51 protein-coding genes, 1 tRNA gene, 3 pseudogenes and 1 riboswitch (2 of these 56 cut by a window edge) are annotated in these 56480 nt (G+C 72.7%); of the genes and pseudogenes, 35 read left to right on the top strand and 20 right to left on the bottom strand.

Translation table 11 applies throughout. The features are described from left to right. From IH80_RS0110815 to IH80_RS40730, 3 genes are all read right to left on the bottom strand, one after another. Positions 1 to 227, bottom strand: the 5' end (the start) of a protein-coding gene (locus tag IH80_RS0110815) for a serpin family protein (RefSeq protein ID WP_063757273.1). Its footprint begins 1108 nt before the window's first position; only the first 227 of its 1335 coding nucleotides appear in the window; it begins with the start codon at positions 225 to 227; the stop codon falls past the left edge of the window. Between the two features lie 65 nt (positions 228 to 292). Further along, positions 293 to 1621, bottom strand: a complete 1329-nt coding sequence (locus IH80_RS0110810) for a glycoside hydrolase family 18 protein (RefSeq protein ID WP_030959592.1) — start codon at positions 1619 to 1621, stop codon at positions 293 to 295. A gap of 258 nt (positions 1622 to 1879) precedes the next feature. Then, positions 1880 to 2578 carry a hypothetical protein gene (locus IH80_RS40730; protein ID WP_158943381.1) on the bottom strand — a complete coding sequence of 233 codons (699 nt, stop codon included), beginning with the start codon at positions 2576 to 2578 and terminating at the stop codon, positions 1880 to 1882. A 173-nt stretch (positions 2579 to 2751) separates the two neighbouring features. On the opposite strand from IH80_RS40730, the gene IH80_RS0110800 reads away from it, so the two are divergent. Together IH80_RS0110800 and IH80_RS0110795 are read left to right on the top strand one after the other, a co-directional pair. Next, a complete protein-coding gene (locus tag IH80_RS0110800; protein ID WP_030959588.1) occupies positions 2752 to 3279 on the top strand; it encodes a hypothetical protein in 528 nt (175 codons plus the stop codon). 69 nt (positions 3280 to 3348) lie between these two features. Next, positions 3349 to 3422: transfer RNA gene (locus IH80_RS0110795), tRNA-Trp, on the top strand. Between the two features lie 129 nt (positions 3423 to 3551). Here the strand turns inward: IH80_RS0110795 and IH80_RS44650 are convergent. Continuing rightward, positions 3552 to 3707 (bottom strand): hypothetical protein, encoded by a 156-nt coding sequence (locus IH80_RS44650; protein ID WP_158943379.1) that lies wholly within the window; start codon positions 3705 to 3707, stop codon positions 3552 to 3554. Between the two features lie 125 nt (positions 3708 to 3832). After that, positions 3833 to 4483, bottom strand: coding sequence for a hypothetical protein (locus IH80_RS0110785; RefSeq protein WP_030959587.1), 651 nt, complete (start codon positions 4481 to 4483; stop codon positions 3833 to 3835). A gap of 302 nt (positions 4484 to 4785) precedes the next feature. Between IH80_RS0110785 and IH80_RS47345 the strand changes: the two are divergent. Next, positions 4786 to 5082: pseudogene (locus IH80_RS47345) on the top strand (transposase); the annotation flags it as partial. Positions 5083 to 5213: 131 nt separating this feature from the next. On the opposite strand, the gene IH80_RS0110780 reads toward IH80_RS47345, so the two are convergent. Then, complete coding sequence (locus tag IH80_RS0110780; RefSeq protein ID WP_158943377.1) at positions 5214 to 5732, bottom strand: hypothetical protein; 519 nt, start codon at positions 5730 to 5732, stop codon at positions 5214 to 5216. Positions 5733 to 5816: 84 nt separating this feature from the next. Here IH80_RS0110780 and IH80_RS39140 point away from each other — a divergent pair, with 84 nt between their 5' ends. The 5 genes from IH80_RS39140 (at position 5817) to IH80_RS0110755 (ending at position 9259) form a co-directional block, all read left to right on the top strand. Then, positions 5817 to 6584 (top strand): Ku protein, encoded by a 768-nt coding sequence (locus IH80_RS39140; protein ID WP_234432196.1) that lies wholly within the window; start codon positions 5817 to 5819, stop codon positions 6582 to 6584. Beyond that, on the top strand, positions 6581 to 7609 hold the full coding sequence (locus IH80_RS0110770; protein ID WP_030959585.1) for an ATP-dependent DNA ligase: 1029 nt from the start codon (positions 6581 to 6583) through the stop codon (positions 7607 to 7609). Before IH80_RS39140 ends, IH80_RS0110770 begins: the two co-directional genes overlap by 4 nt. A 384-nt stretch (positions 7610 to 7993) precedes the next feature. Then, entirely contained in the window at positions 7994 to 8311 is a 318-nt protein-coding gene (locus tag IH80_RS0110765) for an STAS domain-containing protein (RefSeq protein WP_051809068.1), read from the top strand. Positions 8312 to 8483: 172 nt separating this feature from the next. Further along, positions 8484 to 8804, top strand: a complete 321-nt coding sequence (locus tag IH80_RS39135) for an STAS domain-containing protein (RefSeq protein WP_037879473.1) — start codon at positions 8484 to 8486, stop codon at positions 8802 to 8804. 56 nt (positions 8805 to 8860) lie between these two features. Further along, entirely contained in the window at positions 8861 to 9259 is a 399-nt protein-coding gene (locus IH80_RS0110755; protein WP_234432195.1) for an ATP-binding protein, read from the top strand. Positions 9260 to 9456: 197 nt separating this feature from the next. On the opposite strand, the gene IH80_RS0110750 is transcribed toward IH80_RS0110755, so the two are convergent. Continuing rightward, positions 9457 to 10407, bottom strand: coding sequence for a magnesium and cobalt transport protein CorA (locus tag IH80_RS0110750; protein WP_420708772.1), 951 nt, complete (start codon positions 10405 to 10407; stop codon positions 9457 to 9459). A 243-nt stretch (positions 10408 to 10650) separates the two neighbouring features. Here IH80_RS0110750 and IH80_RS40725 point away from each other — a divergent pair, with 243 nt between their 5' ends. Next, positions 10651 to 11856 carry an aromatic acid exporter family protein gene (locus IH80_RS40725; RefSeq protein WP_078906424.1) on the top strand — a complete coding sequence of 402 codons (1206 nt, stop codon included), beginning with the start codon at positions 10651 to 10653 and terminating at the stop codon, positions 11854 to 11856. Positions 11857 to 11958: 102 nt separating this feature from the next. Here the strand turns inward: IH80_RS40725 and IH80_RS45880 are convergent, their stop codons facing one another. The 3 genes and pseudogenes from IH80_RS45880 to IH80_RS0110735 form a co-directional block, all read right to left on the bottom strand. Further along, positions 11959 to 12132: a CsbD family protein gene (locus tag IH80_RS45880; RefSeq protein ID WP_078906438.1), complete on the bottom strand. Its 174-nt coding sequence runs from the start codon at positions 12130 to 12132 to the stop codon at positions 11959 to 11961. Between the two features lie 162 nt (positions 12133 to 12294). Beyond that, positions 12295 to 12549, bottom strand: a pseudogene (locus IH80_RS46855) (STAS domain-containing protein); the annotation flags it as partial. Positions 12550 to 12602: 53 nt separating this feature from the next. Next, positions 12603 to 13256 carry a hypothetical protein gene (locus IH80_RS0110735; RefSeq protein ID WP_030959577.1) on the bottom strand — a complete coding sequence of 218 codons (654 nt, stop codon included), beginning with the start codon at positions 13254 to 13256 and terminating at the stop codon, positions 12603 to 12605. 62 nt (positions 13257 to 13318) lie between these two features. On the opposite strand from IH80_RS0110735, the pseudogene IH80_RS0110730 reads away from it, so the two are divergent. The 3 genes and pseudogenes from IH80_RS0110730 to IH80_RS0110720 all read left to right on the top strand — a co-directional run. Further along, positions 13319 to 13603: pseudogene (locus tag IH80_RS0110730) on the top strand (Hsp20/alpha crystallin family protein); the annotation flags it as partial. 118 nt (positions 13604 to 13721) lie between these two features. Then, the gene (locus IH80_RS0110725; protein ID WP_030959569.1) at positions 13722 to 14117 is read left to right on the top strand and encodes a DUF2267 domain-containing protein; all 396 of its coding nucleotides are present in this window, start codon (positions 13722 to 13724) and stop codon (positions 14115 to 14117) included. 36 nt (positions 14118 to 14153) lie between these two features. Next, positions 14154 to 14597: a DUF2267 domain-containing protein gene (locus IH80_RS0110720; RefSeq protein WP_030959567.1), complete on the top strand. Its 444-nt coding sequence runs from the start codon at positions 14154 to 14156 to the stop codon at positions 14595 to 14597. 112 nt (positions 14598 to 14709) lie between these two features. Here the strand turns inward: IH80_RS0110720 and IH80_RS0110715 are convergent, their stop codons facing one another. Then, on the bottom strand, positions 14710 to 15759 hold the full coding sequence (locus IH80_RS0110715) for a M4 family metallopeptidase (protein WP_037879469.1): 1050 nt from the start codon (positions 15757 to 15759) through the stop codon (positions 14710 to 14712). Between the two features lie 340 nt (positions 15760 to 16099). On the opposite strand from IH80_RS0110715, the gene IH80_RS0110710 reads away from it, so the two are divergent. Further along, a complete protein-coding gene (locus IH80_RS0110710; protein ID WP_051809062.1) occupies positions 16100 to 17674 on the top strand; it encodes an APC family permease in 1575 nt (524 codons plus the stop codon). A gap of 110 nt (positions 17675 to 17784) precedes the next feature. Next, a complete protein-coding gene (locus tag IH80_RS0110705; protein WP_030959564.1) occupies positions 17785 to 19422 on the top strand; it encodes a flavin monoamine oxidase family protein in 1638 nt (545 codons plus the stop codon). On the opposite strand, the gene IH80_RS0110700 is transcribed toward IH80_RS0110705, so the two are convergent. Further along, positions 19415 to 20065 (bottom strand): ATP-binding protein, encoded by a 651-nt coding sequence (locus IH80_RS0110700; protein ID WP_037879467.1) that lies wholly within the window; start codon positions 20063 to 20065, stop codon positions 19415 to 19417. The genes IH80_RS0110705 and IH80_RS0110700 overlap by 8 nt on opposite strands. A gap of 181 nt (positions 20066 to 20246) precedes the next feature. Between IH80_RS0110700 and IH80_RS0110695 the strand changes: the two genes are divergently transcribed. From IH80_RS0110695 to IH80_RS0110625, 13 genes are all read left to right on the top strand, one after another. Further along, positions 20247 to 21362, top strand: a complete 1116-nt coding sequence (locus IH80_RS0110695; RefSeq protein ID WP_030959561.1) for an AI-2E family transporter — start codon at positions 20247 to 20249, stop codon at positions 21360 to 21362. Between the two features lie 345 nt (positions 21363 to 21707). Continuing rightward, positions 21708 to 22049 (top strand): hypothetical protein, encoded by a 342-nt coding sequence (locus tag IH80_RS47135; RefSeq protein ID WP_030959559.1) that lies wholly within the window; start codon positions 21708 to 21710, stop codon positions 22047 to 22049. A gap of 226 nt (positions 22050 to 22275) precedes the next feature. Beyond that, complete coding sequence (locus tag IH80_RS0110680) at positions 22276 to 22905, top strand: GOLPH3/VPS74 family protein (protein ID WP_030959557.1); 630 nt, start codon at positions 22276 to 22278, stop codon at positions 22903 to 22905. Between the two features lie 269 nt (positions 22906 to 23174). Further along, a complete protein-coding gene (locus IH80_RS0110675) occupies positions 23175 to 23696 on the top strand; it encodes a protease inhibitor I42 family protein (protein ID WP_234432193.1) in 522 nt (173 codons plus the stop codon). A 116-nt stretch (positions 23697 to 23812) separates the two neighbouring features. Beyond that, the gene (locus IH80_RS0110670; RefSeq protein ID WP_030959555.1) at positions 23813 to 24814 is read left to right on the top strand and encodes a BtrH N-terminal domain-containing protein; all 1002 of its coding nucleotides are present in this window, start codon (positions 23813 to 23815) and stop codon (positions 24812 to 24814) included. A 21-nt stretch (positions 24815 to 24835) separates the two neighbouring features. Then, positions 24836 to 25090: a DUF6332 family protein gene (locus tag IH80_RS0110665; RefSeq protein WP_030959553.1), complete on the top strand. Its 255-nt coding sequence runs from the start codon at positions 24836 to 24838 to the stop codon at positions 25088 to 25090. Positions 25091 to 26004: 914 nt separating this feature from the next. After that, complete coding sequence (locus IH80_RS0110655; RefSeq protein WP_063757272.1) at positions 26005 to 28404, top strand: MMPL family transporter; 2400 nt, start codon at positions 26005 to 26007, stop codon at positions 28402 to 28404. Next, on the top strand, positions 28401 to 33143 hold the full coding sequence (locus tag IH80_RS0110650; RefSeq protein ID WP_030959547.1) for a type I polyketide synthase: 4743 nt from the start codon (positions 28401 to 28403) through the stop codon (positions 33141 to 33143). Before IH80_RS0110655 ends, IH80_RS0110650 begins: the two co-directional genes overlap by 4 nt. After that, positions 33140 to 33829 (top strand): 4'-phosphopantetheinyl transferase superfamily protein, encoded by a 690-nt coding sequence (locus IH80_RS40720; RefSeq protein ID WP_030959546.1) that lies wholly within the window; start codon positions 33140 to 33142, stop codon positions 33827 to 33829. Before IH80_RS0110650 ends, IH80_RS40720 begins: the two co-directional genes overlap by 4 nt. A 208-nt stretch (positions 33830 to 34037) precedes the next feature. After that, positions 34038 to 34583, top strand: a complete 546-nt coding sequence (locus IH80_RS0110640; RefSeq protein ID WP_030959545.1) for a hypothetical protein — start codon at positions 34038 to 34040, stop codon at positions 34581 to 34583. A 205-nt stretch (positions 34584 to 34788) separates the two neighbouring features. Continuing rightward, positions 34789 to 34869, top strand: a riboswitch (cobalamin riboswitch). A 62-nt stretch (positions 34870 to 34931) separates the two neighbouring features. Further along, the gene (locus IH80_RS0110635; RefSeq protein WP_030959543.1) at positions 34932 to 35927 is read left to right on the top strand and encodes an ABC transporter substrate-binding protein; all 996 of its coding nucleotides are present in this window, start codon (positions 34932 to 34934) and stop codon (positions 35925 to 35927) included. Further along, positions 35924 to 36952 carry a FecCD family ABC transporter permease gene (locus IH80_RS0110630; RefSeq protein WP_030959540.1) on the top strand — a complete coding sequence of 343 codons (1029 nt, stop codon included), beginning with the start codon at positions 35924 to 35926 and terminating at the stop codon, positions 36950 to 36952. Before IH80_RS0110635 ends, IH80_RS0110630 begins: the two co-directional genes overlap by 4 nt. Beyond that, a complete protein-coding gene (locus IH80_RS0110625; RefSeq protein ID WP_030959539.1) occupies positions 36949 to 37758 on the top strand; it encodes an ABC transporter ATP-binding protein in 810 nt (269 codons plus the stop codon). Before IH80_RS0110630 ends, IH80_RS0110625 begins: the two co-directional genes overlap by 4 nt. Here IH80_RS0110625 and IH80_RS0110620 read toward each other — a convergent pair. From IH80_RS0110620 to IH80_RS0110610, 3 genes are all read right to left on the bottom strand, one after another. Continuing rightward, entirely contained in the window at positions 37728 to 38132 is a 405-nt protein-coding gene (locus tag IH80_RS0110620; protein WP_030959538.1) for a VOC family protein, read from the bottom strand. The genes IH80_RS0110625 and IH80_RS0110620 overlap by 31 nt on opposite strands. A gap of 135 nt (positions 38133 to 38267) precedes the next feature. Then, positions 38268 to 39896 (bottom strand): N,N-dimethylformamidase beta subunit family domain-containing protein, encoded by a 1629-nt coding sequence (locus IH80_RS0110615; protein WP_051809060.1) that lies wholly within the window; start codon positions 39894 to 39896, stop codon positions 38268 to 38270. Positions 39897 to 39990: 94 nt separating this feature from the next. Next, on the bottom strand, positions 39991 to 41814 hold the full coding sequence (locus tag IH80_RS0110610; RefSeq protein WP_030959534.1) for a CocE/NonD family hydrolase: 1824 nt from the start codon (positions 41812 to 41814) through the stop codon (positions 39991 to 39993). A 491-nt stretch (positions 41815 to 42305) separates the two neighbouring features. Between IH80_RS0110610 and IH80_RS0110605 the strand changes: the two genes are divergently transcribed. Beyond that, a complete protein-coding gene (locus tag IH80_RS0110605; RefSeq protein WP_030959532.1) occupies positions 42306 to 43256 on the top strand; it encodes an aldo/keto reductase in 951 nt (316 codons plus the stop codon). An 86-nt stretch (positions 43257 to 43342) separates the two neighbouring features. On the opposite strand, the gene IH80_RS0110600 is transcribed toward IH80_RS0110605, so the two are convergent. Both IH80_RS0110600 and IH80_RS0110595 read right to left on the bottom strand, forming a co-directional pair. Further along, positions 43343 to 44215 carry an ABC transporter permease gene (locus IH80_RS0110600; protein WP_030959531.1) on the bottom strand — a complete coding sequence of 291 codons (873 nt, stop codon included), beginning with the start codon at positions 44213 to 44215 and terminating at the stop codon, positions 43343 to 43345. Beyond that, positions 44212 to 47022 carry an alpha/beta fold hydrolase gene (locus IH80_RS0110595; protein WP_030959530.1) on the bottom strand — a complete coding sequence of 937 codons (2811 nt, stop codon included), beginning with the start codon at positions 47020 to 47022 and terminating at the stop codon, positions 44212 to 44214. The genes IH80_RS0110600 and IH80_RS0110595 overlap by 4 nt, the downstream gene beginning before the upstream one ends. Before the next feature lie 152 nt (positions 47023 to 47174). Between IH80_RS0110595 and IH80_RS0110590 the strand changes: the two genes are divergently transcribed. The 6 genes from IH80_RS0110590 (at position 47175) to IH80_RS0110565 (ending at position 51966) form a co-directional block, all read left to right on the top strand. Continuing rightward, complete coding sequence (locus tag IH80_RS0110590) at positions 47175 to 48710, top strand: ATP-dependent DNA ligase (RefSeq protein ID WP_030959529.1); 1536 nt, start codon at positions 47175 to 47177, stop codon at positions 48708 to 48710. Positions 48711 to 48865: 155 nt separating this feature from the next. Then, positions 48866 to 49432, top strand: coding sequence for an HPP family protein (locus IH80_RS0110585; protein ID WP_051809058.1), 567 nt, complete (start codon positions 48866 to 48868; stop codon positions 49430 to 49432). Positions 49433 to 49522: 90 nt separating this feature from the next. Next, positions 49523 to 50176 (top strand): helix-turn-helix domain-containing protein, encoded by a 654-nt coding sequence (locus IH80_RS0110580; RefSeq protein WP_037879461.1) that lies wholly within the window; start codon positions 49523 to 49525, stop codon positions 50174 to 50176. Further along, entirely contained in the window at positions 50173 to 50337 is a 165-nt protein-coding gene (locus tag IH80_RS45320) for a DUF6126 family protein (RefSeq protein WP_183064694.1), read from the top strand. The genes IH80_RS0110580 and IH80_RS45320 overlap by 4 nt, the downstream gene beginning before the upstream one ends. A 70-nt stretch (positions 50338 to 50407) precedes the next feature. After that, a complete protein-coding gene (locus tag IH80_RS0110570) occupies positions 50408 to 51490 on the top strand; it encodes a dihydrodipicolinate reductase (RefSeq protein ID WP_030959524.1) in 1083 nt (360 codons plus the stop codon). Continuing rightward, on the top strand, positions 51487 to 51966 hold the full coding sequence (locus IH80_RS0110565) for a carboxymuconolactone decarboxylase family protein (protein ID WP_030959523.1): 480 nt from the start codon (positions 51487 to 51489) through the stop codon (positions 51964 to 51966). Before IH80_RS0110570 ends, IH80_RS0110565 begins: the two co-directional genes overlap by 4 nt. Positions 51967 to 52046: 80 nt before the next feature. On the opposite strand, the gene IH80_RS0110560 is transcribed toward IH80_RS0110565, so the two are convergent. The 3 genes from IH80_RS0110560 to IH80_RS0110550 all read right to left on the bottom strand — a co-directional run bounded on the left by IH80_RS0110560 (position 52047) and on the right by IH80_RS0110550 (position 55713). Continuing rightward, the gene (locus IH80_RS0110560; protein WP_030959522.1) at positions 52047 to 53696 is read right to left on the bottom strand and encodes a GMC oxidoreductase; all 1650 of its coding nucleotides are present in this window, start codon (positions 53694 to 53696) and stop codon (positions 52047 to 52049) included. A 91-nt stretch (positions 53697 to 53787) separates the two neighbouring features. Then, positions 53788 to 54120, bottom strand: a complete 333-nt coding sequence (locus IH80_RS0110555; RefSeq protein ID WP_158943375.1) for a DUF6629 family protein — start codon at positions 54118 to 54120, stop codon at positions 53788 to 53790. Between the two features lie 84 nt (positions 54121 to 54204). Beyond that, positions 54205 to 55713 carry an MFS transporter gene (locus IH80_RS0110550; RefSeq protein ID WP_051809053.1) on the bottom strand — a complete coding sequence of 503 codons (1509 nt, stop codon included), beginning with the start codon at positions 55711 to 55713 and terminating at the stop codon, positions 54205 to 54207. Positions 55714 to 55890: 177 nt separating this feature from the next. Here IH80_RS0110550 and IH80_RS46850 point away from each other — a divergent pair, with 177 nt between their 5' ends. After that, positions 55891 to 56480 carry the 5' portion of a S8 family serine peptidase gene (locus IH80_RS46850; protein WP_030959517.1) on the top strand. Its footprint extends 3019 nt past the window's final position, so only the first 590 of its 3609 coding nucleotides appear in the window; its start codon is at positions 55891 to 55893; its stop codon lies beyond the right edge, outside the window.

The raw sequence follows: 56480 nt of genomic DNA, 5'->3' as shown, positions 1-56480 counted from the left end.
AGTTCCTCGCGGGCAGGCCCGCCCGCACCGTCCGCGAGCAGGGCGAGCAGCGGCCAGACCCCGGCCGCGGTGAACACCGTGCCCCGGTCGCCGGAAGCGGCCCGCGAGGCCCAGCGCGTGGTGAGGTGATTGACCGCCCGTACCGTCGCCTCGGTCGCCTCGGTCGCCTCGGTCGCCTCGGTCGTCTTCGTCGTCCGTGTCGTCTTCGTCGTCCGTGTCGTCGTCATGCGGGGGAGCGTACGTGGAAGGACGCCGCCGGGCCGGACGGATTTCCACGGCCCGGCGGCGCCGGTCAGCGGCCGCGCAGGCCCCGGTCGACGGCCGTCACCAGCTCACCGTCGGCGGTGTCCGCGTCGAGCGACCAGAACATCGCGCCGCCCAGGCCGTGTTCGCGGACGTAGCCGGTCTTGGCGCGCAGCACCTGCGGATCGTCGTAGGTCCACAGGGTGGTGCCGTCGAAGAGCCAGGCGTGCCCGCCGCGCCGGTCGCGGTGGATCTGGTACGCACCGGAGTCGGCCAGCTTCTTGAGTGCCTTGTAGTCCTCGTACCCGGCGGCCCAGGTGGCCGGGGCCGGGCCGGTGGCGGGCTGTCCCAGACCGTCCCCGCCGCCGGTGACGCCGGTCCAGCCCTGCCCGTAGAACGGCATGCCCATCACGAGCTTGTGGGCGGGCGCGCCGCGTCGCTTCCAGGCCTCCACGGTGCCGTGGACGCTGAAGTCGCCGCGGGCGTACAGGGCGGACTGCTGTGCGGTCCTCGGTTCGCCGGAGACGTGGAAGTCGTAGCCCTGGAGGTTGACGAAGTCCAGGTCGCGCATGATGCGGCGGACGTCGAAGCCCGCGTCGATCTTGGCGGGTGCCGTCGGGACGAAGGCGGTCAGCTCGTACTTGGTTCCCCGCTTCTGGGTGTGGGCGTACGCGTCGAGCTGGGTGCGGAACTCCTTGACGAGTTCGGTGAAGTTGCGCTTGTCCTCGGGCCGGTACACGGTGTCCGTGTCGCCCGCCGAGCCTGGCCACTCCCAGTCGAGGTCGATGCCGTCGAAGACGCCCGCTGCGGCTCCGGCGCCGCCGCGGGTGCCGTCCTGGGGGAGGTCGCCCTTGATGTACAGGTCGATGCAGGAGGCCACGAAGGCCTTGCGGGAGGCGGGGGTGAGCGCGGCATCGGAGAAGTGGGTGGACCAGCTCCAGCCGCCCAGCGAGATCAGCACCTTGAGGCCGGGGTGCTTGGCCTTGAGCTCCTTCAGTTGGTTGAAGTTGCCGGCGAGGGGCTGGTCCCAGGTGTCGGCGACCCCGTCGACGGAGTTCGCGGCGTCGAGCGGGCGGGCGTAGTCGGCCCAGGCGTCGGCCTCGCCGGGAATGTTCCCGGTGAAGCACTTGCCCTCGGCGCTGACGTTGCCGAAGGCGTAGTTGATGTGGGTGAGCTTGCCGGCGGAGCCGTTCGCCTCGAGGTCCTGGACCTGGAAGTCCCGGCTGTAGACGCCCCATTGGGTGAAGTAGCCGACCTTCTTGTACGAGCGGCCGGCGCCGCTGTCCGTGACGCCCGAGCCGGCGGCGGGGGCGAAGGCGGTCAGCAGGGAGAGGGAACAGGCGGCTACGGCCAGTCTGCCGAGCATGCTGCGGCGCATGGGCTTCCTTTGCGGATGCGAGGAGTGGGCGTGAGCGCGTGCGGCGGTGCATGCCGGAAACTATTGGTCTGGACCATCCGGGTCAAGGGGGCGGCCGAAACTCGGCCGGGACCCCGTGACCCCGGGCCGCCAAGCCCCCGGGACCCCGTGACCCCGGGCCCCCAAGCCCCCGGGACCCCGTGACCCCGGGCGGTACGGCCCGGGGACCCCGTGACCGCGGGCGGTGCGGCCCGGGGTCGACCTGCCTTCGGGTGACGGTCAGCCGGTGCATCCGGGGACCGCGCCGGCCGGGCTGCAGTTGTTCGGCCGGTTGTCGCGAACGACGTCGCCGTTCAGGGTCAGGACGCCGGACGCCTTGAAGATGCCGCCTCCGTCGCCCGCCCGGTTGTGGGTGATGGTGTTCCCCTCCAGCGTGGTGGTGCCCAGCCCTGCGGGCCCTCCGGCGTGGTAGAGGCCGCCGCCCTGGGCGGTGCCGCCCTTCGCCGTGGCCGTGTTCCGCAGGACCTTGTTGCGGACGGCCGTCAGGGTGCCCCCGTCGGGGTTGTCGAGGCCGCCGCCCTGGGCCGTACCGTTCGGCGCGTCGACGCTGTTCCCGGTGATGCGGCTGTCGGTCACGTCGAGCGTGCCGAAGGGGCCCGCACGGACACCGCCACCGCGGGCGGTGCCGTCCTCGGCCACCGCCCGGTTGCCGCTGATCTCCACTCGGCGCACGGTCATCAGGCCGTTGTTCGCGATGCCGCCGCCCTGGGCGACACCGTGCGGAGCGTCCGATGTGTTGTGGCTGATGGTGCCGCCCGTCACGGTCAGCCGGCCGGGCACCGGAATGCCGTTGGAAACGGCGGCACGCGCGAACCCGCCCGGGGCGAAGGAACGGTTCTTGCTGATGATCGTGTGCGGTCCAATGCGCGCGGACGCGCACGAGGACGTGCGAACGGTCCAAGGCGTGCGGACGCGCACGAGGACGTGCGAACGGTCCAAGGCGTGCGGACGCGCACGAGGACGCGCGAACGGGCCAAGGCGTGCGGACGCGCGAACGGGCCAAGGAACGAGGACGCGCGCTCGGACCCCGGCCCGGGGCCACCGCCACCGCGGGTGGGAGCCGCAGGTCCGTGCCCCGCTAGTGTGTGCGAGTGACGCTCACCGACGACCGACAGTTCCCCGCCGCGCTCGCTGCCGCGATGGCGGTCCCCTTCGACTACGCGGACGGCGACGGGGTCGACTTCGAGCCCTTCGAGGCCTTCCTGTCCGCCGAGGACACCGACGACTGGTTCAGGGCGTGGACCGGGAACAACGAGCTCGACGGCGACGCCTTCCGCGTCTTCGGCCAGGACGGCTCCGGCGGGTACGCGGCGTTCTGGCTGGTGCGCCCCGGCCGCCCGGAGGCCGAACAGCCCGTGGTCTTCCTCGGGTCCGAGGGAGAGACGGGCGTCGTGGCGCGCGATCTGTGCGACTTCCTGTGGCTGCTCGCCGACGGTTGCGGCCCGTACGAGGCGGCCGCGCCGTACGGGGCCGACCGGACCTCGCGCCCGGACGAGGCCCTGACGGCCGTCGCGGTCCGCTTCGCACCGGACGCGCGGAGCACGGCCGCCGCCGTGGTCGAGCGGGCGGCCGAGGAGTTCCCCGGCTTCGACGACATGATCACGGAACTCTGCCGCTGATCCCGTTCGGCGGCGCGCCGGTAATTCACTGGATCACCCGGCCCGGCCGTGCCATGGTGGTCCCACCGAAGGGGTGTAGCTCAGCTGGTCAGAGCACCGGTCTCCAAAACCGTAGGCCGCAGGTTCGAATCCTGCCGCCCCTGCCGCGAGGGAAACGAGCCGAACGGCTCTCCTCCTGGACAACGGCATGAGCCCCGCCGATGGTTCGGCGGGGCTCTGCTGCGTTCAAGATCGCCGGCTGGCCCGAGCGTCTGAAGGCCCCCCGGGCCGTCTCAGGCCAGCGCGTCACGACGAACCCAGGCGCGGCCGTCGGCGCGCGCTGTGACGACCCCGGCGAGGACACGAGCCGTCACGTCCTGGCCGTCCGCGTCCAGTTCCGCCTCCGGCTGCTCCGGGCAGTGGTGGTGGTCCGGCCGAGCCGACTGCACAGCGCCGCGTACAGGAGGTGCGGGGGAGGGGGCTCGGGGCGGGGGTGGCTTCTGCGGGCCGGCGGCGGCGCACGCGGCGGTCATGGCGGGCGAGCGACGTCCGGTCTGCGCCGCAGGCCGGGGTTTCAGGCGGCGAACGGGTTGGCGTGCCCGGGCAACTGCTGCCCGGGGCGCAGGAACCGCTGGCTGCCCTGTTCGTCGCGCACCGCGAGGAACCCGGCGTCCGTCAGCCGCTGTGTGATCTTCCTGCGGCGGATCGCGCCCACCTTGAACGCCGCGGTGAAGAGCAGCGCGACCGCCCCGCCGGAGGCGACCGCTTCGATCGGTGACCTGTCGATGAGCAGGATGACGGTCAGGACCGCGCAGGCGAGGTAGCCCTTCACTTTCTGGCTCCGGTCGACGATGTACAGGGCCATGACGTCGAAGGTGATGAGGTCCTTCAGCACGGCGACGGCACCGACCGCTTCGGGGAGGGGCTTCAGCGAGCCCGCCTCCAGCCCGGGCACTGCCCCGCCGCCCCCCGCCTGCGGAGGGGCGGTGATGGTGGCAGCCTCGCGGGCACGCGCGTCGGGCCGCGGGTCCCGGTACATCCGGACCTGGACGAGCGAGTTCTTGAAGCCGGTCCTGTACGCCATGCCGTACATGTATCCGTACTGCTCCGCCACCTGTGCCAGGGCGGCCGCCTTCGACGTGGAGCCCTGGGGAGCGATCTCGACGATGTCCTGCTGACGGGCGATCTGCTGGAGCAGCCCCGCTATGTGACGTTCCCTCGACACCCTGTTGCCCGCCCTCCGGGACCCCGCGCGTGGGGCCGACCCGCACACAGCCTAGGTGTATTGACCCGCAGGGTTGTTCCTACGGGCGATCAGCGGGTGCCCCCGATCGGAACGCGCGCGGTTCCACGGGCCGTGAACCGGGAGACGGCGACCGCGCGTGCGGCCTCCCGCGTCGTACCGGACGATCGGCACCGGCACGGTCGTCCGGCTGAGATCCCTTCGCCACCCTGCTGGAACCCGCCCGTTCCCAGCGGTGTCGTGCCGAGCCGGAGGGGCTGTTCGTGCGTGCCGAGCCGTGCGGGCTGCGGATCTCCACCAGCCGACCGCGGTTGCCGAAGAGGGCCAAGGCAGGGCGACCGCCCGTCTGGCCTCGGCGGCAGCTGATCGACGGCATACGGTTCGGGGTCCGGACCGGTCTTCCGTGGAGAGATGTGCCCGTCGAGTATGGACCGTGAACCGGGTCTACGACCTGTTTCGCCGGTGGCAGCGCAACGGCACGTGGCTTCGGATCCACACCCCTGCTCCAGCCTCTGGCCGATGCGCAGGGTGCGATCACGTGGGACCTGAGCGTCGACTCCACGGTTTGCCGCGCCCATCAGGCGTCCGGGATGGAGTGCTTCAGTTGTCCGGCGGGCCACCTGCGGCGTTCAGTCACAACAGGGTGTTGTGACTGAACGCCGCAGGTGGCCGGTCTGGCCGAGTAGGCGCTCACAGCCCCAGCCCCCAGGGTTCAGCGGCCTACGGTGCTCCAGTCAGCGGGCGCAGGCGGCACCGTACGGCCTGCGGCGTGTTCGCCAAGGCGCCGGGTCAGTTCCGGCAGATCGTAGGCCGGGAAGCTGACCTGCAGGAGACGCAGGCCGAAGTCCGACGGCTGGTTCCCGTGGAACATCGCGGCGTCCATCGGCTTGACGTTCACGTCCCAAGCATCAGGGGCTGCCCAGTGCGTCATCCGCGCGTAGAAGGCGTCTCGTGGTCCGGCGTTCGCTACGGCCGATAGGAAGGCGAGCCCGCTGTCGACCGGGAAGTCGATGAGCATCCAGCCGCGGCGGGACTCCACCCACTCCGCCATATGCGGCAACTTCACCGGCCAGTCCGCGTTGCTCTCAGCCAGGTCCTGACAGCAGGTGAACGTGTCCATGCCGCACTCCCAGATCGCCTGGATCGCCGGTGCGAGCTGTTCGTCGATCTGGGCGTGGAGATCACCGACCCGGACGAGCACGGTGGGATGCGTTCCTTCGTATGACGTCATCGCAGGAGCATAGAAGCGGAGCGCGACATCACCGCAGGCGGAGTCTTGGGGGGGCAGGTCGTCGACAATGAGCGCGCACTCCGGATGGTCGCGCACCCGTACGCACCCGGGTCGGGCGGGTGCGACCCTGGAAGGGTGAGGGCGCTCATCGAGGGAGGTTGTGGTGCGGCCCGTCCGGAGCGGGGCGATCAGCTTCGGGCTGGTCAGCCTGCCGGTGGGTCTCTCACGGCGACCGACAGCCACACGGTCCGGTTCCACGAGGTGGAGCGCGGGACCTGCGACCGGATCCGCAACCGGAGGGTGAACGAGCGCACCGGGGAGGAGGCCGGGCCCTGCGACATCGTCAAGGGCTACGACGCCGACGGCGAGTACGTCCTGGTGGAGCCCAAGGAACTCGACGAGACAGCCCCGGGCCGCTCCCAGGCCTTGGAGATCGCCGGGTTCGTCGACCTGGACGAGGTCGGCCCGATCTTCTTCGACAGGACCTACCACCTCGGCCCGCGCGGCAAGGGGTACGAGAAGGTCCACAGCCTTCTGGAGCAGGCACTCGCCAGGACCGGCAAGGCGGGCATCGCGACGTTCGTGATGCGCCAGCACGAGTACCTGGCCGCGGTGAAGTCCGAGGACGGTCTGCTGACCCTGCACCCCCTCCACAAGACGACGCCCGCCAAGAAGCGCGTCCGCTCGACGCCGAAGGAGGACCTCGGCGGCCTGTCGGAGGCGGACCTGTACAAGAAGGCAGTCGCCGCGAGCGTGCCGGGGCCGCTCCCACATGACCCGCGGCGACCTCGTCAAGGCCCTGCCGGCGGCAGGAGAGGCGGCATGAGCACCAAGGACGGGCCCCCGGGATGAGCCTGCGGCCGCCGGTGGAGCCGATGCTCGCGCAGGCCGTGGAGGCGGTGCCCGGCCCCGGCGTGCTGGGCGAGCTCGCCTTCGAGCAGAAATTCGACGGCTACCGGGCGATTCTGTTCACCCCCGCCCGGGCGGGGGAGCGGCTGGTGCTGCAGACCCGGCGCGGGCGGCACGTCCAGGACCGCTTCCCCGACCTCGTCGCCGCCGCCGAGCAGCTGCCGGACGGCCTGGTCCTCGACGGCGAACTCCTCACCTGGGACCCGGCCGAGGGCCGGCTGTCCTTCGAGGGCCTGCAGCGCCGTACCGCCGCCCGCGGCCCCACCGCGCGGCGCCTCGCCGCGGCCCTGCCCGCCTGCTTCGTCGCCTTCGACGTCCTGCAGCAGGACGGCACCGAGCTGCTGCACCACCCCTACCGGCAGCGCCGCCTCCGGCTGGAAGCCCTCTTCACCACCGGCCGGCTGGCCGCTCCCTGGACGCTGTGCCCCATGACCACGGACCTGCTCAAGGCCGAGCAGTGGCTGGAATCCTGGACGGACGTACCCGGCCTCGAAGGCATCGTGGTCAAGGCCATGAACCAGGCCTACCGCCCCGGGCACCGGGGCTGGTACAAACTCCGCCGCCGGGACACCACCGAAGCGATCATCGGCGCGATCACCGGCACGCTGATCCGCCCCCAGCTCCTCCTGCTGGGCCGCCGCGACCCCTGCGGCATCCTCCGCCCCACCGGCCGCACCGCACCCCTGCGACCCGAAGCCGCCCGCCTGGTCGCGGAGAGCCTCGCCGCCGCGGGCCCGACGCACCCCTGGACGGGCATGCGCTTCGCCTCGTCCTGGGCCGGCCACGAGACGCTGGACGTGACCCTGGTCCACCCCGACCTCGTCGCGGAGATCAGTGCAGACACCGCCATCGACCGAGGCGGCGTCCACCGCCACCCGGTGCGCTTCAAACGGCTCCGCCTGGACATGAGCGCCGAGGAAGCGCCCCTCTTCACCGCAGCCGAAAAGGGCCGCCGGCGCACTTCCTGAAACGGCCGCCACCGCGCCCACCGCCGACGGCTCATGCGGTCCCCGGCGCCACGAGGGGTCCGTGCCCGTCCAGGCAGACAGTGACCGCGTCCACGTTCCTGGTCACCCTGTCCGTGCGTACTCTCCGTTCTGCCCGTCTACACCGGCACCGACCGGCGCCTCTGGCGTTCGGGGTGGAAAAATGACACGCTCGAAGGGTTGCCAGCCTGGTCCGGCGAGAAACCCCGCGCTACCGAGTGCTCTCCTGGTCGTCGATGGGAGAGTGCGGGTGGTCTCGCTCGGCTGTGCGCGGCCCCGTATGCCGCGCGCATGACGGCCTTCTCCGCGCCGAACACGGGGAGCCGACCGTAATGGGCTCCGATCCCGCAAAGGGGCGGTCACACCATGCACCCCATCCTGGATCTCGGCCTTGCCGTGCGTCCCGGCAGGACGGTCCTGACCGTCACCGGTGAACTCGACATGGACAGCTCGCCGCGCCTCACCGAAGCCGTCGACCCCCTCGACCTGGGCCGGACCCTGACCCTGGACCTGTCGGCCGTGACGTTCATCGACTCCTGCGGCCTCAGTACGCTGCTCGCCCTCCGCCACCGCGTCCGCCTCCTGGGCGGAACGCTGGAACTGAACGGTCTGCCCGATCAGGCCCTGCGACTGCTGGACCTCACCGGCACCCGTCCCCTGTTCACTCTCCGCGCCGGACCCTAGGAGTGTCTCGCGCATCGTGTCGCAGCCGGCCTGCGGTCACGATCGTGTCCCAAGGTCCATGCGCCGTGGTCCGTTCAGCGAAGCCTTGGATCTTCGTTTCGTGACTTTCGGAGCCGGCCGGGCGGCCCGTACGGTCACCGTGATCAGATCCGTTCGTGTTCCGGGAGGCAGGGTGCAGGCGCCCCAGGTGACGGTCAGGGCCGAGGCCGACGGTGTGCGGGTGGTCGTCTGCTGCGGCGAGTTCGACCTGGACACCACAGGACTGCTGGTCGATGCCTGCGACGTCAGGCCGGTGCCGGCCAGCCTCCTGGTCGTCGACGTGCGGCAGGTGGCGTTCGGCGACTCCAGCTTCCTCAACGCCCTGATCCGGCTGCGCAACACCCGCCCCATGGCCCTCCTGGGCCCGCTCCCGAACCAGCTGCACAGGATGATGCAGATGACGGGCGCGCTGCCCCTGTTCGAGATCCGCGACACCACCGAGCACGCCGGATGAACAGCCGGGGGGCGCAGGGCCGGAATCTCTTGCTGCGTCTGGGGCAGCCGAGGAGTATGAGCCCTCGAACCGGCATACCTGGACTGCCGACCGGGATGACGTGTGCGCAGGCGAGGAAGACCGCCGGGCGCGTCCTGGCAGGGCAGGACACGCCGCCGGACCTGGTCTCCGACGTGCTGACGGTCGTGAGCGAGCTCGTCTCCAACGCCGTGCGGCATGCAGGAGGCGTCACCGGCTTCCAGGTCACCGTCCGGGCCGGCCAGGTCGTCGTCGAGGTGTCCGACCGCTCGGCTCTCCTGCCGCACCTTCGTCCGGCTTCCCCGCACACACCCGGCGGCTTCGGATGGCGGGTGGTGAAGACCCTCGCCCCCAGCACCTTCGTCCGCTCCCACCGCCACGGCAAAACCATCATCGCCACCCTCCCCGCCCACCACGGCACCCGGCCCGCCCCCTGACCACACCGCCGACCGTGGGCCCAGCTCTCCGCCCTGCCCCGCTGTCCCCTCGGCCGGAGGAAGTGGGCAGGTGGTGGGCAGGTGGGGCAGGTGGGCCCGCCGTACCGAAGCACTCGCGGGGGTCCACGCCGACGGGCGCGTCGACGCTCTGCTCCTCGAACGCCGCGCGGGGCCGGGACGGCATCCTGCGCCGGCCCCTACAACCAGCCGTTGCGGCGGAAAGCGCGATAGAGGGCGCCCGAGGCCAGGGCCATGAGGGCCACGGCCAGGGGGTAGCCGTAGGTCCAGCCGAGTTCCGGCATGTGCTCGAAGTTCATCCCGTACACGCCGGCGACCATCGTGGGGATCGCGAAGATCGCCGCCCATGCGGATATGCGCCGCATGTCGTCGTTCTGCCAGGTGCCCACGCGGGCCTGCTGCGCTCCGAGGACGGTGTCCAGGAGCTCGTCCAGGGTCCGGACCTCGATGTCGGTGCGGTGCAGATGATCGGCGACGTCACGGATGTACGGAGCGATCTTCGGCAGGTCGTCCTTTTCGCCGTGGCCGCCCACCAGTCCCTGGAAGACCGGGACGAGCGGCTGCACCGCATCCCGGAACTCGCGGACCTCCCGCTTGAGGGAGTAGATGCGCTGAGTGTGGTCGACGCGGGAAGTGGAGAACACCTCGTCCTCCAGCCGGTCGAGCGTGGCGCGCACCTTTCGGGCCGCGTCGCCGTACGCGTCGACGGCCACGTCCAGCACGGCGTGCAGCACGGCCCAGGGGCCCAGGCGCAGCATCCGCGGATCGGCGTCCAGCCGGCGGGCGGCCTCGGCGCACGGGTCGATCGGGCCGTGGCTGACGGTGAGGACACTGCGCGGGCCCACGAAGACCATGACGTCACCGGTCTCCACCGCCGTGTCCTCCTCGACGTACCGGAGGGGCTTCAGCGCCACGGCCAGGACGTCGCCGAAGCGCTCGCGCTTGGGGCGCTGTCGTCCGTGGAGTGCGTCCTCGACGGCGAGTGGGTGCAGACCCAGTTCCTCGGCCAGCTGGAGAAGTTCACCCTCGGAGGGGTCCTGCAGCCGGACCCAGGCGAACCTGCCGTCGCCCATGTCCCGCAACCGCTTGAGTGCCGCGCGACAGGTGTCGTCCGGCAGCTCGCATTTCACATGCTCCGACCGGCCGGAGTCCTGCTCGTAGATGACGCATTCCATCCCGTGCGCATGCTTCAGCATTCTCATTTCATGCGCCTGATGCCGATGCTCGTCCTGTTCCCGGTGCCCGACTCACCCGCGAGATCGCCAGGAACGCACCGAGACCGAAGGGGACCGGCAGGAACCCCCCGCATTGTGCGGACACCACCGGCGTTTGACGCGACGGTCCGGGGACACGAGCTCACGGGGTGATCGAACATGACCGATTGGCGCACGACGCGCGACCGGATGAGGGAGACCGCAGCCGGAAGAGCCGCATACCTGCGGCGTGCCGTACGGGCTCCCGGAAACGAGCGCGACGAGCTGCTCCTCGGCGCCAAGGCCGTCGTCGCGGCCATGGTCGCGTGGGTGCTCGCCCGCTACCTCCTCCCGCCCACCGTCTCCACGTTCGCCCCCTTCACGGCGCTGGTCGCGCTGCAGGCCACGGTCTACCGCTCCCTGCGCGACTGCATCCAGTACCTGCTCGCCATGGCGGCAGGAGCCGCCCTCGCAGCCTCCCTGGCCGCCGTGGCGGGAATCCACGGCTGGACGTTCGGCCTGCTCACGCTGCTCGCCCTCTGCCTGGGAAGGAGCGAGCGGTTCGGCGAGCAGGGCCTTCAGGTGGCCGTCGTCGCCTTCTTCGCGTTCTCCTCCGGCCAAGGACGCATCGGCTACATCGGCCACCTGGCCGCCTCGGTGACGCTCGGTGCTCTCTGCGGCCTCGCCGCCCACCTCGTCCTTGCCCCCGCCCGCCACGTCCACCACCGGCAGCAGGCGGTCGCGGACCTGTACTCCGCCATGAGCCGACGCCTGGAGACGCTGGCCGCGCTCTTGGACGGAGAGGACCCGGACACCGAGCGGCTCCGGCACTGGCGCCGTGACGGGCAGACCCTCGCCGCCGCCTGCGACCGCATCCGCAACACCATCCACGCCGAGATGGAGAACAGCCGCCTCCATCCCCGCCGCAGCCGCCGCGTCAGCGACACCGCCGACACGGCCCTGTCCCGCGCCCGTGACGCCGTCACCGTCGCCGAACGCGCCATGGACCACCTCCGCTCCCTGACCCGCACTCTCGACTACGCCCAGGACAGCGGAGAAATCAACCACCTGCCCATGTCCTTCCGCACCGCTTCGAGCTCCCTGCTGCGCAGATCCGCCCACGCGCTGCAGGAGATCGGGCGAACCTCTCTCACCGACTCCGCACGCCTCAACGGGCTGATCGAGGAGGCGACAACAGACCTGGACCGTGTCGAGCAGCACGAGCGCGCGACCGCCGAGGCCTCCCCGTCGGTGCACACCCTTCAGGGAACCCTCCTCACCGACATCGGCCGCCTCCTGGCCGAACTCCGCACGGGACACGATGCCCTCACCACGGAAGCTGCACCCGGAGCCGGCGGTACGCGCCATCGCATACCCCGGCGGTGACGACGCAGCAGGGGGAGCGCTCCGAGGACGCGGCTGGGCCCCGACCCGGATCGGGGTCGGGGCCCAGCCGATGCCACAGCTGTCCGGCCTGCAGGTTGCAGGTCAGTGGCGGAAGGCGTCCTTGATGTCTTCCTTGGCGTGGCGAGCGTTGCCCTTGGCCTGATCGGCGCGGCCGTCGGCGGTCATGCGCTCGTTTCCGAGGGCGCGGCCGACCGTTTCCTTGGCCTTGCCCTTGGCCTGCTCGGTGTGCGCCTTGCTCTTCTCCGTGCCCGACATCGGGACCTCCTCGTTGTACGGATGGGTCGTGGACGCTCGTGCTCCCGATCGCTGCATGCAAACCCGGCATTCGCGACGGGTTCGGGGCTGTCCGCGCCGGTCATCTGCAGCAGGCGTTGGAGCTGGGGAGCCGGATTCGCCAGGTGGATCGCGGTGTCGGGCGGCCGCTTCGAGCCGTGCGGCGACGAGTGCGTTGAGGCCCGAGGAGTCGCAGAAGGTGACCTGGCTGCAGTCGGTGACGATGCGGTCGGCCCGGGACGTGCCGACGAGGGCGAGGGCTTCGGCGAGGGCGCTGCCGAGAGCGGGCGCGGTGGTGATGTCGATCTCGCCGACGGGCCTGACGGCGACCACCCGGCCGACGATCTCGACGGCGGGCTGCGTGCCGTTGTCCCGGTCCGGCCCGGGTTGCCCGGTCACGGCGGTACCTCCTCGGTGTGCAGCCCGTACGGACGGCCGTTCGTGGGCGGGGCTCAGGAGTTGCGCTGGTCGTTGCTGTCCTGGCGGAGCTGGTCGGTGTGGCGGGTCATGGCGTCGATGCGGTCGGCGAGATCGGCGTCGTCGGGCCCCAGGTGGGGCCGGGTGCCGGCCAAGGGCCCGACGAGACGGGCGGCGTCGTCGGCGGCGAGGGCCAGGTTGAGCTCGCCGACGGCTCCCTCGGCGTCGGCGGGAAGTCCCGTGAGGGAGGTGACCTGTCCCGCGAGGCGTCGCAGGTCGGCCGCGTTGTCGCGGGCCCAGGCGGTGACCGTGCGGTCGGCGGCCCGTGAGTCGCGGGTGGCCTGGACGCGCTGTTCGCCCGTGCTTCCCGCCGCGCCGGGCCGCAGCCGCAGGTAGCGGCGTTCGGCGGCCTGGCGGCTGGCGACGCCGAGCGGTCCGGCGAGCTCGGCCCAGCTGGCGCCCCGGCTGCGAGCCGTTTCGATCAGGACGCTTTCCCAGCCGGTGAGCTGCTCGCGGACCTCGCGGAGCATCAGCAGCGCGGCCAGCGCCTGCTGCGGGCCGGCCGGCCCGGTCGGCGGTGCGTCGACAGTGGGCTGATGTGCGTCCCGGACCGCCCGGCGGATGGTCTCCAAAGCCGCGACGGCCTCGGCGGCGCGGACCGGAGGGGTGGGGGGAGAGGTCTCGTTCACGGCGCCTCCATGGCACTGTCGTCCATCGGGTGACATCCCGCTTGTCATCGTCTCGATGACACGTGAGCCCCGAGGCGATCGACGTCGACGTAGAGCGGAACATGCTGACCGTCAAGGCCGAGCGCCGCCCCGCGGCCAAGGGCGAGAGCGTGCAGATGGAGCTCTCCGAGCGGCCCCTGGGTGTCTTCTCCCGCCAGGTCATGCTGGCCGACACCCTCGACACCGAGCGCATCGAGGCCGACTACGAGGCAGGCGTCCTGACCCTGCGGATCCCTATCGCAGAACGTGCCAAGCCGCGGAAGATCGCCATCGGCGGCGAATCCGGACGCAAGCAGATCTCCGGCTGACCGGACCGGTACCAACGGCGGAGGACGGGGACCCCGACCCCCCTCCGGCCCCGTCCTCCGCACCCCCAGCCCCTTCACCCCTCGCCCCCTTTCACCCCCGCTCCGGAGGTGACGTGAGATGTCGATGCGCCGGGAAGCGTTCCTGGACCACGTCCGCGAACGCGGCGAGTACCGAACCCAGGAAGAAGCCGAGCGAGTGGCCCGCGTCGTCCTGGCCCTGCTGGGCGCCCACCTGGTCGGTACCGTGCGGGCCGAACTCGCCGCCCGCCTCCCCGAGACCTACGCCCTGATCCTCCTCAACCCCCTGCAGGCCGCAGAGCCGCTCTCCCCGGAGCGCTTCGTCCGCGCGACCGCGGCCTGGATCGAAGGCGCCACCGAGAAAACGGCCCTGTGGGACATCGGCGCGGTCCTGTCCACCGTGGCCGCAGCGGCGGGGGACGTCCTCGTCCGCGAAGCCCTGCTCCAGCTCCCGCCCGGCTACGACCTCCTCTTCGGCCACCCCCAGCCCACCTGACCGCCCGCCGTCGACGAGAAAGGCAACCGCAGCATCATGTACGCCCAGCCTCGACCGAAGCAGGCCCGGCCCGCCATGACGTTCGAGCAGATGCTGGAACGCGTGCGCCACGAAGGCGCCCACCCCACCCTCGAACGCGCCGAGGAAGCCGTCCGCACCGTACTCGCCGCCCTCGGCCGGCAGATCACCGGAGACGAACGCGTCGACCTCGCCCAGGCCCTGCCCGTGGAAGCCGCCCTCGCCCTGACCGCACAGATTCCCGACACCGAACGGCTCACCGGATGGGGATTCGTCAAGGACCTCGCCACCCGGACCAACACCAGCCCCGCCGTCGCCCGCTGGGACACCGGCGCCGTACTCGCCGTCGTCGCCCGCCTCGCCGGACCCGACCTCCTCGCACGGATCCTGCAGCGGCTCCCCGACGGCTACGCCCTCCTCTTCGGACAGGCGGAACTGTGCCGGCCCCGGACTGCCGCCTGATCCGTCCGCACCCCGCTCACCGCCCAGGCACGCGGACACCGCCGACGCCCGGTCGCGGTCGCACAGGACAGGTCCGGCGCCGCCCGGGTGGACGACGCCGGACCGAGCCCGCTCAGACGCCGGGGATCTCCCGGGCCGCGAAGGCCGCGCGGACCTGCTGCGCGGCCGCGGCGCCGTACATCCGCTCGGCGGTCGCGACCGTCGTCCGGGCCGCGTCCGCGAAACCGGTACCGGGGGCGAAGCCGAACTGCGCGTTCACGATGATCCGGTCCGCGGTACGGGCACCGAGCGCGCCACGGATGTCGAACAGGGCCCGGGACCAGATCTCGCCGTCCGCGTGGACCTCGCCGACGCGGTCCGCGTAGACCTTGGAACCGTCGATCCGGCGCAGGCAGTGCGGGGCGGCGCTGTAGCCCGTCGAATCCCAGTCGGCGACGCAGCCCACCTCGGTCCGGCGGGTCCATCCGTACCGGACCCCGGCGTTCTCCCCGACCGCGACGGCCAGGTAGTCACCGAAGGCCTCGCCGATCGCGCCTGCCTCCGGCGAGGTGCCGAACCCGGGCACCTGGGCCTCGTGCACGGCGTGGCCGTACTCGTGGACGATCACCTCGGCGTCCTCGGCGTCGTCGACCCCGCCCTTGCCGAAGCGGATCTCGTCCTTCTTGTCGGTGAAGAAGGAGTTGTCCGCGCCCCACTGGTTGATGCGTACGGGCTGCACCCGGTCGTTGGCGCCCGGCAACTCCGTACCGAAGCCGAGGGACTGGAGGTACTCCTGCGCCTCGTTGACCCAGAAGTAGGCCATGACCTGCTCGAACCGGTCGTCGTGCCGGGTGTAGCCGGCGGCCTCGCCGGTCCTGGCCGACGGGCCGGTATCCGAGCGCACGGAGGACCAGCGGCCGTGGAGCCCGCCGCTGCCGTCCAGGTTGCGCAGCGCGGCCAGGGCGTACGCGGTGGCGGGGACGGCGGAATCGGCGTCCTTGCCGTCCGTGAGTGCCTGGTCGCCCGTGGCCTGGACGGGGTTGACCCTGAAGATCCGGCCCTGCGGGGCGGCGGAGCCGGCCGTCGGGGCCGACGACTGTGCGGTGGCCGGGCCGGCGAGCGAGAAGAGCGCCACGGTGGCGGTGGCCGCGGCGAGCATGCCGCGGGGTGTGCGGCGGGTCATGGACATCCTCCGGGGGTGGGAAGGCGCGGTGGGGAAGGCAGTGGGTGGGGCGGGCGTGATCATCGCCCACCGGCCCCCGGTTTGAACAGACCCTGACAAGGTCCAGATCGACCTCTACCGGCCGGGCCGCCCCCGGGCAGCCCCGGGTAGCCCCCGGGCCGGTCGCCGGACAGGGGCGCGACGCCCTCGCCGGCGGCGTACGAACCGCTCCTGATGCCCCGACAACTCGTCGTCCCGAGCGGGCGATTACCGGACCGCATGCCGATTGTGGGCTGCGTCACGCACCGCCAGAGTGGCCCGCCTCACGTCGGGACACGCAGCACGAGCGGAAGAGGACGACATGCCCAACGGTTCCACCGGCACCCCCCCATCCACCCGGGCGGTCCGCCCCGCAGTCGAGGTCCAGCGACTCAAGGCCAACTCCGTCGGCCTGGTCGGCGTCGTCTTCATGGCCGTCGCCACTGCCGCCCCCATCACCGCCATGACCGGCAACCTCCCCATCGCGGTCGGCTTCGGCAACGGAACCGGCGCCCCCGCCGGGTACCTCTTCGCCACCGTGGTCCTCACCGTCTTCGCGGTCGGCTACGTGGCCATGGCCAAGCGCATCACCGCCGCGGGCGCCTTCTACGGGTACATCTCCCACGGACTCGGCCGGATCGCCGGCATGGCCTCCGGCATGCTCGCCGTCCTCGCGTACGTCGTCTTCGAGGCCTCGATCGTCGGCGTCTTCTCCTACTTCGCCCGCACAACGGTCCACGACCAGCTCGGGGTCGACCTCCCCTGGGTGCTGTACGCGGCCGGGATGCTCGCCGTCACCGCCGGCCTCGCCCACTTCGACATCAACCTGACCGCCAAGGCCCTCGGCGTGATGCTGGTCGCCGAGATCGCGGTCCTGTTCGCCGTCGCCACCGCCGTACTGATCGCCGGCGGCGGCCCCGACGGGATCCCCGTCGAGCCGGTCGACCCCCGGAACGCCTTCACCGGTACCTCCGCCGGCCTCGGCCTCTTCTTCGCCTTCTGGTCCTGGGTCGGCTTCGAGTCCACCGCCATGTACGGCGAGGAGTCCCGCGACCCCAAGCGGGTCATCCCCAGGGCCACGCTCATCTCCGTCGTCGGAGTCGGCCTCTTCTACATCTACGTCTCCTGGATGACCATCGCCGGCAGCGGCCTGACCGGGTCAGTGGAACTGTCCGCCTCCGCCAACCCCCTCGACCTCTTCTTCGCCCCCACCCGGCACTTCATCGGGGCCTGGGCCGTGGACGCCTTCCAGTGGCTGCTGCTCACCGGCTCGTTCGCCTGCGGGATGGCCTTCCACCAGTGCGCCGCCCGCTACCTGTACGCCATCGGCCGCGAGCGCTTCCTGCACCCGGCGCTCGGCCGGACCCACGCGCGCCACGGCTCCCCGCACATCGCCTCCGTCGTCCAGACCGTCATCGCCGTCGCCCTGGTCGCGGGCTTCTGGCTGGCCGGCCAGGACCCGTACCTTCACCTGTACACGCTGCTGGCGATCCTGGGCACCATGGCGATCCTGATCGTCCAGACCCTGTGCTCCTTCGCCGTCATCGGCTATTTCCGCCGCAACCACCCCGAGGACCGGCACTGGTTCAGGACCTTCACCGCGCCCCTGCTCGGCGGGATCGGGATGACAGCCGTCGTGATCCTGCTCGTCGTCAACATGGAGACCGCGGCCGGAGCCGCCGCCGGCTCCGTCTTCTTCAAGCTCATCCCCTGGATCGTCGGCGCCGTCTTCTTCGGCGGACTGGGTCTTGGCCTGTGGCTCAAGGTCAAGGCGCCCGAGCGCTACGAGGTCATCGGCCGCATCGTCCTGGAGGACGCCGCCGAGCGTGCCGACGAAGGCGCCGGCCCCGGTTCCGACGGCACCACCGGCCTGTCCGCGTCCCACGCGAAGGCCTGATCCGGGTACGCCTGATCCCCGTACGCCTGACCCACGTATGCCTGATCCCCGTACCCCTCGGCCACGTACGCCCGGCCCGCAGTCGCCCACCCCGCGAAGGAGCCCCCGCCATGGCCCGTACGCCCCTCATGCACACCCTCCGCCGGCTCACCGCCGAACACGCCGCCGCCCACCGCCTGTGCCTGCCCGTCGCCGACGTGCGCGGCCTCGGCCGCCGGGAGCTGATGCGGCGGGCGGCCGCCCTCGGCCTCGGCACCGCCGTGGCGGGCGTCGCCGCCGCCCCGGCCCGCGCCGCCACCCCCGCGCCCGCCCCCGGCGGCACGAGGCCCCGGCGGGCCCGTGTCGCAGTGGTCGGTGCCGGCATCGCCGGCCTCACCGCCGCCCTCACCCTGCAGGACGCGGGCATCCCGTGCACCGTCTACGAGGCCGACCCCGACCGCGTCGGCGGCCGCATGTGGACGCAGCGCGACCACTGGGCGCACGGGCAGACCTCCGAAATAGGCGGCGAACTGATCGACACCAGCCACAAGAAGATGCTGGAGCTCTGCCGCCGCTTCGGCCTGCGGACCGAGGACTTCCTCGGCGGCGGCCCCAACGGGGCCGAGGAGGTGCTGTGGTTCAACGGCACCTACTACTCCCGGAGCCGGGCCGACGAGGACTTCAAGGCCGTCTACCAGCAACTGCACCGCGACCTCCAGGAATCCGGCGAGGTGTCCTGGAACTCCACCACCCCCGCCGGAACGGCCCTGGACAACATGACCCTCTACGAGTGGATCGAGAGCCGGGTCCCCGGCGGGCACGACTCGCCGCTCGGCCGTTTCATCGACGTGGCCTACAACGTCGAGTACGGGGCCGACACCACCGACCAGTCCGCCCTCGCCCTGGTCCTGCTGATGGGCTACCAGCCCAACCCCGGGAACTTCAACGTCTGGGGCCTGTCGAACGAGCGCTACCACATCGTCGGCGGCAACGACCAGCTGCCGAACGCCATCGCCGCGGCCCTGCCCTCCGGTTCGATCGTCATGGGCCGTCGGCTGGTGGCCGTGCGCGCCGACGCCGACGGCACCCAGACCCTCACCTTCGAGGACTCGGGCGCCACCCGCACGGTCGTGGCCGACCACACCGTCCTGTGCCTGCCGCTGCCGGTCCTCCAGGGCGTCGACACCTCGGCGGCCGGTTTCGACCCCCTCATGAAGAACCTGCTGCGCGATGCCCGGATGGGTGCCTGCACCAAGCTCAACATGCAGTTCACCGGCCGACCGTGGCGCGGCGCCGGCCCGTGGCCCGGGGTGTCGGCGGGCGACTGCTTCACCGACTCCGAGGTCCAGCAGACCTGGGACACCACCAAGCTCCAGCCGGGCACCGGCGGGATCCTGCTCCAGTACGGCGGTGGGACCCTGGCGCGCGCCCTGACCCCCGCCACACCGTTCGCCACCGAGTCCGACCCGTACGTGCGGCGGCTCGCCGACCGCATGCTGAACGGGATCGACGCGTTCTTCCCCGGTACCGAGGCCGCATGGACGGGGCGGGCCCAGCTCTCCGCCTGGCACCGCAACCCCTACTCGCTGGGCGCGTACTCGTACTGGCCGACCGGGTACCTGCACCGGTACGCGAAGTACGAGGGCACCGCGCAGGGCAACGTCCACCTCTCCGGCGAGCACTGCAGCTACGACTTCCAGGGCTTCATGGAGGGCGGAGCCACCGAGGGTGAACGGGCGGCGCGGGAGGTGATCGCCGCCCTCACCTGAGCCGGCGGACCCAGGGCTCGCCCTCGCGCTGATCGTCGAGGCGGGTGGCCAGGTGGGGCCAGTGCTCGGACCACCGGACCACATCGCCGTCGGTCAACGACCACCGCGAACGCAGGGCTTCGTCCGGCAGGAAGCGGACACGGGTCCCCGTGGCCCCGTCGGCCGCGAGGGGCTGCAGGCCGGTCACGGGGATGCCGCGCTCGTAGCGCTGGGTCCAGGACCCGTTGAGACGGCGGTTGGTGTGCGTCAGCCACTCGCTGAGCGCTGCGACGACGGACATGCCGCGACGCGGATGTCCGTCCGGAAGGCGCTCCGTCTCCGGGAGGTCGAAGAACCGGAGGTCCTTCGTGGCCATGACAGGCTTCTTCACCACGTGACCGTGCTCGTCGACCCGCGTGTCGGTTCCCCGGCCGTCGTCCTCCACCGACACCGAGCCGTCGGGATGCAGCGTGACCACACACCGTCCTCCGCCCCGGCTCGCCGCCTCGTCAGCAGCGTAGGCGACGATCTCGAGAACGAGGTGTTCGGGCCCGCCCGGCGCGAACTCCGCGGGTCTCCGGCGGATCCGGCCGAGGTGGTCCTCGTCCACGGTGCCGGCCCAGTCGTGCGTGGTGTTGACCCAGGAGGTCCTTGTTCCGTCCATGCGACGAGTATCCGTCGGGTTCGAGCACGGCCGCAGCATGCGAGCGGCCGCGCGCATCCCAGCGCCACCCCGGCGTACAACGGGCTCGGAGCGTCGCAGCCACCGGCTGATTGCGGGGGCTCCACTGCGAACAGGGCCCGGGCCCTGCTCCAGTGCCGATCGGCGTGACTAGGGTGACGTCATGTCTGCCATTCTGAGTTCCACACGGGCCGCTGCCGCACTCCGTACGTCGGCACGGGTTTCCGCCGAAGTACTGGTCGTCGCGGTCATGGCGGCGGCGACCCTGTGGGTTCTGAGCCGGATGTGGTCGGTCGTCTGGCCGCTCATAATCGCCCTGTTCCTGACCACCCTGACCTGGCCCCTCGCCGCGTTCCTGCGTCGCCGGGGGTGGCGGCCCGCGCCGGCGGCCTCCGCGGTGACGGTGCTGTCCCTTCTGGCCGCCGCGGGTGTCGTGGCGCTGATCGCCGTCCCCGTGGCCTCCCAGTCGGGCGAACTGGCCGATGGCGTCACCGAGGGCATCCAACGGCTGCGCGAGTGGGCGGCCGGGCCGCCGCTGAACATCGGCGACGACCAGATCACGGGCGCCACCGACGCCGCGATGGACCGTCTCCAGAGCAGCGTCGGCAGCGCGGTCTCGACCGTCGCCACGGGGGTGAGCACCGTCTTCAGCGGCCTCGTCACCGCCGTCCTGGCGCTCTTCCTGATGTTCTTCTTCCTCAAGGACGGCCCCCGCTTCCTGCCATGGCTCACGCGCCAACTGCCGGGCCGCCTCGCCACCGACATTCCGGTCGTGGCCGCGCGCAGCTGGGAGACCCTCGGGTCGTTCGTCCGTTCCCAGGCGTTCGTCGGGCTCCTCGACGCCGTGTTCATCGGCCTGGGCCTGTGGATCGTAGGCGTGCCCCTGGTCCTGCCGTTGGCAGTCCTGACCTTCGTGTCTGCGTTCGTTCCGATTGTGGGAGCTCTCTTCGCCGGACTGGTGGCGGTGCTCATCGCGCTGGTGTCGAACGGTCCGGCCGACGCGCTGATCGTCCTGGCCATCATCGTCGCGGTGCAGCAGCTCGAAGGAAACGTCTTCCAACCCATGATCCAGAGCCGCAGCCTCGGTCTCCACGCGGCGGTGGTCCTGCTGGCCGTCACCTTGGGCGGCAGCCTGGCCGGCGTCGTGGGCAGCCTGCTGGCCGTACCGGTGGCCGCACTCATCGCCGTCGTCTGGAACTACCTGCGCGACCAGCTCAGCGAACCAGCACCTGGGCCGGAAGCCGGTGAAGGGCTCCCCGCCGCTGCCGGCCCGTCATAGAACCGTGGACCCCGGGTGCTCGATGCGGCCGCCTCCCGGGGTCCGTTCCTGCTCCGGTACGTCAGCTCTGCCTCAGCCAGCGCTCGTTGTGGGTGACGGCCCACGCCTCCCGCGCCGTTTCCTCGCCGTGGCGGTCGCCCGGTTCCCTGAAGAAGATCCCGCCCGCGATCGTATTGCTGGTCGCGCCGCCCGCGCCGACGGCCTCCACGCCGGTCGACGCGTCGAGTCCGCCGCGCCGTCCCCGGCACCACCGAAGGAGGATGCAGGCGCAGGCGCGGCAGTGAAGGCGAGGTCGGTGAACTCCCTGCCCTGGAGGACCGGCCCGTTCTGGGTACCGCCACTGATGTGATTCGCCACCGCCCCGTCCCCGGCACGCACCAGGGTGGCCTGCTCCTGCCACGCCGCGAGACCGGCACGGAAGTCCTCGTCCACCGCGGCCCGCACCGCCAGCCCCGTACTCAGCGCCTGCGCCCGGCCCTGCTCGCCCGGATCCGCGGCAAGACGCGTCAGTTCCGCCTCGCCGGAACCGATCGCAGGGGCCTGCCCACCATCCCGTCCCAGCGGGCGCCGCACCAGCGCACCCAGCCCCGCCCAGCCCTGTCGGCCTACCTCGCCGGCGACCTCGCCGGCCAGCGCCACCAGCAGCCCCACCGATACCGGATCCATTACCCGCCATCCTCACCTTGAGAAATCAGGCACTTCTACCGAGTTACGAAGGGAGGAGGCGAGTGGTTCCCGTCACACCCCGCCGTCGGCTTCTTCGACGCTGCGATCGGCGCGCTCCGCTGCCGTGGGCCTGCTCCAGGAGTGGATCGGGCGGGTCGGGGAACGCGGACGCCGTGGTGGGCGTTGGTGCTACTACGGGAAGACGATGGGCGGAGCCGCCTTCCGCTGACCTTGACGGGGAGGACCCATGAGTACGGCCAAGGACCTGTTCATCATCGCCATGGAGCAGGAGCCGGACCGCCCTGTCGGACAGGGCGACCTGTCGCTGGCGCTCGCGGGCGCTGAGCTGGTCGACCTCCTTGGAGCGGAGGCTGCGGCCCTGGACGGCGACCGCATCGTGCCGGGCGCGGAGACCGAGCCGCACGATCCCCTCCTGGTCGAGGCGACGGCGACGTTCGTCCGGCAGGCGCCGTACGAGCGCGTCGAGGACTGGCTGTGGCGCCGCGGCCGGGACCTCGCGGCGACGTACCAGGCCGCCCTGGAGGAGGCCGGCCAGCTGACACGGGGGCGCCGCGGCCTGCTGCCCTTCGGCAACGACCGGCTGGAGCCGGCCGATACGCCCGTCCGGCGCCGGGCGCACGGGCGGTGGGAGGAGGGCGAGCCCGTCCTCGCCGCCCTCGGCTCCGCCGTGGGAATCGGGGGCGCCGAAGGCGATGCGGGAGCCGAGGCCGGGGGCAGGACCGAGCCCGGTCTCCCGGATGAGGCGGTGACGACCGTCCTGGCTGTCGTCAACGACGCGGTGACGGAGCTCGCGGCCGTACAGCAGCGGCGGTCCATCGAGAACGCCGCCTTCGCCAACGTCTGGCGCGTCCCGTGAGTTGCCCTTCGTGACCGTCCCCGGTGACGTGGCCGGACGTCGCCCGGTCCTGCGAAGGCGCCGCGCCCGGTCGCTTCCGGTTGTCACATCCCCAGGGAGACACCTGATGCCGGGAGGCGGTGGCAGGAAGCCGGGGGTGCCGCGGCAGGCCACCCCCTGATGACCCTCATTCAGGAGGGTGGCATGCTGCAGGTGTACCGCCCCGGAGGTCTGACCACCGGGTGGCGAGGACGACTTCATCAACGGCTCCACGGGCAAGGCATACGACAGTGATCTCCCCGACCCGCACGGCGTGCACCTTCCGCAGCAGCAGGGCCGGTGCGGTGATCGCGGCGGCCGCGGTCTTCGCTGTCGTCACGGGCTGTGGCTCCGGCACCGACGAACAGGCAGGCGGCACCACGAGCCGTCCCGTCGGGGACACCAGCATCACCGCCGAGCCGGGGGAGCGGTTCACCCTCACCGTCGACCAGAACGCCTCCACCCGCGAGTACTGGTACCTGGTCGCCCCTGGGCCCGACAGCTCCGTGCTCGTCAGCCGCGGCCAGGACCACGCCCCGCACGCCGGCGAGGAAGCAGCGGCCGGTGCCGGCGGCCGGCTCACCTTCACCTTCGAGGCCAAGGCCAAGGGGACCACTCGGTTCACGCTGCTGCACTGCACGTTCACCACCTGTCAGGGCAACACCTCGACCCTGCCCCCCGGGGCAGCCGAGCCCTCGGCCTCCCCTGCCACGGGCACGGCCACCTCCTCAGCGGCGCCCGAGCGCATCACCTACACCGTCACGGTCGACTGATCCGCGGCGGGCACGACGAGCAGGACCGCCCGGCACCCGTGCCCGTCGGGGCGTCAGGGGCAGCGCAAGAATGAACGGACGACCTGCCCGATCGACCTCGTCCAGGGGAGCACCGCATGACCACGGTGACCGACATCGATGCCCGCGGAACGCAGCACTGCGAGACGACCACCCTGGGGCTGTTGCTCCGGCACCAGGGACTCGATCTGTCCGAGCCCATGCTGTTCGGTCTCGGCTCAGGGCTGTCCTTCGTCTACTGGGACAGCAAGAACATGGGCTTTCCCTTCCTCGGAGGGCGGGTCAAGCCTTTCGAGCTCACTCGGAACCTGGCCGCCCGGCTCGGGCTGCAACTCCGGGTCCAGGAGACCACTTCCCCGCGCAAGGCATGGGACAACGTGGCGGCCGCGATCGACGCCGGCCACCCCGTCGGACTCCAGCTCGACAGCTACCACCTGGACTACTTCGGCTCGAAAGTCCACTTCGGCGGCCACATCGTCGCCCTGTACGGCTATGACGACCGCTGCGCCCGTCTGGTGGACACCGAGCAGCAAGGCGGAGCGGTCTCCACCAGCCTGTCCAGCCTCGCTCGGGCCAGGGCCGCGCGGGGGCCGATGAGTGCCAGGCACCGGTCCTTCACTCTCACCGCTCCGACGAACATGGACGCCCCGCGCGGACAGATCATCCCGGCCGTCACCGCCTGCGCGGACGCCTTCCTCGACCCGCCCATCGCCAACCTGGGCCACCGCGGCATCGAGAAGGCCGCCCGGCTGGTGCGCACCTGGCTCCAGCGCACCGATGATCCGCAGCGGGACCTGCCCCAGGCGGCTCTGATGATGGAGAAGGCCGGCACGGGGGGTGCCCTGTTTCGCAACCTCTACCGCGACTTCCTCGCTGAATGCACCGATCTGCTCGACAGCAGCCATCTGCGTACCGGGCACAGGTTGTACGCCGAGGCAGCCGTCCTCTGGACGGAAGCAGCGGCGTTGATCAAGGAGGCTGGTGAAGGGGCCGATGCCCGGTGCCTCGCCCAGGCCGGCGCGGTCATGGGCGATCTGGCGCGTATCGAGCGCGAGGCCATGCACGAGCTCAGACGCCTCGACGCGGGCACGGTGGCTTGACCGCGATGTGAGACTTGGAGCATGGACATGGGACGTGAGTCGCGGTGGGAAAAGGACGCAATGACGGTGGAGATCGTTTTCGCCCTGGTGACTGCCGCCGTGCTGGCTGCGGTGGTCTTCGCCGCCGCTTGGTGCCTTGTCCAGGCCTTCGGTCTCTCTGGGTCAGCAGAGAAAAGCGTGTTGGTGGGGGGCGCACTGCTCGGGGCAGTGGCCGGAGTGTGGCGTCTGGTACGCGTGCTGCTTCGGTTCGACGTGCAGCGCCGAACGGGCCACTGAATACGGCCCCTTCCGCTCGTTGCCGGTCCAGGCCGAGGACGGCCCGGGCGCGATCCGTAAGAACTGCCCAGGTGTTCGTTGCGGCGATCGACATCGACAGTCCGTCGGTGAGCCACCGATGTGCCCCGGTCGTGTCGAGGACAGGCCCGGCCGTAGCGGTGCCGACCAGGGCCCAGTACCCCTCCCACCGGGAGTCGAAGCCGGATGACCGCGACACCGGCCCGCGCAGGTGTGCCCGGAAGGCGGGGATGTCCGACTCCCGCCGGGCGCGCCCGTGGGCGGACACGAACGCGTCCACCGCGCCCCCGGCGCCCGGCGGCAGGCTCGGGGCCGAGCGGCGGCCGTCAGCGCGGCGGCTTCGTCGATCTCCGCGGAGAAGGCCGGGCCGTCCCTCCCCTCTTCGTCGTGGTCCTGGGTCCAGCGGGTGAAACCGGGCGTGGAGATGAGCAGGCGCAGCTCGGCGTGGGCCAGGGCCGTGGCGGGGACGGGGTCCTGAGGCGTGGTGGGGGCCAACAGGGCGAGCACGATGTCGAGTCGAGGCTTGGGCAGGGCCGCGGTCAGCTCGCGGTACCAGTGATCAGCGAGCGTGCGGTGCGCCTCCGGGCCCCGCTGCACGCGGGAGCGCATCTCCAGGTGCCGGAGCCGCTCCCCGCCGCGGCAGTCGCCCAGTGACGTGAGCGTCGCCTCGCGCCATCGCGGTGCGTGGCAGGGGAGCGGGCCCGCCGGTGCTGGACCGGCATGGAGATCGCGCCGAAGCGGAGCCCTCCGTTCCCGTCGTCTGTCAAGTGACGAATTGCCGGGACTACGGCTCCTTCCCTGCCCCGGGCAGGGTGGCAATCGACCGTCCTGCGGAAAGCAGGAGCGACATGCCATCCGGACCGGAGGACCCGATGTTCCGTCGTGCAGGGAGCTTTGTGACCCGTCGCCCCCGACTGGTCCTCCTCGCCGCGTTCGTGTTCCTGCTGCTGTCGGCCGTGTTCGGCGCCGACGCGACCGGCCGGCTGAAGACCCAGGGGTACGACGACCCGCGGTCCGAGTCCAGCCGAGCCGCCATCCTCGCCGCCCGGCACTCGGGGTCCCCGCCCAACCTGGTCGTCGTCGCGCAGGCCCGCGCCGGCTCCGTCGACAGTCCGGCCGCCCGGGCTGCGGGCGAGGCCCTGACCAGGCGTCTCACCGCCGAGCCGGACGTCGGTGCGGTGACCTCGTACTGGAGCGGCGGCGCGGCGGAGCTGCGCGGCCGGGACGGCCGCGCAGCCATGCTGGTCGCGCACGTGGACGGCGAGGGGGACCGGCTCGGCGCACGGGTCGAGCGACTGCGGGAGGAGCTCACCAGGCTCACCACCCGGTCCGGTACCGGATCCGGGGCCGCTGCCCTGACAGTGCGGGTCGGAGGGTCCGCGCTGGTCGACGCCGAGCTGCAGCACCTGTCGGAATCCGATCTGAAGCGGGCCGAAGCCGTCGTCCTGCCCGGCACCCTGGTCCTGCTGGTCCTGGTGTTCGGCAGCGTCGTGGCCGCGGCCCTCCCCCTGCTCGTCGGCGTCCTCGCCGTGGTCGGGACCCTGCTTGCCCTGAAGGTCCTCGGCAGCGTCACCGACGTGTCCGTCTTCGCGCTGAACCTCACCACCGCGCTCGGCCTGGGCCTGGGCATCGACTACGGCCTGCTGGTCGTCTCACGCTTCCGTGAGGAGCTGACGGGCGGGTACGCACCGCGCACCGCCGCCGTACGGACCGTGCGCACCGCCGGCCACACGATCGTCTTCAGCGCCGCGACCGTCTCCGCCGCGCTCGCCACCCTGCTGGTCTTCCCGCCCTACTTCCTGCGGTCCTTCGCCTACGCGGGCATCGCCGTCGTGGTGATCGCCGCGGTGAGCGCCGTGACCGTGCTGCCCGCCCTGCTCGCGCTGCTCGGGAAACGGGTGAACGCCTGGGCCGTCCCCTGGCGCCGCCGGGTCCACGCCGGATCCCGCTCACGGTTCTGGGAGGGGCTCGCGCGGATCGTCGTACGCCGTCCGCTGCTGGCGGCGCTGCCGGTGGTCGGGCTGCTGGCGCTGCTCGCCGGGCCGTTCGCCCACGCAGGGTTCGCCACCCCCGACGACCGGGCGCTGCCGACGGCTTCGTCCGCCCGGCAGACCGGCGACCTCGTGCGCGACGCCTTCGACATGAAGGGCGCCGGCGCGCTCACCGTCGTCACCACCGGTACGGCCTCCTCGTCGGCGCGCGAGGACCACGCCCGCGAGCTGTCCGCACTGCCGCAGGTCGCCCAGGTCGTGACGCCCGGGGGCACCTTCCGCGACGGGGCGCCCGCCCCACTGCCCGGCTCCACCCGGTCCGCCGGTTCCGCCGGTTCCGCAAGTACCTCCGCCGACCCCGCCCGGCTGTCCGTGGTACCGCTGGTGGACCCGCAGTCACGCGCCGCGCAGCAGCTCGTACGCGACATCCGGGCGATTCCCGGCCCGGCCGGCACCGAGGTCCTCGTCGGCGGTCCGAGTGCCGTACTGGTGGACGCCAAGGACACGGTGGGGGACCGGATCCCGCTGGCCCTCACCGTGATCACCGCGACCACCTTCGTGCTGCTGCTCGGCTTCACCCGCAGCCTGCTGCTGCCGCTGAAAGCCATCGCGCTGAACGCCCTGAGCCTCGCCGCGGTCCTCGGTGCCATGACGTGGATCTTCCAGGCCGGCCATCTGCGGGACCTGCTCGGCTTCACCCCCGGTCCGCTCAGCACCACCATGCCCGTGCTGCTGTTCTGCATCGTCTTCGGGCTGTCGGTGGACTACGAGGTGTTCGTCCTCGCGCGCATCAAGGAGGCGCACGACGCCGGGCAGGACGACGCCTCCGCCATCGTCTCGGGCATGGCCCGCACCGGCGGCATCGTCACCACGGCCGGAGCACTGCTCGCCTTCACCCTGCTCGGCTTCGGCACCTCCCGGGTCTCGCTCCTGCAGTTCTTCGGGATCGGCGCGGGTCTGGGCGTCCTCCTCGACGCGACGCTCGTGAGGGGCGTGCTCGTACCGGCGCTCATGCGTCTGGCGGGCGGCCTGAACTGGTGGACGCCGTGGCCACTGCGGCGCAGGCCGTCGCACCCCACGTCGCCGCCCCGGGAGTCCCTCCCGCCCCCGGAGCCCCACGCCCGGCTGCCGCAGAGCGCCGCGGGCCCGCCGCGGCCCGCGCGATCCCCCTCTCCGGGCGTACCCCCCGGCCCCCGGCCCGCATCCGCGGCCGACCGCGAGTACGCCGCCGCGCATACCACCCGCACCGTCCCCACCACCCCGGCCGTCCGGCCCGGGCAACACGAGAAGGAAGACCCGTCATGACTGACATCGCCATCGTCGGACTCGGCTGCCGCTTTCCCGGAGCCCACGACATCCGCGCCTACTGGAAGCTCCTGATGAGCGGGGAACGGCAGTTCTCCGCGGTCCCCGAGCAGCGTTGGAACCACGACGTCTTCCACGACCCCGGCGCTCCGTCGGCCCCGCACGCCGCCTACACCGACCAGGTCGCCTTCCTCGACGACGTGGACCGCTTCGACGCCCTGCACCACGGGATGCCGCCCGCCCGGGCGCGGGCCACGGACCCGCAACACCGGCTGATGCTCGACGTCACCCGCGAGGCCCTCGACGACGCGGGACTGGGCAGGGGCGACTTCGACCGGGAGAACACCGGGGTCTTCTGCGCGATGTCGGTGTCCGATTACAAGGACGTCATGACGGCCCCGATCCGGGCCATCGCCCTGGCCGACCAGGCACGGCGGTCCGCGATCTGCGACGGGGACGGCGACGCCGACGGCGTCCTCGACGCGGTCCGCGAGCACGCCGCACGGCTCGGCACCGTACAGCCCTTCAGCCTGCCCGGGAGCCTGCTCAACATGGCGGCCGGAACGGTCAGCCGCCGGTTCGACCTCGGCGGCCCCAGCTTCGCCGTCGACGCCGCCTGCTCCGGCTCCCTCGTGGCCCTGGACCAGGCCGTGGCACAGCTGCGCCAGGGCGGCTGCCGGATCGCCGTCGTCGGCGGCGTCTACGTCAACCTGACCCCCGACAGCCTGATCGGCTTCTCCACGCTGCGGGCGCTGTCCGCAACCGGGGTGTGCCGCCCGTTCGACGAGGAGGCCGACGGGTTCGTGCTCGGCGAGGGCGCCGGGGCCGTGGTCATCCGGCCGCTCGCGGACGCCCTCGCCGCCGGCGACCGCGTCTACGCGGTGATCAAAGGCGTCGGCTGCGCCAACGACGGTGCCTCCCCGGGCCCGCTGGCTCCCGCGCCCGAGGGCCAGCTGCGCGCACTGCGCCGGGCGTACCAGGACGCGGGCCTCCCCCCGTCGTCCGTGAGCTTCCTGGAGGCACACGGCACCGCCACCCGGGCCGGTGACCGCGTCGAGATCGAGGCGCTGCGCCGGCTGCGCACCGAGTACCCCGACGACGACCCCTCGCTCTGCTACCTCGGCGCGGGCAAGGCCCTCATCGGGCACTCCCTGGCCGCGGCCGGCATGGCAGGACTGATCAAGACGGCCCTGGTCGTCCACCACCGCACGATCGTGCCGCAGCCGCGCACCACCCCGCATCCCGATCTGGGCATCGGGGCCGCGGGTCTGCGGTTCGCAGAAACCGCACGGCCCTGGCCGCGTACGGGCGCTCCACGCCGGGCCGCCGTCAGCTCGTTCGGCTTCGGCGGTACGAACGTCCACGTGGTGCTGGAGGAGGCTCCCGTACCGGCATCCGCACCGGCCCCCGCCTCACCCGCGCGGCCGGTGACCGCAGGCGGCACGCGGGGCACGCAGGACGCTGCGCAGGTCGTCCTGCTCTCGGCCGGCTCCGCCGAGCTGCTCGACCTGCACATCGGTGAGGTGCTGGACGCGGTGGAGCGAGCCCCCGGCACGCCGGTGGCGGCGCTGGCGCACACCCTGGGCGGTCGTGAGCCGCTCAAGGCCCGGCTCGCGATCGTGGCCGCCGACACACAGGAGTTCGCCCGGCGGCTGCTGCGGGCCCGCGGGCGCCTGGCCGAAGGCGCCCGCGGCGACCTCGGCGAGGGCGCGTTCGCGGCGGACGCTCCCCTGCCCGCCGCGCAGCGCCGCATCGCCTTCGTCTTCCCGGGCCAGGGAAGCCAGCGCCCGGACATGATGCGGGACCTGTACGAACGGTTCGTTGGCTTCCGGACCGTGGCCGACGCGCTCGGCTCCGTCGTCCGCTGCGACACGGACTTCGATCCCACCGCGCTGCTGTACGGCGGGACGGCGCCCGGCGACGGCCGCGGCGGCGGTACCGTCGAGGAGCTCAGGCAGCGGCTCGCCGACACCGAGGTGTGCCAGCCGCTCCTCGGCACCGTCCAGATCGCCGCCACCCGGCTGCTCGCCGACTGCGGCGTGGTCCCGGACCTGGCCCTCGGCCACAGCGTCGGGGAGTTCGCCGCGGCCACGGCCGCCGGGGCCCTCACCGGCGAAGAGACCGTAAGGCTGCTGGCGCACCGGGGCGCGGCCCTCGGGCGGACGGGGAACGGCCCGCGGGGCGGCATGATCGCCGTGCAGAGCGACCCGGAGACCTGCCGGAGGCTCGCCGACGGGATCGACGACGTGTGGCTCGCCTGCTTCAACCACCCGCGGCAGGTCGTGCTCAGCGGCACGCCGCAGGGTCTCGCCCACGTCCGGCGGGCCTGCGCCGACGCGGGCATCGTCACCGTGGCGCTGGAGGTGTCCGACGCCTTCCACTCACCGCTGCTGGTCTGCGCCGAGGAGGCCGTGCGCGCCGGCCTCGCCGGCCGCCGGGTGAGCCCTCCCCGCCTGGCGTTCGTCTCGTCCGTCAGCGGGGCCCCGTGCACCGCCCCGGAGGAGCTGCGCGAGCTGTGGGCCCGGCACGCGTCCGCGCCGGTGCGGTTCGGTGACGCCGTGCGCGCCGCGTACGACACGGGGGCGCGCCTGTTCCTCCAGGTGAGCGGGGGCGGCTCGCTCCTCGACCCGGTCCGCCGCAACCTCGCCGACCGGGAGGACGTCCACGTCGTCGCCGCGACCGGCACGACGCCGGACAGCGGACGGGCCTTCGTACGGGCTCTGGCCCGGCTCGCGGTCCTGGGCGTCCCGGTCGACCCGCGCGTGCTGGTTCCGGCGGAGGAGGCCCGCCCGGTCGACCTGCCGGTGGCGAGGCTCGCAGGACAGCCGTACTGGGCCGGGCGGACGGCTCCGCCGAAGGCGGCGCCCCCGCCGCCGGACCCGTCGCATGCGACGGGTCCGGCGGACGCGGACCCCTCGTACGCGTCCCCGTCGAACGCGGACCCGGCCGCGGCGCGGCCGGCCCGGCCGGCGGCACCCGGGGAGGCCCCCGTGGACGACCCGGTGGTGCACCCCATGGACGATCTGCGACAGCTGGTCCGGGGCCACATGGAGCCCATGTCCCGCTTCCCCGGGACCGCCCGCGCCCCGGTCGGCCAGGAGCCGGCTCCGGTCGGCGAGGAGCCGGCTCCGGTCGGCCAGGAGCACGCTCCCGCCGCCCCCGCCGCCGCGGAGGTCAACGAATCCGTGTACGCGCAGATAGCCCGGATCTCCGCGTTCCCCGTGGACCACCTGCGCCCCGAGCAGTCGTTGACCGACGAGCTCGGCTTCGACTCACTGATGCTGACCGACCTGTTCACGGCCCTCCGGCGGCAGTGGCCGCAGTGGACGTTCGACGAACACGACGCGGACCGGCCGACCGTCGGCGGCCTCGCCGCGGCCGTCGCCGGCGTCGCCCGCGTCACCGTGGAGCCGGCACCGGGGCCCGTTCCCGAACCGCGCGCGGGAGGCGACGAACCGCCGCCCCCGGCTCCCGAGGCGGACCCGCCCGCCGACCCCGGCGCCCCTGCGCCGCGGCCCGAGGAGCACACCCGCATCGACCGCTTTCCTGAGGTCACCGCCCACGCCGAGCGCGTCGGCGCCCTCGCCGGCACCGGACTGTCCAATCCGTACTTCCTCGTTCACGAGGCCGGTTTGACGGACACGACCGTCATCGGCGGCCGGGAGTTCCTCTCCTTCTCCGGCTACAACTACCTGGGTCTGGCAACGCACCCCCGGGTGAACGAGGCAGCCAAGGAGGCGATCGACACCTACGGCACCTCGGTGTCCGCCAGCCGCCTGCTGTCCGGCAGCCGCCCCCTCCACTCGGAACTCGAGGCCGAACTCGCCCGCCTCCTCGGGTGCGAGGCCTCGGTCACCCTGGCCAACGGGCACGCCACCAACGTCACCGTGATCGGCCATCTCGTCGGGCCGGGCGACCTCGTCGTGCACGACGCCCTCGCCCACGACAGCATCCTCCAGGGCTGCCGGCTCTCCGGCGCGACCCGGCGGCCGTTCCCGCACAACGACGCGGCCGCACTCGACGTTCTGCTCGGGCAGGTCCGCCACCAGTACCGGCGCGTCCTCGTCGTCATCGAGGGCGTCTACAGCATGGACGGCGACATCGCCGACCTGCCCGCCCTCGTCGCGGTCAAGCAGCGGCACGGCGCGCTGCTGATGGTCGACGAGGCCCACAGCATCGGAACGACCGGCGCGACGGGCGGCGGCGTCGGTGAGCACTTCGGCATCGACCGCTGCGACGTCGACCTGTGGTCGGGCACGCTGTCCAAGGCCCTGGCGAGCTGCGGCGGTTACGTCGCCGCGAGCAGCCCGGTCGTCGAGTACCTGCGCTACACCGCTCCGGGATTCGTCTACAGCGCCGGTATGACCCCGGCCGACACCGCCGCGTGCCTGGCATCGCTGCGGCTGCTGCGCGACGAGCCGGAGCGCGTGGTCCGGCTGGCGGAGAACGCCGCACTGTTCGTCCGCCTCGCGCGTGAGGCGGGCCTCGACACCGGGGACAGCCACGGCACGCCGGTGGTCCCGTGCATCGTCGGGGACTCGCCGAAGGCACTGCGGCTGGCGCAGGCCCTGCTGCGGCGGGGCGTCAGCGTCAATCCGATCCTCCACCCGGCCGTACCGGAGCAGATGGCGCGGCTGCGCTTCTTCGTCACGCGGGACCACACCCCCGTGCAGATCCGGCACACCGTGACCGTACTGGCGCAGGAGCTGCGTCGGCTGGACCCGGTGGCCGCCGCATGATCCGCGGCGCCGGGCACCCGGCCTTCCCGACGATCACGCAGGGCGCGGTCCACCGGTGGGGCGGAGCGGCACTCGTCGTGGCCCGGCGCCCCGACATGCGCCGGCCACCGCCCCTCTCGAAGGCGGAGCGGCGGGTGCTGGAGGCGTTGCCGGCCCGGCGGCGGGCCGAGTGGGCGCAGGGCCGGCTGCTCGCCAAGCGCCTGGTGGGGGACGCACTCGCCGTGCCGTGGGGCGAGGTGGAGATCCTGCCCCGCGATGACGGCAGCCCCCGTCTCGTGGTCGGGGGTCTGCCGGTGCCCTGGCTGCACGTGTCGGTCAGCCACACCGCCGGCCATGCGGCGGCTGCCCTGGCACCGGAACCGGTGGGGGTGGACCTGTGCAGGACGGCCTCGGCCGCCGCGGTGCACCGCGCCGCGGACCACGTCCTGTCGCCCGCGGAGATCTCCCTGATCGGCACGGGCCGGCCCGAGGCCGCGGCGGCCGCCTGGGCCCTGAAAGAGGCGGCCGTCAAGGCGGACCGCAGCTCCGTCTTCGGCCCGGCCCCGCGCCGCGTCGTGATGCTCTGTCTGCAGCCGCCCGTCCTCGCCGGGCGGCGCCGCGCGATGGTGTGGCGGGCGGACGACACGGTCCTGGCCCTCGTACTGGCGCACCCGCCCGTCCCACAGGGCCCGGCCACCGACCGCTGAAGGGCCCGGGCTGCCGTGCACCCCGCGCACCTGGACCCGAAAACGACGCCGACCGGGGGACCAGCCGGCGGGCCACAGACGACTCCCGGCGCACGACGTCACCTTCGCTCGGCCGGCTCCACCACTGCCTCCGAAACCGGATGCTGCCGTGGTGTCAGGGGCCGCCGGTGCTCAAGTGGTACTCGGCGGAGCGTTATGCTCCGCGCCTGTGGAAGACATCAACATACGACAGCCGCAGCAGGCCCAGGACACGGGCGAGGTCGTCCTGCGGTTCACGGGCAGTGTGGAGAAGAGCGAACTCCGTGAGGGGCTGAGGGTTGCCGGAACGTTTCGGCGGCTGCGTTGGCTCGCTGCCGCAGGCGCGCTCTTCATCGCACTCCTGGGGGTGCGCGTCGACGCCGAGGGCGGCTCGGTCGGCATCGGCCACGTGGCCGCGGCCGCCGTCTACGCGGCCGTGTTCGGCCTGCTCGCGCCCCGGCAGATCGTCACGCACGCCTTCCGGGCCCAGCAGGCCCACGACGGCGCGGCCTGCGTCGTCGACGGCACGGGCATCGCGGCCGTCCTCGACGGCACGGACATCAAGCGCCTGGGCTGGGATGAGATGACGCGGTACCACGAGACCCCGAACCTCTACGCCGTCGCGGGCAGGACCGGCCTCAAGAGCTGGAGGATGGTCCTGCCCAAACGACTGCTGACCGCACCCGACGCCGAACTCCTCGGCGCGGTCCTCGATTCCCGGCTGCGCCGCAGCTAGGGCACACTCGCTGGACGGACTGGGCGTGCACTCCATCCAGTTGCACGCCGGCTCCGGTGGGGGAATCCGTCCACCGCGCCGCGGCCCGCTGCCCCGGGACGGACCTGATCACCACCCCGGGCCCGGCCCCCGGGCCGTAACCGGCCCCCACCCCGGCCCGCAGGGAGGCTCTGGCAGACTGGGACGCACAACCAGGCGGTGCAGGACAGGAAACCGGTGCGATTCCGGTGCGGTCCCGCCACTGTGACCGGTCGCCCCCGCGCGGGACACCGGGAGTCAGACACTGACGCACCGCCTCTGCTCCTTCACGTCGACCAGGGGACGCGGATCCCCCGGAGAGGCCCCGCCATGTCGCGTTACCGCGCCGCCCTGCGCGCGTTCACCCCCGTCGCGCTCCTGATGTCCCTGACCGCCTGCGCCGGTTCACCCGGCACCGGGCAGGACGCGGCCGCGGGAGACGCCGCCCCCGCGCCCGGCTTCCCGTACACCGTCACCAACTGCGGTGTGAGCAGCACCTATCAGGCCCCGCCCCGGCGGGCGGTCACCATGAACCAGCACGCCACCGAGCTCATGCTCGCCCTCGGCCTCGGCGACCGGATCGCCGGCACCGCCTACCTCGACGACGCCGTACTGCCCGCCTACAAGCCGGCCTACGACAAGCTCAAGGTGCTGGCCGAGGAGTACCCCTCCAAGGAGATCCTGCTCGGCGCCGAGCCGGACTTCGTCTACGGCGGCTACGCCAGCGCCTTCGACAAGGCGCAGGGCCGCGACCGCGCAGGCCTCGCCACGTCCGGCATCAACTCCCGCCTCAACGTGGAGTACTGCACCGGGGGGAAGGCCGGCCTCGACCAGCTCAAGACCGAGATCACCGAGGTCGCGCGGACCTTCGGCGTACCCGACCGCGGTGCGAAGCTCATCGAGGAGGAGCAGCGCCGCATCGACGCCGTGGCCGCCCGCGTCAAGGACCGGCCCCGCCCGACCGTCTTCGCCTACGACTCCGGTGAAGCCACCGCCTCCACCTCCGGAGGCAACGGCGTGGGCAACGAGATCATCTCCCTCGCCGGCGGCACCAACGTCTTCGCCGACCTCAAGGACACCTTCGGCGACGTCGCCTGGGAGAAGGTCATCGAGCGAAAGCCCGAGGTCGTCCTCATCTACGACTACGGCGGCACCACCGTCGAGGCCAAGAAGCAGCGCCTGCTGAACGACCCCGCGCTCGCCGAGGTCCCCGCCGTCAAGAACCGGCGGTTCGTCGTCCTGCCGCTCTCTTCCGTCGTCCTCGGCGTCCGCGTGGCGGACGCGGTGGAAGCGCTGGGCGGCCAGCTCCACCCGAACCCCGCGTGAGGCTGCGCACGGGCGCGGTCCTCGGCGTCCTCACCGCCGCGCTCGCCGTCTCCGCGATCGCGGGCCTCGCGCTGGGCCCCGTACGGATCGCCCCCGGCCGCGTCGTCGACATCGTCATCGGCGGCCTGTCGGGGAACCGGCCCACCGGGGCCTTCGCCTCCATCGTGTGGGACGTGCGCATGCCGAGGATCCTCCTCGGCGCCGTCGTCGGGGCCGGGCTCGCCGTGGCGGGCACGGTGCTCCAGGCCCTCGTACGCAACCAGCTCGCCGACCCGTTCCTGCTCGGCGCCTCTTCCGGGGCTTCCGCCGGAGCCGTCCTCGTGATCGTCTTCGGCTCGGCCGCGGCCGGATTCGGCATGGGCGTGCCGCTGGCCGCCTTCGTGGGCTCCCTGGCCGCGCTCGTCGCCGTCTACGCGATGGCCCGGCGCGGCGGGACCATGACCACGGGCCGGCTGATCCTGGCCGGCGTGGCCGTCCAGTACATCCTCTCCGCCCTCACCAGCCTCGTCCTCGTGCTCGCCGCGCACCCCGACCAGCTCCGCTCCGTCCTCTTCTGGACCCTCGGCGGCCTCGGCGGGGCGCGCTGGGACGAACTGGCGCTGCCCGCCGTCGCGCTGCTCGTCGGCGGCGCCCTGCTGCTCGCCCTCGCCCGGCCGCTCGACCTGCTCCTCGCCGGGGAGGAGGGCGCGCACACCCTGGGACTGGACACCGGACGCTTCCGCGCCGCCGTGTTCGTCCTGACCTCGCTCGTCATCGGGGTGCTCGTCGCCTGCAGCGGGGCGATCGGCTTCGTCGGGCTGATGGTTCCGCACGCCGCCCGGATGGTCGTCGGCGCCGGACACCGGGCGCTGCTGCCGGTCGCCGCGCTGGGCGGGGCGGTGTTCCTGCTCCTGGCCGACCTGATCGCCCGCACGGCCGCCGCCCCGGAGGAGATACCGGTGGGGGTGGTCACGGCACTCGTCGGCGGGCCGTTCTTCCTCTGGATGCTGCGCCGGGCCGGCCGAACCGAAGGGGTGACGGGATGACGGAGGCGATCGGACCGGCCCGGCCGGTGGACCTCGCCGTCGAGGGCGTGCGCTACGAGACCGACGGGCACACCCTGCTCCACGGAATCGACCTCACCGCCCGGCCGGGGGAGACGGTGGGCGTGGTCGGTCCCAACGGCAGCGGCAAGACCACCCTGCTGCGCTGCGTCTACGGCACCCTGCGGGCGACCGCCGGCCGGGTGCTGCTGGACGGCGCGGACGCGGACGCGCTCACCGTCAAGGAACGCGCGCGGCGCGTCGCGGTGGTCCCGCAGGACGCGAGCGGCACCTTCGGGCTGACCGTGCGCGAGGTCGTCGCCATGGGACGCAGCCCCCACAAGCGCTTCTGGGAGCAGGACGGCCCGGACGACGCACGGCGCATCGCGGACGCCCTGGAGACCGTGGGCGCCGGCCCCTTCACGGCCCGCCGCTTCGACGAGCTGTCCGGGGGCGAGCGCCAGCGCGTCCTGGTGGCCCGGGCCCTCGTCCAGGACCCCGGCCTGCTCGCGCTCGACGAACCGACCAACCACCTGGACATCCGCTACCAGCTGGAGGTCCTCGGCCTGGTCCGGGCGCTGCCCGCCACCAGCCTGCTGGTCCTGCACGACCTCAACCTCGCCGCCGCCTTCTGCGACCGGCTGTACGTGCTCGCGGGCGGCCGCGTCGCGGCCTCGGGGCCGCCGCGGGAGGTGCTCACCCAGGACCTGCTGGCCGAGGTGTACGGGGTGCGGGCCCGTGTCGAGGTCCATCCCGACACGGGCTCGCCCAACGTCGTCTACCTGCCCGTCGCCGCGGGCTCCTGGTAACCGTACGGGCGCGTGATGATCTCCATCCCGTGCCCGGCGGGGTCCGTGAAGTACACGCCGCGGCCCCCGTCGTTGTGGTTGATCTCGCCGGGGAACCTGCCGTGCGGGTCGGCGAAGTACGGCACTCCGGCCGAGCGGATCCTCTCGAACGCCACGTCGAACTCCTCCTCGGAGAGGAGGAAGGCGTAGTGCTGCGGGGTGATCTTCTCGGCCGGAATGGTGGCGAAGTCCAGGGTGACGCCGTTGGCGGTGTCGACGGGGATGAACGGGCCCCACTCGGCCCCGACCTCGAGACCGAGGACGTGCGCCAGGAACTCGGCGGACTCCCGGTTGTCACGGGAGTGGACGATCGTGTGGTTCAGCTGTACGGACATGGGTGAATGCCTCCGGAAGGCACATCACGGGCACCTCCATGCCTCACCCGGTCGGTGACCGACACGCGATGCCGTGATCTCGATCCTAGGCAGCCCACCGCGGCGGCGCCAAGCCCTTTCCGCCGCGCACCGGGATCATGAACCCCCGTACACCGCCTTGACGTTGTCCTGCGCCGGATGGGAGCGGCCGGCCGGGCCCGCCGCGAAGACCCGCAGCAGGTTCTCCGTCACGCGCGTCGTCAGCGCCCCGGAGCGCGCGTCCAGGCCGTGGTTGCGCCCGCTGCGTCCGTCGCCCGTCGCGTCCAGGGCCTCCACCCAGCGCATCGTGCCGGTCGCGAAGACGCCCGCCCCGCTCGGCACCGTGTAGTACGCCGTGTCCTGGTGGCTGGGGCGGCCGTCGCACACCACGGGGGAGTGGGCCAGTATCTCGATCGGCCGGGGCGTGGTGAAACCGGTGTTGACCTTGTCGTACTCCACTCCGACCAGGTGCTCGAAGCGGTCGCCCGCCGTCGCGCCGGTGCCCTCGAACAGCCAGTGGCCGGGGTGGGTCACCACGTACGGGGCGTCCACCGGATAGCCGTCGTAGATCACACCGAGCAGGGAGCTCTCCGGGTCCGCGCCGGGAGCCGAGCGGAAGTCCACCGTCGCCGGATGGCCCCGTTTGAACCCCGGGTCCTGGCCGTAGGAGGACTTGTAGCAGACCAGCGTACGGTCCGGCCCCAGCTCGGAGGCCTCCAGCCGGATCCGGCGGAAGCAGCAGTTCGCGCCCAGGATCGCGATGTTCGTGCCGGCGTCGCGGGCGGCCGTGAAGTGGGCGCGCTGCTCCGGCGACCAGTACTCGTCGTGCCCGAGCGAGAGGACCGCCGCGGCTCCCTCCAGCAGCCGCTTCTCCCGCGCCACGTCGGTGGTGGTCGCGTAGGCCAGGGGTATGCCGAGCCGTTCGGCCAGTGCGATCAGCGGGGCCTCGTACACCAGGAACAGGCCAGCGCCGTCGTCGTACTCGTACGGCCGGTCGAAGGACACCGAGAGGGAACGCGAGGCGTAGCCGCCGCTGGGGCCGTCGTAACTGCCGTAGCCACCCCACCGGTTGTAGGCCTGCCAGGTGGCGACGGCGTTGACCACGACCGTGCGCCCGGCCGTCGCGGCCGACCGGACGGTGATCGGTACGAAGCGCTGGCCGCCCTCGCCGCCCTGCGCGTCCAGGCGCAGCAGGTAGCTGCCCTCGGGCCAGTCCTTCGTCCCGACGGTGGTGGTACGGGCCCACCGGGTGCGGACCATCCGGGTGCCGGCGTCGACCGTGTGCTCGGGCTGCCGCACTCCGGGCAGGGCCTCCGAACGCCACACCAGGCGGGCGCGGGCGCCGCCGTACCAGCCCATCCGGTAGGCGGAGACGGTGAACCGGGGCGCGGTCGTCGACACGTACAGGCCGAAGGACTCGCCGGGCAGCACGCTGACCCTGTCGGCGAAGCCCTCGACGGCCCGGGGCGGGCCGGCCTTCGTCACGGCCCAGTCGGCGTTGCCCGGGCGTGCGTTCTCGGCCTTCACGTCGAAGCCCTGTGCCGCTCCCGCCGACGGTCTGCCGTCCGGGGCCGCGGAGCCGCCCTTCTGGCTCGCGCGGAGGCTCCCGCTCCCGTCCCCGTCGGCGCAGCCGGCCACCGATCCGAGTCCCGCGGCCGTCGCGGCCCCCGTGGCGATCGCGAGGAACCGCCGCCTGCCCGCGCCTGCGCCGTCCCCGGCCGGCCCGGTTGTGTGCTCCTGATCCATGGGGGCACGCTATGTCACCCTGTGCGCCCCGCTTCCACCGCCCCGACGGGGGCGCCGGAGCGGGGCGCGGGTCGTGTGCTCCTGCTGTGCGGGACTACCCCAGGGGCAGGACCAGGCGGGCGGAGGTGTCCTCGGCGGACGTGAACGTGATGCTGCCGGGGGCGCCGTCGCCCGCGTCGGAGTAGAGCTGGTCCTTGCTGTTCACCACGAGCATGAGCCGGTGGTTCGGGGCGAGGTCGTAGCCGGCGGCCTGGAGCTGCCAGGTGGCCCTGCGGTCCTCGTCGGGGGCGAGCTCCCGCAGGGTGAAGGGCTCGTGCGTGATGATGCGGGCGGTGTCGTCGGGGGCCACGTCGAACAGGTAGGCCACCAGGGTCGCGTCCGGGGCGGAGCTGCGGACGGTCAGGGTGAGCCGGGGGACACCGCGGATGCGGCGGCCCGTCTGCAGCGGGCCGCTGGTCCACACGGCGAGGTGCCGGCGGTCGAAGGTGCCCGTGGGGTACGGCTTCGGGTTGCCCTTCCACTCCGCCTGGCCCGTCGTGATGATGGCGTCCACCGCGGTGGCGGCCGTGATCTGCCCGGCGGTGAACTCCCGCTTCCAGCCGGTTTCCGGCGCGGTGCCGAGGCCGCCGTCACGGCGGTCCGTGGAGGAGGCGGTGAGGTACCAGGATTCGGTGGAGGTGGTGACGTCCGCCCAGGACTGAGCCGCTTCGCGGACGGCCGGTTCGGTGATGACGTGCTGGCCGGTCCCGGGGTCGGGCTCGGTCTGGTACGTGAACATGATCTGGTTGCTCACCGGCGTCCAGCCGGGAACGCCGTTGGAGGCCCCCAGCACGTGGTGGTCGAGCCAGTCGAACGCCTCCTCGACGGGCAGGTTCGGTCCGCTGAACGGGATGGTGAGGCCGGCCCCCTCGGGCGCGGCGTGATCGCCGATCCAGAGGTTGAGCCGCTTGGGCACGGTGAGCCGCTCGAAGTGCTCGATGGTCTGGTTGGCCGGGAACAGCGTCTCGTGCCAGGTGTTGGAGATGAAGGTGGGGACGCCGCGGGCGTTGGTCTGGTCGGTGTACGAGGACGGGGACCGCTCCTTGCCCCACGCCACCACTGCGTCGAGGTTCCGGCCGGCGAGGAAGTCCTCGAGGATCTGCCGGGTGGCCGGGTCGAACTTCCGCTCGACCGGGCCACCGGTGAAGTCGATCAGGGCCTGTACGGCCTTCAGGTGCCGGGTGTCGTTCTGGTAGAGGCTGTCGGCCAGGTCGCCCCACGTGCTCAGGGCCACGACCGCGTCCACGCGGGCGGCCGGGTCGTGGGCCGCCACCAGCTGGCTGATGCCCGACCCGTAGGACTCACCGAGGAAGGCGATCCTGCTCGCTGCGAAGTGCTCCTGGGCGTAGTCGATGACGGTGGAGCCGTCGGCCCGGTCCGCGGGGCCGGCCACGTCGATCGTGCCGCCGGAGGTCCAGGGCGCGTCGACGAAGGAGCCGCCCGGGACGGGGAAGGTGAGGCCCATGCCGCGCGGTGTGTAGGCGAGGACGTGGTAGCCGCGGAGCGCCAGCTGGAGGTAGGCGTACTCGAAGAGGATCCAGCCGAACGGCGTCCAGCCCGACGGGACGATCACCACCGGCCGGGGCTCGGGGGTGTTGAGCCTGATGGTGTGGGCGGAGAGCCGCACGCCGTCCTCGGCGGTGATGCGGGGGAAGCCGAAGGTCGCCTTCTGCCGCACCTGTTCCGTCAGCTGCTGGAGTTCGGGGGTGAGCAGCGGAGTCTCGGCCGTCCCGTTCAGCGTGGCGACCAGCGCCTCGGCGACGTTGACGGCGTCCGGGTCCACGGACGTGGCCGAGGTGTAGATGCCCTGCCCGGAGATCCGGTGCAGCTGGGCCGCGGTGACGGGGGTGATCGGGTTGTCGTCCTGCGAGTGGCTCACGAAGCCGTCCTCTCGAAATCGCCGACCGGGCGGGCCGGTCGGTGCCGTGGGGGACCCGTTCTAGCCCGGCCGGTAGACCTCGTAGCCCATATCAGGACATCTACGCTCTTGGCCGCGGTCGGCGGGCTTCACCCGTCCAGACGGTTTGAACACGCCCTGCCCGCCCCGGAAGAGGGGAACGATCAATGTGCGCCGTCAGGCGATCGCCTGCGGTCCCCGAGGGGTGACGACCGATCGACTTGATCCGGCCGCAAGTACGCGGCAGAACGGGGGAGAGGGGTGGCACACACCCCACTCGGGCGTTCTAGGCTGGCTCTTTGTCGTTTCCGAACACCAGCCGGTCATGAGGGAGCGGGAAATGGCGTACAGCGGCGAAGATGAACGATTCCGCACAGGGTGGCCGGGAGTCCGGTTCGCCACGCGGCCGCCGCACCCTCATAGACTGACGACCCGTTGATCATGTACCCGTCGAGTCGGAGGAACGAAAACGCATGCGCCATCTCCCCCTGGGCAGTTCAGGTCTGCACGTGTCCGCCGTCGGCCTCGGCTGCAACAACTTCGGCGGCCGACTCGACGCCCGCGCCACCCGTGCCGTCGTCGACGCCGCCCTGGACGCGGGCGTCACCCTCCTCGACACCGCCGACATCTACGGCGGCGGGGGCGGCTCCGAGCGGCACCTCGGGCAGGCCCTGAAGGGCCGTCGCGACCAGGTCGTCCTCGCCACCAAGTTCGGCTACGACGGCGTCGACATGCAGTACGGACCGGCTGCGGGCGCGCGCGGTGGCCGCGCCTACATCCGGCGCGCCGTCGAGGAGTCCCTGCGCCGCCTCGAAACCGACCACATCGACCTGCTCCAGCTGCACAGCCACGACCCGGCCACCCCCATCGCCGAGACGCTGGCCGCGCTCACGGAACTCGTCGCCGAGGGCAAGGTCCGCTACATCGGCCACTCCAACTTCACCGGCTGGCAGCTCGCCGAAGCCGCCCACGTCGCCCGCGAGACCGGATCCGTCCCCTTCGTCTCCGCGCAGAACGAGTGGTCGCTGCTGGAGCGGTCGGCCGAGCGCGAGCTGGTCCCGGCGGCCCTGCACTACGGCGTCGGCGTACTCCCGTACTTCCCCCTCGCCAACGGCCTGCTGACCGGCAAGATCCGCCGGGGCGCACCCGTCCCGGCCGGCTCCCGCCTCGAAGGCAGGGACTCCTACCTCACCGAGGAGCGCCTCGACGTGGTCGAGGCACTGGCCGCGATCGCCGAGAAGCACGACCGTACCGTCCTCGAACTGGCCATCGGCTGGCTCTCCGCCCGCCCCGGCTGCGCCTCCGTCATCGCCGGCGCCACCTCCCCCGAGCAGATCCGCGCGAACGCGGCCGCCGGGGAACGCCCGCTCGACGCGGAGCTGCTCGCCGAGATCGACGCGATCGCCCCCGGCATCCCCTCGTAGGGGCCGCACACGCGACGAGCGCTCCCCGCGCCCCGCAGGGCATGGGGAGCGCTCGTCGCGCAGGCGAGGCGGCGGCCGCCGCCGGGTCAGGACACGATGTCCTTGCGGGAGAAACCCCGGAAGGCGAGGGCGAACAGCACCAGCGCGTACGACACCGACACCACCGCCCCCTTGACCATGCCGCCCCACTCCAGCTGCGGCTGCAGCGCGTCCGCCCACGCGAACTGCCAGTGCGCCGGCAGGAACTCCCGCCACGAGCCGAGCGCCGTCACCGCGTCCAGCACGTTCCCGACGATCGTCAGCCCGACCGCGCCGCCCACCGCGCCCAGCGGTGCGTCCGTGCGCGTGGACAGCCAGAAGGCCAGCCCCGCCGTCACCAGCTGCGACACGAAGACGAAGGCCACTGCCAGCGCGAGCCGCGGCACCGTGTCCGCGGCCGGCAGCGCCCCGCCCGCCGGGAGCTTGAGCGGCCCCCACCCGTACGCGACCGTGCCCGCCGCCAGCGCCACCACCGGCAGCAGCACGATGGCCGCCAGGCTGAAGCCCAGCGCCACGACCAGCTTGCTCCACAGCAGCCGCGCCCGTGGCACCGGCGACGCCAGCAGATAGCGCAGCGAGGACCAGCTCGCCTCCGAGGCCACGGTGTCCCCGCAGAACAGCGCCACCGGCACCACCAGCAGGAAACCGGCCGACACGAACAGACAGGTCGCGGCGAAGTTCGCACCCGAGGCGGTGGCCGTGTCGATCAGGGTGATCCGGTTGCCGCCGCCGCGCCGGCCCTCCGGGCCGCCGCCCACCGCGAACGCGATGATCATGATGAAGGGCAGTGCGGCCAGCACCCCGCCCATCACCAGCGTCCGCCGTCGGCGCCACTGCCGCAGCGCCTCCACGCGCAGCGGCAGCGTACGGCTCGCCCGGTAGCCCGGAGCCACCTCCCGCGCCGTCGTCGCCGTACTCACGCCGCACCTCCGATCAGGGTGAGGAACGCGTCCTCGAGTCTGCGGTGCGGCCCCACTCCGGTCACCGGCACCTCCAGCCGCACGAGTTCGGCGATCAGCCCGGCCGCCGTCGCGCCTTCGAGCCGTACGAGCAGACCGTCGTCCGCGGCCACCACCGAACCCACGCCCTCCAGCGCCGCCACCTTCTCGACGGCCACCTCGTCCACCGGCTCGGCCAGGGTCACCAGCAGCGTGTCGCCGCCCCCGGTGATCTCGGCGACCTCGCCCGCCGCCACCCGCTGCCCGCGGTCCATGACCACCAGGTGCGTGCACGACTGCTCGACCTCCGACAGCAGGTGGCTGGAGACGATCACGGTCCGTCCGCTGGCCGCGTACCGGATCATCACGTCGCGCATCTCGCGGATCTGCGGCGGGTCCAGACCGTTCGTCGGTTCGTCGAGGATGAGCAGGTCCGGCATCCCGAGCATGGCCTGCGCGATCGCGAGCCGCTGCCGCATGCCCTGCGAGTACGTGCGCACCGCGCGCTCCAGCGCGTCGCCGAGCCCCGCGATCTCCAGGGCCTCCGCCATGTGCGAGTCCTCGGCCGGGCGGCCGGTGGCCTGCCAGTACAGCTCCAGGTTGGCGCGGCCCGTCAGGTGCGGCAGGAAACCCGCGCCCTCGACGAAGGCCCCGACCCGTGACAGGACCGGCGCGCCGGCCCGCACCGCGTGCCCGAACACCCGGATCTCCCCGGCGTCCGGCGAAATCAGCCCCATCAGCATGCGCAGGGTGGTGGTCTTACCGGCCCCGTTGGGCCCGAGCAGTCCCAGCACCTGCCCCTTCTCGACCCGGAACGACAGGTCCCGCACCGCGTACCGGTCCTGCGACTTCGCGTACCGCTTCGTCAGTCCCGTGATCTGGAGCGGTACGTCGGCCAGTGCCGGGTCCGGCTGCGGTACGCCGGACCGCGCCCCGGCGGAGCCCTTCCCCGTCCGGCGCAGACCGAGCAGTGCCGCGGCCAGGACCAGCGCGCCCAGCGGCAGTCCCCAGGTCCACGCGGGCAGTCCCGCCGTGGCGGTCCGCACCTGCGGGGCGACGGGCACGGTCAGGGGGCCGTCCACGGAGACCGTGTAGGCGGCCGACGCGGCCGGGCTCGCATAGCCGAGGTCCGTGGCCGCGACGACCAGCCGCAGGCGGTGTCCGGCTGCGAAGGAGTGGTCGATCGCGGGCAGCCTCAGCCGCACGGTCGCACCCTGCTGCGCGTCCTCGACCCGCAGCGGGGCGACCAGCTGGGAGGGCAGCACCTGCTGCCGCCCGTCGGGCCCCACGTCGTAGACCTTGCCGAACAGGACGGCCGACCCGTCCGCGGCCGTCGACCTCAGCTTCAGGGTGACGGTCGGGGTCCCGGTGATCTGCAGGTCCTCGTCCAGCGGCGCCGACTCGAAGCGGGCGTTCTGCCCGGGGAAGTCCAGCGAGAGCCCGGCCCCGAAGGAGGCCAGCTGCCCGCCGATGCCGGGCAGGGAGGACAGCGCGGGCGGCGCGCCGCCCGCCGGGTTGGTGAAGGCCTGCTCCCGCCCGGTCAGGGCGAACTCCCGCGGGCCGGATGCCAGACCCGGGTAGCGGTCGCCGCTCGCGCCGCGCAGTATCACCTCGCCGTCGGTGGAGTCGATGCCGCCGGAACGCGAGACCCGGAACGCCGGGCCGGTGTCCACGCCCTCGTCATCCCCCAGGTGGCGGTCGAACCAGGCGGCCACCCGGGCCTCCACCCGGTCCGCCTCGCGCATGCCGCCGTCGTGCCCGCCGGCCGCCCAGTCCACCGCCACGGGTGCGCCGTTCGCCGCGATGGCAGCGGCCATGGCGTCGGCCTGGTCCAGCGGGAAGAGGGAGTCGTCCTGGCCCTGCACGACGAGGGTCGGCACCGTGATCCGGTCGGCGACCGCCGACGGGCTGCGCCGTTCCAGCAGGGTACGGGCCTCGGCGTCGGGCTTCCCGGCCACGGCCACGCGTTCGTACATCGCGCACAGCTCCGGGGTGAACCTCCCGCAGCCGGGTCCGGCCGACGCGCCGTCCCGGGGTCCGGTCCCGGTCGCGGCACCGTTCGCGGCTCCGGTCGCGGCATCCGGCCGTCCGACGCCGCCGTCCTGCGGCCGTCCGACGCCGCCGTCCTGCGGCGCCGTCCCGGCCTGCTGCATCCCGCCGGCCGACCCGGTGGTGAAGAAGATCCCGGACCACAGCTTCTTGAAGACGCCGCCGGGGAAGAGGGAGTCCGCGAGGTTCCAGTAGGTGATCTGCGGGGCGATCGCGTCCACGCGCCGGTCGTAGCCGGCTGCCAGCAGCGAGACGGCACCGCCGTAGGAGGCCCCGGACACGCCGACGCGCGGGTCGCCGGCCGCGTCGAGCCGCACCTCGGGCCGCGCCGCGAGCCAGTCGATGAGCCGCGAGACGTCCTTGACCTCGTGCTCGGGGTCGTTCAGCCCGATCCGCCCGCCGGATCGGCCGAAGCCGCGCGCCGACCAGGTCATGACGGCGTAGCCGTCGCGTGCCAGCCGTTCGGCCTGTTCGCGGACGTCGTCCTTGCTGCCCCCGAAGCCGTGCCCGAGGAGCACGGCGGGACGTCTCCCCCCACCGTCCTGCCCGTCGCCCGCGACGAAGTAGGAGGTGTCGATGTCGGCGCCGGGCATGTTCAGGACCTGGTCCTGGCGGTGCACGGCGGGCGTGTCGCCGGACGCGGACGCGGCCGTCCACGTACCGCCACCCGCCACGACGGCCAGCGCGGCAGCGCCCGCGAGCAGTCGGTCTCGGCGCCGCCGGGGCATTCGGAGCTTCATACGGGCACCCTAATCGGCCGGTACCCGGCCTCGGAGCACCCACAGGCGGAACTCCGGACCTTCTCAGGGAGTAGTCCGCGGCCGGCGCGTACCGCACCTGCGGTACGTCCGTCCGACCTGCACACCGCTCCGCCGGGCGGGAGGATGGCCGCATGCTGCTGGCCGATGTCGCTCGCGTGTCCAGGGAAGTCGCCGCCACTTCCGCCCGTTCCCGCAAGACCGCTCTGCTCGCGGAGCTCTTCGCCGCCGCCCCGCCCGAGGAGGCCGGGCTGGTCATCTCCTACCTCTCCGGACGGCTCCCGCAGGGCCGGCCCGGCATCGGCTGGCGCACCCTGGCCCAGGAGAGCGCACCGGCGCCGCAGCCCACCCTCACCGTCCGCGACGTCGACGCGGCGGTGAGCGCCCTCGCCGCGGAGGCCGGCGCCGGCTCCGCCGCCCGGCGCAGCGCCCTCGTCGCCGGCCTCCTGGGCGCGGCCACCGAGGCCGAGCAGGCCTTCCTGCGCAGCCTGCTCTCCGGCGAGGTGCGCCAGGGCGCGCTCGACGCGGTGGCCCTGGACGGCGTGGCCGCGGCCGCCGGGGTACCGGCGGCCGCGTTGCGCCGGGCGGTGATGCTGGACGGCTCCCTGCCCCGGGTCGCCGAGGCGGTGCTCGCCGAGGGCGCCGAGGCGCTGCGCGCGGTGACCCTGCGGGTGGGCCGGCCCGTCCAGCCGATGCTGGCGGGCACCGCCGGATCGGTCACCGAGGCGCTCGCCGCGCTCGGCCCGTGCGCGGTGGAGGAGAAGCTCGACGGCATCCGGGTGCAGGTCCACCGGGAGGGGGAGGACGTACGCATCTACACGCGCTCCCTCGACGAGATCACCGGGCGGCTGCCGGAGGTGGCGGAACTGGCCCGGTCGCTGGCGGGGCAGCGGTTCATCCTCGACGGAGAGGTCATCGGGCAGACGGCGGACGGCCGCCCCGTCCCCTTCCAGGAGATCGCGAGCCGGGTCGGCTCCCGGGTGGACGTGGCCGCCGCCCGGCGGACGCTGCCGGTCGTGCCGTATTTCTTCGACGTCCTGGCCGTCGGCGACGACGTCCTGCTCGACCTGCCGGTCCGTGAGCGGTACGAGGCCCTCGCCGCCCTCGTGCCCGAGGCCGCCCGGGTCGGCCGCCTGGAGGTGCGGGACCCGGCGGCCCAGGAGGCCGAGGCCGTGGCGTTCTGGGCGGAGACCCTGCGCCGCGGCCACGAGGGCGTGGTGGTCAAGGCCCTGGACTCGGCGTACGCGGCCGGCCGGCGCGGCAGGTTCTGGCTGAAGGTGAAACCGGTGCACACCCTGGACCTGGTCGTGCTCGCCGCCGAATGGGGCCACGGCCGGCGCACCGGACTCCTCTCCAACCTGCACCTGGGGGCGAGGGCCGCCGACGGTACCTTCGCCATGCTCGGCAAGACCTTCAAGGGCCTCACCGACGAGATGCTGCGGTGGCAGACGCAGGCGCTGCGCGCGCTCGCCACCTCGGACGACGGGTTCACCGTACGGGTCCGGCCGGAACTGGTGGTGGAGATCGCCTACGACGGCCTGCAGCGCTCGCCGCGCTACCCGGCCGGAGTGGCCCTGCGCTTCGCCCGCGTGCTGCGGCACCGCCCGGACAAGACGGCGGAGCAGGCCGACACCGTCGAGACGGTCCTGGGCCGGGGGAACACGCCCTGAGCCGGGCCATCGAACCGTCGTAGGACGGCGATAGACGCGCGGGCCAAGGTGGCCGTCCACGTGCCGGGCCCTGACGGACGGCACGTGTCACGACGGGCCCGCCCCGTCGCTCCGCCCACCCGTGACCGTGACCCGCCGCGCCAGGAGCCGCCATCGTGGACGTTGACTCCGTGCTGTCCCCCCGGGCACTCCCCGGCACCGACGCTCCCCGCGACGGCGTACCCCCGCCGGTGCAGACGGGGCGCCTGCACCGGGTCCGGGTCGCCGCTGCCGCGGTCCTCCACGGCTCCGGTGCCGTCGCCGCCGCCCTCCTCGCCGTCGCCGCCATCGGCGCGATCATCGGCGAACCGGTCCTCATACCGTCCCTGGCCGCCAGCGCCGCCGTCCTGCACTACACCCCGGCCCTGCCCACGGCCCAGCCCCGGACCGTCGTCCTGGCCCACCTCCTCGGCGCCGCGGCCGGTTACGCGGTCCTCGCGGTCGCGCCGAGCAGCCCCTGGAGCGCGGCCCTGGCCGGAGGGCTGACCTTCGCCGCCACGAGCCTCACCCGGACCCAGCACTCGCCCGCCTGCGCCACCGCCGTCGTCGTCGTGTTCCAGGCCCCGGCCCCCGCGCGGTTCGTCCCGCTGTTGTTCTGTGCCACGGCGGTCCTCGTCCTCGGCGGTCTCGCCGCCTCCCGCCTGCACCGGTCGGCGCCCCGGTACCCCGTCCGCTGGTGGTAGCCGGGGCAGCCCCCCGGTGAATGCGCGAGCCGTTTGCCTCAGAGGCAAGGAGATTTGCCGGAAAGGCAAGACTCTGGCTCAATCAGGGACATGAACCCCGGTCCCGCCCCCGACCGCTCCGACGCCACGGCCGACGAGCTGCCCGCCGTGGCACCGCAGCTGCGCGAGCTGCGCCGGCGCGCCGGTCTCACCCTGGAGGCCGCCGCCGCCCGGGCGCGGCTCTCGCCCGCCCACCTGTCCCGTCTGGAGACCGGGAGGCGGCAGCCCTCGCTGCCGCTCCTGCTGGGGCTCGCCCGCACCTACGGTACGACGGTCTCCGAACTGCTCGGCGAGACCTCCCCCGTCGCCGATCCCATCGTACGGGCCGGCGGTCCCGGTGCCCGCGAGGCCGACGGCTGGACGTACTGGCAGGCGGGCGGCGCCGGCCGCGGGATGCAGGCGCTGCGCGTGCACGTCCCGTACGGCAGCGGCCCGGACGAGCTGGTCCGCGTCCACCCCGGTGAGGAATGGCTGCACGTCCTCCAGGGGCGGCTGCGCCTGCACCTGGGCGAGGCCGAGTACCTGCTGGAGCCGGGGGACAGCGCGCACTTCGACTCCCTCACCCCGCACCGGATCGGCGCGGCCTCCTCCGGCGGGGCCGACCTGCTGTTCGTCCACACCCTGCTCCAGAGCAGCCTCGCCGGGCTGTGCCTCGGCGGGGCCCCGACCACCACGCACCACCGACAGGCGAGGAGCCACCCATGACCCCCGTGCCCCCTGCGGACAAGCCCGTCGGCGTCCGCGCGCGCTTCGAGGCCAAGTTCCCCCGCGGCCTGATCATCCGGCTGATCGCCTACCTGTTCGTCGGCCACCTCTTCGCCTTCTTCGTCTACCTCCTCTTCGTCCTGGGTGGCCAGAACCAGTAGCCGCCCGGAGCGCGCGAGTTCGGGCCGCGCGGCTATGGAAAGGTGCGGGGCCGGTGGCTACCCTCCGCGCATGATTCCCACGGTTGTCTGGGGTACCGGCAACGTCGGCCGTCTGGCCATCCGCGCCGTCGCGGCCCATCCCGCGCTGAAACTCTCCGCCGTCATCGTCCACAATCCAGCCAAGGTCGGCCGCGACGCGGGCGAACTCGGCGGCCTCGACCACCTGTTGGGCGTCGAGGCCACCGACGACGCCGAAGCCGTCCTGGCCGGCCGCCCCCGCGCCGTGGTGTACGCCGCGTCCGGGGACGTCCGGCCCGACGAGGCCCTCGCCGACATCACCCGTGCGATCCGGGCGGGCGCGGTCGTCGTCAGCCCGGCCCTCTACCCGCTCTACGACCACCGCAGCGCGCCGCCGGAGTTCCGCGACCCGGTGCTGGCGGCCATCGCGGAGGGCGGCGGCTCGCTCTTCGCCTCCGGCGTCGACCCCGGCTGGGGCAACGACGTACTCCCGCTCCTGCTCAGCGGACTCGGCACCACCATCGACGCCATCCGCTGCCAGGAGATCTTCGACTACTCCACCTACGACCAGCCGGACTCCGTCCGCAACCTCGTCGGCATGGGCCACCCCATGGACTTCGAGCCGATGATGCTCATGCCCTCGGTCCCCACCATGGTCTGGGGCGGCCAGATACGGATGATGGCCAGGGCGCTCGGCGTCGAACTCGACGAGATCCGCGAGACGTCGGAGCGCCGCGCCCTCGACACCACCGTGACCACCCGCACCATGGGCGCCTTCGAGGCGGGCACCCAGGGCGCCGTCCGCTTCGAGGTCCAGGGCGTCGTCGCCGGCGAGCCCCGCATCGTCATCGAGCACGTCACCCGCATCCACGCCTCGTGCGCCCCGGACTGGCCCGTGCCGCCGGACGGGGGCGACGGCGCCCACCGGGTCGTGATCGAGGGCCGCCCCCGCATCGAGGTCACCGTCGAGGCCACCGACGAGGGCGGGAACCGCTCGGCCGGGGGCAACGCCACCGCCGTCGGCCGTCTCGTCGGCGCCATCGACTGGCTCACCGGGGCCGAGCCCGGACTGTACGACGCCCTCGACGTCCCGTTGCGTCCCGCCACCGGCAGACTCGGAAGGAAACCGTCATGAGGATCGACATCCCCGAAGGCCAGCACCCGATCGAGTACGTGTGGGGCGACATGGTGCCCGGGATCGGCATGGCCGCCGCCAACTTCTCCCTGTCGGTGTACGCCCACACCACCCTGGGGCTGCGCGAGTTCGAGGCGGCCCGGCTGCGCGTCGCGCAGATCAACGGGTGCGTGTTCTGCCTGGACTGGCGGACCGAACGGGAGGGGGAGAAGGTCGAGGAGGAGTTCGCCGACGCGGTCACCGAGTGGCGCACCACCGAGGCGTTCGACGAGCGCACCCGGCTGGCGGCGGAGTACGCGGAGCGTTACACCCTCGACCACCACGGTCTCGACGAGGAGTTCTGGGACCGGATGACCGCGCACTACAGCCAGTTGGAGATCGTGGAGCTCACGATGAGCATCGGGTCCTGGCTGGCCTTCGGGAGGCTCAACCACGTGCTGGGCCTCGACAGCGTCTGCGTGTTGCCCGGGCACTGAGCGGGCCCCGGACGCGGGCACGGAAAAGGGGCCGTTCGGCGCATCCGAACGGCCCCGGCCGCTGGGGGGAGGACGCGGCCCTACGGGAGGTCGGTGGCGATGATCTTCTCGATGTTGCGCTCGGCGAGCGCGGTGATGGTGACGAACGGGTTCACGCTGGCGTTTCCGGGGATCAGCGCGCCGTCGATCACGTACAGACCGGTGTAGCCGTGCAGACGGCCGTAGTGGTCGGTGGCCTTGTCCAGGACGGCGCCGCCGAGCGGGTGGTAGGTGAGGGTGTCGTTCCAGATCTTGTTGCCGCCGAACAGGTCGGTCCGGTAGATCGTCCCCTCCTTGGAATTGATCTTGTCGAAGATGGTCTTGGCCATGCTGATGGACGGCTGCTTCCAGGCCGTCTGCCAGCTCAGCTCCGCCCTGCCCGTCGCGGCGTTCCAGGTGAACTCGGCACGGTGGGGATTCTTCGTGATCGACAGGTAGAAGGAGGCGTAGGTCTCGATCCCGGTGGGGAGCGGGGCGACCTCGGCGAAGGCGCCGCCGGCGTCCCAGTTGTCGATGCCGGAGCAGGGGATGGTCGACTGGAGCTTGCCGGTCGGGTCCCACATGTGGTTGGCGCGGCCGCACATGACGTTGCCGTTCTCTCCCCAGCCCTTGCCCACCTCGCCGTTGAGGTTCGGCAGGGCCCCGGTCGCCTTGAGCTTGACCAGGAGCTTGCTGGTGCCGACGCTGCCGGCCGCGAAGAACACCCGGTCGGCGGTGACGGTCTTGGTGGCCACGGTGTCCCCGGTGGTGTTGATCTGGTCGATGGCGACCGTGTAGCCGCCGCCCGCGGCGGGGGAGACCGTGGTGACCTTGTGCAGGGGGGAGACGGTGACCCTGCCCGTGGCCCTGGCCCGGGCCAGGTACGTCTGCACCAGCGACTTCTTGCCGTGGTTGTTGCCGTAGAGGATTTCCCCGGCCAGCGCGGACTTGGTGGCGGTGCCGGCCGCCTCGTTCTTCATGTAGTCCCAGTCGTAGACGTCGGGCACGAAGGTCCAGGCGAAGCCGGAGCGCTGGGCGTGCTTGCGGCCGACGCGGGAGAACTGGTAGCAGTCCGCGGTGTCGAACCAGGCCGGGTCGACCATCCCGACGCCGAGCCCGGCGTTGGCCCTCGGGTAGTAGGTGTCGTACATCTCGTCGGCGTTCACCGACGGCAGGACGGCGGCGAAGTTCGCGCGCTTGGGCGTGACCGCCATGCCGCCGTTGACGAGCGAGCCGCCGCCGACGCCCCGGCCCTGGTAGACCGTGATGCCGGCGAAGTCCTCGGCGTCCAGGATCCCCGTGTACTTGGGGACGTCCTTGTCGATGGGGAAGCCGAGGAAGTTGCTGAGCGGGGCCTTGGTCCGGGTGCGGAGCCAGAAGGAGCGGTAGTCCGGGCTGGTCACCTTCGGGAAGACCTTGCCGTCCGGGCCGGGGGTGTCCCAGTTCATGCCCATCTCGACCATCTGTACGTCCACTCCGGCCTGGGCCAGCCGCAGCGCCGCCACCGAGCCGCCGTAGCCGGTGCCGATGACCAGGACCGGTACCCGGGCGCCGTCGGTGAGGGGCCCCGGTGCGGCCACGGCCGCCGTAGCGGCCGCCGGGGTGACGTGGCCGGCCAGCGCCACTGCCCCGATGATGGAACCTGTTCTACCTAGGAATCCGCGACGTGAAATTCCATTGGAGCCTCTTTCAGGCAGGGTGTTGTCACCCATGTGACGTTCCTCACTCTCGATGGAATGGGAACGAGTTCTACTGCTGACCGCGTGTGAAGTCACTACATACGTCTAGGTAACTTTCGGTCGATCAGCGGCCCACGGCGGCCGGTTCCCGGCCCCGGGCCCGGCCCGGGACGAGCAGCGACGCGACCGCCGCGAAGACGCACCGGGTGGCGGCGAATTCCGGCCGCCACAGCGCTGAGCAGGCCGGTGCCCCCGCCGCGAGCACCATGCCGAGAGTCCGCAGCCGCCGGTCCCCGGCGAGCAGCAGTGCGCCCGGGGTGGCGAACGGGCAGCCCGTCCGGGCCGGGGGCGTCCACGGAACCTTCACGCCGTAGCCGATGGTGCGGCCCCGGATCCCGGCGGTCACCGGCCCGCTCGCGAGGCCGTACGCGCGTGCCCCGGCGGTCGCGAGACCCACCGCCACCGGCGCCCACGGGCGCCACGGCGGCGGCCACCGGCCGAGCCCGCCACCCGATCCGTCGTCACGCTCCAGCGCGCGCGATCAGCCCGGCGCCGTACGGTCGCCCCGCTCGCGGGGTTCGAGCGGCGGTGAGGACAGCGCGCAGTGCGTGTGGCACTGCGGGTGGCAGGCCCCGGGCGCGGGGGAGCGTACGGTCGCCCACGCCACGACCGCGCCGGCCACGAGGGCGCCCGCGCACCAGGGCATCGCCCGCCCGAAAGCGGCGTCGAACTGCGTCCCCGAGAGGTACGACTCCGGCCCCATCCCGGCCAGCAGCGGCAGCGCCGCCACCGCGAGCAGCCCAGCCGCGCGCGCCGCGGCGTTGTTGATGCCGCTGGCCAGGCCCGCCCGCCCCGGGTCCACCGAGGACAGGACGGTCGCCGTCAGCGGAGCCACCAGGGTCACCATCCCGAGCCCCATCACCACCATCGCCGGCAGCACGTCCCCCGCGTAGGACGCCCCTGGGCCGATCCGCAGCGTCAGCAGGGTCCCCGCCGCGCACAGCAGCGGCCCCACGGTGAGCGGGACGCGCGGCCCGATCCGGTCGCCGATCTCGCCCGAGCGGGCCGACAGCAGCAGCATCAGCAGGGTCGTCGGCAGCAGGGCGGCCCCGGCTGCCAGCGCCGAGTACCCGGCGACCACCTGGAGCTGGAGCACCACGAGGAAGAAGAAGCCGCTGAAGGCCGCGTACACGCACAGGGTGACGAGGTTGACGGCCGTGAACTGCCGGGAGGTGAAGATGTCCGGCGGCACCATCGGATCGGCCCGGTGCCGTTCCACCCACACGAAGGCGGCGCCGAGCAGCACCCCGCCCACCGCCGCGGCGATCACCGGGGCGGTGCCCGACGAGGCTTCGATCAGCGCGTAGGTGACCAGGCCGAGGGCGCCCGCGCCGAGCACCGCCCCGGCCACGTCGAAGCGTCCGTGCGCCTGCGGGTCCCGCGACTCCGGTACGTGCCGCAGCGCCACCGGTACGCACAGCGCGGCCACGGGCACGTTCAGCAGGAACACCCACCGCCAGCCCGGCCCGTCCACCAGCCAGCCGCCGACGAACGGTCCCACCGCCGCGCCGACACCGCCCAGCCCCGACCACAGACCCACCGCGCGGCCCCGGTCCCCGGCCCGGATCGAGCCCTGGATCAGGGCGAGCGAGCCGGGCGTCAGCAGTGCCCCGCCGACGCCCTGCAGGGCCCGGGCGGCCACCAGCACCCCGGCGTTCGGCGCGATCCCGCACAGCAGGGAACCCACCGCGAACCACACCGTGCCCAGCACGAAGATCCGGCGGCGGCCGAAGCGGTCGCCCAGCGCCCCGCCGACGAGGATCAGGCCGGCCAGGGTGAGCAGGTAGGCGTTCACCGTCCACTGCAGCACCGCCAGATCGGCGTCGAGGTCCTCCCCGATGCGGGGGAGGGCCACGTTCACGACGGTCGAGTCCAGCATGGCCATGGTCGAGCCGAGCACCGTCGCCAGCAGGATCCACCGGCCGCGCGCCGAGGCGAGCGGTACGGCGGGCTCGGGCGGCACGACGGGCGGCTCCGCGGGCGCGGTCATGCCTTCAGGCTGGCCCGCCGCGCGCCGAAGGGCCAGCGGGGCGCGCCCGGTCCGCGGGGCCGGAGACGGCTCATTAGGCCCTCTTGTAATGAACATGACGTCTCGTTCACCATGACCCGCGCACGTCACGCGCACCCTTCCCGCACATCCCGCACACGGCGTACGAGGAGACAACACGTGGCCCAACGCGACAAGCGGTCCTCACGAGCCCTACGGCCCACAAGGCCGGGCCGGCCCGCACGGTCCTTACGCACGGCGCTCGCCGCCCTCACCTCGGTCCTGTTGCTCCCGCTCGGCGCGGGCGTCGCCGCGGCCGCACCGGATCCCGGCAGCGGAGGGCCGAGCGCGGCCGAGCGGAAGATCGAACCCAAGCTCCGCGCCCAGCTCGACGGCTCCGCCAAGGCCGTCTTCTGGGTCTACCTCGACAGCGCCGCCGACCTCACCGCCGCGGGGAAACAGCAGACCCGCGCGGCCAAGGCCGAGACCGTGCTGAGGACGAAGAAGGACCACGCCGCGCGCACCCAGGCCGATGTCATCAAGGCCCTGGAAGGCGCCGGGGCCGAGTACACCTCGTACTGGATCGTCAACGCCGTCCGCGTCGTCGGCAGCGAGAAGCTCGCCGGAACCCTCGCGCAGCGCCCCGAGGTGGCCCGGATCGACGCCGACGACAGGGTCGACCTCCCCAAGCCCGCCGAGGGCAAGCGCGAGAAGGCCGTCGCCGACGCCGTCGAGTGGAACATCGACCGGATCAAGGCCCCGCAGGTGTG

This window comes from Streptomyces sp. NRRL S-378 (assembly GCF_000720645.1).
GTDB lineage: Bacteria > Actinomycetota > Actinomycetes > Streptomycetales > Streptomycetaceae > Streptomyces.
The sequence above is the reverse complement of the archived record's forward strand: the minus strand, read 5'-3'. Positions and strand labels throughout refer to the sequence as shown.

Bases quoted from the DNA above. Each gene is read 5' to 3' on its own strand.
- IH80_RS0110810 (WP_030959592.1), bottom strand. From the start codon at position 1,621: ATGCGCCGCAGCATGCTCGGCAGACTGGCCGTAGCCGCCTGTTCCCTC.
- IH80_RS0110780 (WP_158943377.1), bottom strand. From the start codon at position 5,732: ATGACGTCATACGAAGGAACGCATCCCACCGTGCTCGTCCGGGTCGGT.
- IH80_RS39140 (WP_234432196.1), top strand. From the start codon at position 5,817: ATGGTCGCGCACCCGTACGCACCCGGGTCGGGCGGGTGCGACCCTGGA.
- IH80_RS0110770 (WP_030959585.1), top strand. From the start codon at position 6,581: ATGAGCCTGCGGCCGCCGGTGGAGCCGATGCTCGCGCAGGCCGTGGAG.
- IH80_RS0110765 (WP_051809068.1), top strand. From the start codon at position 7,994: ATGCACCCCATCCTGGATCTCGGCCTTGCCGTGCGTCCCGGCAGGACG.
- IH80_RS0110755 (WP_234432195.1), top strand. From the start codon at position 8,861: ATGAGCCCTCGAACCGGCATACCTGGACTGCCGACCGGGATGACGTGT.
- IH80_RS40725 (WP_078906424.1), top strand. From the start codon at position 10,651: ATGACCGATTGGCGCACGACGCGCGACCGGATGAGGGAGACCGCAGCC.
- IH80_RS45880 (WP_078906438.1), bottom strand. From the start codon at position 12,132: ATGTCGGGCACGGAGAAGAGCAAGGCGCACACCGAGCAGGCCAAGGGC.
- IH80_RS0110725 (WP_030959569.1), top strand. From the start codon at position 13,722: ATGTCGATGCGCCGGGAAGCGTTCCTGGACCACGTCCGCGAACGCGGC.
- IH80_RS0110720 (WP_030959567.1), top strand. From the start codon at position 14,154: ATGTACGCCCAGCCTCGACCGAAGCAGGCCCGGCCCGCCATGACGTTC.
- IH80_RS0110715 (WP_037879469.1), bottom strand. From the start codon at position 15,759: ATGACCCGCCGCACACCCCGCGGCATGCTCGCCGCGGCCACCGCCACC.
- IH80_RS0110710 (WP_051809062.1), top strand. From the start codon at position 16,100: ATGCCCAACGGTTCCACCGGCACCCCCCCATCCACCCGGGCGGTCCGC.
- IH80_RS0110705 (WP_030959564.1), top strand. From the start codon at position 17,785: ATGGCCCGTACGCCCCTCATGCACACCCTCCGCCGGCTCACCGCCGAA.
- IH80_RS0110700 (WP_037879467.1), bottom strand. From the start codon at position 20,065: ATGGACGGAACAAGGACCTCCTGGGTCAACACCACGCACGACTGGGCC.
- IH80_RS0110695 (WP_030959561.1), top strand. From the start codon at position 20,247: ATGTCTGCCATTCTGAGTTCCACACGGGCCGCTGCCGCACTCCGTACG.
- IH80_RS0110680 (WP_030959557.1), top strand. From the start codon at position 22,276: ATGAGTACGGCCAAGGACCTGTTCATCATCGCCATGGAGCAGGAGCCG.
- IH80_RS0110670 (WP_030959555.1), top strand. From the start codon at position 23,813: ATGACCACGGTGACCGACATCGATGCCCGCGGAACGCAGCACTGCGAG.
- IH80_RS0110665 (WP_030959553.1), top strand. From the start codon at position 24,836: ATGGACATGGGACGTGAGTCGCGGTGGGAAAAGGACGCAATGACGGTG.
- IH80_RS0110650 (WP_030959547.1), top strand. From the start codon at position 28,401: ATGACTGACATCGCCATCGTCGGACTCGGCTGCCGCTTTCCCGGAGCC.
- IH80_RS40720 (WP_030959546.1), top strand. From the start codon at position 33,140: ATGATCCGCGGCGCCGGGCACCCGGCCTTCCCGACGATCACGCAGGGC.
- IH80_RS0110635 (WP_030959543.1), top strand. From the start codon at position 34,932: ATGTCGCGTTACCGCGCCGCCCTGCGCGCGTTCACCCCCGTCGCGCTC.
- IH80_RS0110625 (WP_030959539.1), top strand. From the start codon at position 36,949: ATGACGGAGGCGATCGGACCGGCCCGGCCGGTGGACCTCGCCGTCGAG.
- IH80_RS0110620 (WP_030959538.1), bottom strand. From the start codon at position 38,132: ATGTCCGTACAGCTGAACCACACGATCGTCCACTCCCGTGACAACCGG.
- IH80_RS0110615 (WP_051809060.1), bottom strand. From the start codon at position 39,896: ATGGATCAGGAGCACACAACCGGGCCGGCCGGGGACGGCGCAGGCGCG.
- IH80_RS0110605 (WP_030959532.1), top strand. From the start codon at position 42,306: ATGCGCCATCTCCCCCTGGGCAGTTCAGGTCTGCACGTGTCCGCCGTC.
- IH80_RS0110595 (WP_030959530.1), bottom strand. From the start codon at position 47,022: ATGAAGCTCCGAATGCCCCGGCGGCGCCGAGACCGACTGCTCGCGGGC.
- IH80_RS0110590 (WP_030959529.1), top strand. From the start codon at position 47,175: ATGCTGCTGGCCGATGTCGCTCGCGTGTCCAGGGAAGTCGCCGCCACT.
- IH80_RS0110580 (WP_037879461.1), top strand. From the start codon at position 49,523: ATGAACCCCGGTCCCGCCCCCGACCGCTCCGACGCCACGGCCGACGAG.
- IH80_RS45320 (WP_183064694.1), top strand. From the start codon at position 50,173: ATGACCCCCGTGCCCCCTGCGGACAAGCCCGTCGGCGTCCGCGCGCGC.
- IH80_RS0110570 (WP_030959524.1), top strand. From the start codon at position 50,408: ATGATTCCCACGGTTGTCTGGGGTACCGGCAACGTCGGCCGTCTGGCC.
- IH80_RS0110565 (WP_030959523.1), top strand. From the start codon at position 51,487: ATGAGGATCGACATCCCCGAAGGCCAGCACCCGATCGAGTACGTGTGG.
- IH80_RS0110560 (WP_030959522.1), bottom strand. From the start codon at position 53,696: ATGGGTGACAACACCCTGCCTGAAAGAGGCTCCAATGGAATTTCACGT.
- IH80_RS0110550 (WP_051809053.1), bottom strand. From the start codon at position 55,713: ATGACCGCGCCCGCGGAGCCGCCCGTCGTGCCGCCCGAGCCCGCCGTA.